This is a genomic window from Flavobacterium sp. TMP13, assembly GCF_050847115.1.
Taxonomy (GTDB): Bacteria; Bacteroidota; Bacteroidia; order Flavobacteriales; family Flavobacteriaceae; genus Flavobacterium.
The window spans coordinates 1,211,097-1,268,767 of sequence record NZ_CP193656.1; the positions used below are offsets into that span (position 1 = coordinate 1,211,097).

Sequence of the window (57,671 nt, forward strand, 5' to 3'; positions counted from 1 at the left end):
ACATAAAACAGTGCCATTTCTATAGCTTTAGGCTTTCTAATTTGGTAATAATTTAGACTCATCCCATTGGTGAAAATCCGACCTAAGGAGCTTATTTTTTTTATATTTGTGAAAATTAAAAATAATGATAGATTTTATATACCAAGATCCGTATCCGATCTTAAAAGACGATACCGAATACCGAAAAATCACTTCTGATTTTATAAAAGTAGAACAATTGGGCGATCGCGAAATTGTAACCGTTGATCCCAAAGGTTTAGAGTTATTAGCCGAAGAAGCATTTACCGACGTTTCGTTTATGTTGCGTACGTCACACTTGCAAAAGCTGAGAAAAATTTTAGACGATCCCGAAGCAACAGATAACGATCGTTTTGTAGCCTATAATTTATTGCAAAATGCTAGTGTTGCTGCCGAAGGTCAATTGCCAAGCTGTCAAGATACAGGAACAGCGATTGTGATGGGTAAAAAAGGAGAAAACATATATACTGGAGTTGATGATGCTGAGTGGTTGAGTAAAGGTATTTATAACACCTATCAAAAACGCAACTTACGCTATTCTCAAATTGTGCCGATCTCGATGTTTGAAGAAAAAAACTCGGGTTCTAATCTTCCGGCACAAGTTGATATTTATGCTAAAAAGGGAGCGTCTTACGAGTTTTTATTCATGGCAAAAGGAGGTGGTTCGGCCAACAAGACCTTTTTATATCAAAAAACAAAATCGTTATTAAACGATAAAGCAATGGATGAATTTGTCCGTGAAAAAATAAAGGATTTAGGAACGTCTGCTTGCCCACCCTATCATTTAGCCTTGGTAATTGGCGGAACTTCTGCTGAAGCGAATTTAGCGGCTGTTAAAAAGGCTTCTGCAGGTTATTTCGATCATTTGCCAACTTCAGGAAATATGGCCGGACAAGCTTTTCGCGATATCTTGTGGGAAGAGAAAGTACAGCAAATTTGCCAAGAAAGTGCCATTGGAGCACAATTTGGAGGAAAATACTTTACACACGACGTACGTGTCATTCGTTTACCGCGTCACGCTGCTTCTTGTCCAGTTGGTTTAGGCGTTTCTTGTTCGGCCGATCGAAACATTAAAGCAAAAATTAATAAAGACGGAATCTTCTTGGAACAATTAGAAGTGAATCCGAAACAATTTTTACCAGAGACCGCACCCCATTTAGAAGCGCCTGTCGAAATTGATTTGGATCAGCCGATGGCAGAAATACTGGCGAAATTGAAACAATACCCAATTAAAACACGTTTAAAATTGAATGGTACTGTGATCGTAGCACGTGATATTGCTCATGCGAAAATTCAAGAATTACTAGACGCTGGAAAACCAATGCCAGACTATTTTAAAAATCACCCTGTGTATTACGCAGGTCCAGCGAAGACACCAGAAGGCATGGCGTCTGGAAGTTTTGGACCAACGACTGCAGGGCGTATGGATGTATATGTAGATGAGTTTCAAAAGAATGGTGGAAGTATGATTATGCTAGCCAAAGGAAATCGCTCGACACAAGTAAAAGAAGCTTGTAATAAGTACGGTGGATTTTATTTGGGATCTATTGGCGGACCCGCAGCCATTCTAGCTCAAGACAACATTGTAAAAGTAGAAGTGGTTGATTTTGAAGAATTAGGAATGGAAGCCGTTCGTAAAATTACGGTAAAAAATTTCCCAGCATTTATTATCACAGATGATAAAGGAAATGATTTCTTCGAGAATTTATAAGAATATCGAATAGCTCATATAACAACGAAACCGCCTAAATTTTACTTTAGGCGGTTTTTTTATAATTCAATTATTTTTATTATTTCAAAGTACTCTGAAAATAAGCTTCAATTCCAGCTAATTCTGCGTCAGTCATTGCTTTAGTAACCGGAAAGTTTGTTTTCATTACCTCATACTGACTTGGATCAACAATAGGTTCTCCTTTACCTAGTAAAAACGTTACCATATTAGCGTTTTTATCTTTGTAAATTTGAGCAATTTCTTTGATACTTGGTCCAATTACTTTTTTGTCTACTTGGTGACAAGTGTAACAATTCCCTTTTCCTTCCACAATAGATTTTCCTAAAGCTTCTGGAGTCATTACCTCAGCTGTTGCTTCTGGAGTTACTTCTGTTGTTGTTTCCGTTGGTGCTTCTGTTGCCGTTCCTGTACCGAACGATTCATTTGAAGATTCTTTTTTGCAAGAAACAATTGCAAAAAACGCTGCTGCTAAAATTATTTTTTTCATTTTTTTATAGTTTACCAACCTCATTTTTTCAAGGTTGAGTTTGACACTGGTTTAATAAAGATTATTAATCTTTGAATAAGACTTTCAGTAATTTACACTAAAATAATGTGCTGAAATTTTTATTTTCAATCCTCAAAAAAATCTACTTTATCAGATAAAGTTAATATTTTATTTGAAATAATCTTTGTTTTGGTATGATTAAGAGGTTTCTCTGTTTCGTTATTTTATTTAAATTTCGAATGAAATCGATTGTAAAAAACATTATTTTTTATTCAAAAGAATAGCAGCTTCTTTCGCAAAATAGGTCGAAATTAATGTTGCACCCGCTCTTTTAATACACATTAATTGCTCCATCATAATTTGATCGTTGTTTAACCAACCTCTTTCTGCTGCCGCTTTAATCATTGCATATTCTCCAGAAACATGAAAAACGGTTACTGGCACGTTTACGGCGTTTTTAACTTCTCTAACAATATCTAAATAAGCAATTCCAGGTTTTACCATTACCATGTCTGCTCCTTCTTCTACGTCCCAAATGGCTTCCTTAATGGCTTCTAGCCGGTTGGCGTAGTCCATTTGATATGTTTTTTTATCTTTAGGAACAATCACGTCTGATTTTTTAGGCGCACTGTCTAAAGCATCACGAAACGGACCGTAAAATGCCGAAGCGTATTTAGCCGAATAACTCATAATACCCACATTTATAAATCCTGCAGCATCCAAACCTTCGCGTAAGCGCAATACACGACCATCCATCATGTCGCTTGGAGCTACGAAATCAGCGCCAGCTGCTGCATGAGAAACGGCCATTTGTACCAAAGCCGCAACGGTACTATCATTTTCTACATCTCCATCGGCAATTATGCCGTCGTGACCATAAACCGAATAAGGATCTAGGGCAACGTCTGGCATTACGATCATTTCGGGACATGCTTTTTTAATAGCACGTATCGTGTTTTGCATCAATCCATCCGGATTCCAAGCTTCTTTTCCAGTATTGTCTTTTAAGTCCTCGCTTACTTTTACATAAATATTCACAGCACGAATTCCTACAGCGTATAATTCTTTTACTTCTTCTATAGTTAAATCCAACGAACGTCTAAAAATTCCAGGCATCGAAGCAACTTCTATTTTTACATTTTCTCCTTCTGCAACGAACATCGGAAACATAAAGTCAGACGGACTTAAACTGGTTTCGCGAACTAAACTTCGTATGGATTCATTGGTTCTTAATCTGCGACCTCTGTGTAATGGAAACATATTTTTGAATTTTATATTTTGAATTTATAAGATGAAAAGCTGCTATATTCCTGCTATATCTCGTTATAAATTTTATTGTTTTTAGGGTAATTTTATTTTGAATGTAAATTTTTACACTATTTTAGAATAACAAAGTTAGACAAAATTGAACTAATTGTAGCTGATAAAAATCATAATCAGACTTCAGTTTTAAAGATTTTGAAGGTTCAATTTGAAGTGACTTTTTTAAAGTAAAATTTTGTTTTGATTGATACTTATTTTTTGGAATCGCTTAAATTTCAAAGAAATAAGATAGTTTATGTACTAGCGGTACAACGCAAATCCGTAGCGAGTTCTAAGGATTTGTTTATTTTAAATTACAACCAATCAATTGGATTTTCTAATAGTTGAATTAATTTTTCTTCGTGACTTCCCACTTCCGGATGATGATCATAAACCCATTGCACGTGCGGAGGCAAGGACATTAAAATACTCTCAATTCTTCCGTTAGTTTTTAAACCAAATAAAGTGCCTTTGTCATGAACTAAGTTAAACTCTACATAACGACCACGACGAATTTCTTGCCATGTTTTGTTTTCAGGAGTATAAGCTACTGCTTTTCTTTTTTCTACAATTGGCACATAAGCTTCTAGAAAACTATTTCCAACTTCCGAAACAAAGTTGAACCAATCTTCCATGCTAGTTTCTGGAGTTGCTTTGCAATAATCAAAGAATAAGCCTCCAATTCCGCGGGCTTCGTGACGATGTGCATTCCAGAAATAATCGTCACATTGCTTTTTATATTTAGGATAAAATTCGGGGTTGTGTTTGTCGCACGCCGTTTTACACGTTTGGTGAAAATGTTCGGCATCTTCTTCAAACAAATAATAGGGCGTTAAATCTTGTCCACCACCAAACCACGAGTTAATTACGGTTCCGTTGTCGTCGTACATCTCAAAATAGCGCCAATTGGCATGCACTGTGGGCACCATCGGACTTTTAGGATGAATCACTAAACTCAGTCCGCAAGCAAAGAAATCGGCTTCTCCAACGCCAAACATCTTTTGCATGGCTTCCGGTAATTTTCCGTGAACAGCAGATATATTCACTCCGCCTTTTTCAAAAACGTTTCCATTTTCGATGACACGTGTTCTTCCGCCTCCGCCTTCTGGGCGATCCCAAAGATCTTCGCGAAATTTAGCTTGACCCTCAACGGCTTCTAATCCTGCTACGATTTGGTCTTGTAAGTTTTGTATGTATGCGTAAAATTTATTTTTCATTGTAGTTTCGCTTTAGCAGAAGTGATTTTAGTGTTAATTCCGAATGAAAACGTAGCACTTTCAGTTTGAATGTGTTCGTAAAGTGCCAATGCTTTTGCGGTAAATTGGAACTGATTTTCTTTCGATAGAAAAATCAAGACATCAGCAAACTGCTCTTTTTGATTCCAGTCGAGATGGCATCTTGAGAGTAAAGTGATCATTTCATTGGGTTCTGATTCAATAAGCGTTTCTAGACTTAAACCAAAATTTTTTAGTTGACCGTCAATTTCACTGAGATCTTCAAAAATCCAATATTTTGGCACAAATGTAAGTGAATGCAATATGCGTAGCGTGTTCTCAATTCGGGTGCTTTCTTCGTCTCTTAAACCTTTGTTTAGCATGGCTTTAATTTAAAAATTCCTGCAAGGCTTTTAAACTTTGCAGGAATATATTTTTCTTACTGTCCGTATTCTTTCACCGCATCAATAAATGCTTTGGCGTGATCAACTGGAATATGAGGTAAAATTCCGTGACCTAAGTTTACGATGTATTTGTCTTTTCCAAATTCGTCGATCATTTCGTGGACCATTTTTTTGATGGTTGGAATTGGAGAAAGTAATCGTGAAGGATCAAAATTTCCTTGCAAGGTGATTTTTCCACCAGATAAGTAACGTGCATTAGTTGGCGAACAAGTCCAGTCTACACCTAATGCCGAAGCTCTACTTTTACCCATTTCGCCTAGAGCGAACCAACATCCTTTTCCGAAAACAATAACGGGAGCATGATCAGCTAAAGCTTCAACGATTTGGTTGATGTATTTCCATGAAAATTCCTGATAATCAACCGGAGAAAGCATTCCGCCCCAAGAGTCAAAAATCTGAACGGCATCAACACCAGCTTTTACTTTTTCAATTAAATATAAAATAGTGGTATCTGTGATTTTTTGCAATAAGGTATGTGCTGCAGCCGGATTTGAGAAACAAAATCCTTTGGCTTTGTCAAAACTTTTAGAGCCTTGACCTTCGACAGCATAACATAAAATAGTCCATGGAGAACCAGCGAAACCAATCAAAGGCACTTCGTCGTTCAACATTTCTTTGGTCAGTTTAATGGCATCCATTACGTAACCTAAACTTTCTTGAATGTCTGGAACATATACGCGGTGTACATCTTCCATCGAACGAATCGGATTTGGAACAAACGGACCAAAATTTTCTTTCATCAGTACTTCAATACCCATCGCTTGAGGAACTACCAAAATATCCGAGAATAAAATAGCAGCATCAGGAGCAATTCTACGAATCGGTTGAACCGTAATTTCAGAAGCAAGTTCTGGGGTTCTACAGCGTGTAAAAAAGTCGTATTTATCGCGTAAAGCAATAAATTCTGGCAAATATCTTCCGGCTTGACGCATCATCCAAACAGGTGGACGTTGCACAGTTTCTCCTTTTAATGCGCGTAAAAATAAGTCGTTCTTAATCATAATTTATTGTCTTAAATCGTTTTCATTATTTTTTGTTGTTTAAAGAATCTTTAAACATAATTATCTGTACTCTGCAATTACTTCTTCAATCACATCTTCAATTGTAGGTTGCGTAGCCACTATTACATTTTTAGTTATTCCTTCTAGAGCGCTTGAGGTTGTAGTTCCAATGCAAAAACAAGTTTCATTTGTAATCTTATTGTCTTTCAAATAGCTTTCGATTCCAGACGGACTAAAAAATAAAATAGCTTTTACTGGTGTTTTTATTTTTTGAGGAGTCAATGTAGTTTCATAAACTTGAATTTCATTGAATTTGATATTAGCGCCTTTTAATGCTTTTGGCAGGGTCTCTCTTCTTAGACTTCCACTAAAAAAAGTGAAGCTTTCACTATTGTAAATTAAAGTAATTATCTCTGCCAAATCGTCTGCGTAACCGGTGTAAGCGACCACATTATAACCACTTTCAGAAAGCATGATTTTAGTTTTTAAACCTACGCAAAACACATTCTTAGATTTTAGTTCTGCTGATTTTGGATCTAGCAAGAAACTTTGAACTGAGTTTTGGCTCGTAAAAATTAAATTATCATTAATTTCTTTTAATGTAAACGGATTGCTTTGAGTCTTGATAAAATCGACTTCAATAACATTGAAATCAGCATTTACCAAGGCTTCTTTTTGATCGTGTAAAAGTGTTTTTGTGGATAGTATCTGAATCATGTTCTAGCTTCTTTTTTGGTATTCTTCTTGATCTAAACAGTAGGTTTCTATATCTTTATTGTAGCCGTAAACCACTAAAATGTCATCTTGTAAAATAACAGTAGAAGGAACGGGACGGCCAATTGATTCTTTTACGATCGATTTTTTACCTATTAAATTTTTCTTTTCTCTCTTTCGAATAATCGTGATCAAAGTTAAACGATATTTATCGATGGTGTCTAATTCTGCTAATGTTTTACCAAAGAATTCTGGCTTTGCTTTTACTTCGGATATCGTATAATTATCATCCAATTGATAATTTTCTAAAGTAGATTTAAAATTAATTTGCTTGGTCAATCGATCTGCTGATTCTTGTTCAGGATGAACAATACTATGAATTCCCATAGCCTCAAGAACCGTATCGTGAATAGGCGACAAAGCTCTACTGATAATTTTCACATCGCTCAATTTCTTAATAATTGCGGTTGTGATGATTGCGGCACCTTCATTTTCTCCAATAGCAACCACTACTTTATCAGTATCTTTTAGAGGGAGAGCTTCATAAGACAGTTCGTTTGTAGAGTCCATCGCAATGGCATGTGAAATTTTATCTTTTACAAGATTCACTTTCTCGATATTTTTGTCTACACCAATAACTTCATTTCCTGTTTCGGTAAGGCTTATAGCCAATGACATTCCGAAATTTCCTAAACCAAAAACGATTATTTTCATCTAAACAAGTTTAGTTAATTAATATATTTTCCCGCGGATATTCGTAAAACTGATGGTTCAATCTACGCAGTAATCCGACCATTAAATTCAGCATTCCTATACGACCAATAAACATAGTTAGAATGATCACAAACTTACTCGGCTCGGTAAGTGTCGGCGTAAAATTGATACTTGACCCTACAGTACTGTAAGCCGAAAAACACTCGAAAGCTACCGTTAATATTGACGTTCCTTCTGGTTCAAAAATCAGTACACCCATAATAGAAAGACCAATGGTGATTAACGATATGGATAAAATAGCAAAGGCGCGAGAAGTAGAATCTGCTGATATTCTTCGACCAAACAATTGGATTCTACTTTTTCCTCTGGCAACGGCAACAATATTCAATGTCGCTAATGCAAAAGTACTCGTTTTTATTCCACCGGCTGTTGAGGCTGGTGAACCACCAATCCACATTAAAAAAATTATAAAAAGAAGCGATGGAAGGCCCATTTCTGCATAATCGGTTGCACTAAATCCTGCTGTTCTTGGCGAGACTGCATTAAAAGCTGCCGAAGTTATTTTTCCGAAAACGGTATCATGTTGCAATAAAGTATGGTTGTATTCAGAAATATAAAGAAATATCGAACCTCCTACTAATAAAATTAGGGTGGTATAAAGTACAATTCTAGTATTTAAGGTGATAATTCTAACTTTTTTATGAATTATTTTTTTGTCAAAAAGTTCAAACACATACGTTTTCCAATAATGAAAAAAGTTAAAAACAATGTTATGGCCTAAACCACCCAGTATAATCATGAGCATCAGAATCCACTGCAGGTAATAATTAAACTTAACCGTTGTGTTTAAAATACCTCCAGGTAAAGTAGAAAATCCTGCATTACAAAAGGCAGAGATGGAGTGAAATATAGAAAAGTATAATTTATGTTCGATAATTGAATTTTCGATAATTGAAGAATAAATGAATAGCGCTCCAATTAATTCAACTGCTACCGTAAAAACAACCACGTTGAGAGCCGCTCTAAAAACATCTCTTAGCCCTTCATTAGCAATAAAATCTCGTGTATTTAAGCCTTCTTTAAACGAAGAACTTCCTCTGAAGAAAAAAGCAAAAAAGGAGGTAAAAGTTAAAATACCAATTCCGCCGAGTTGAATTAAAACAATAATTATGGATTGTCCGACAATTGTAAAGTCTACTGCCGTATCTACTACCGTTAAACCCGTCACACAAACGGCACTAGTAGCGGTAAAAAGCGCATTGGTAAAAGTGATTGAACCAGTAGTTGCACTTGGAAGCATTAATAAAAACGCTCCAATTAGAACCAAAATCATAAAACTTCCCACAAATACAATAGTGGGATTAAAATAAATGTCATAAATATGACGAACTAAAACCATCAATCGAAGTAAGAAGTAAAAGATTAAACCGCCTTCAATAACGGGTTTAATTTTTTGTAAAGCGTAATAAGAGGGAAGCGAGTAATTAAGAAACCAAATTATAGCAGCTACTATTAAAAGAAAAGACAGAATAATCATGTTGATCAACACGACCCTTTTATTACTTTTAAATGTGTAATTGTAATATTTAAATGAATTAAAAGCCAATAATCCAACTGAAAGTAATATTAATGCAACGACATGAGGTGAGTTATAATTATCCTGAAAATCATACCCAAAATCAAAAACTATAAACAGCAATACGATAATATCGAAAAAGCGATACAAGTAATTAAGTAGGGATTCTTTTTTCATAATGAGATAAAATTACTTTTTTAAATCATTGCGAATGCTTATCATCAAACTAGTTCCACCGTTACTCAAAACTTCTTGAGCCGAATGATAACCCAACTTTTTCCACTCTTCAATGGGAACCGTTTTGTCGATTTCGATTTTTTGTGCTCCATCTAAAGAGAATAGAACGCCTTGAAAATGAATGGTATCTTCGTCTTCATTGTACGTTGCTAAAGCACCAATTGGAGCGGTACAACCGCCTTCTAAAGTTCGTAAAAATTGACGTTCAATATAGGTTAGAATTTCGGTTTCGATATCGTTTAATTGCGATAAAGCATCCAAAACATAATTATCACTTTCCATAGCAACAACAACCATCGCACCTTGAGCCGGGGCGGGAATCATCCAATCGAGATTGATAAAGTTGCCTGGTTTTAGGTTAATTCGTTCTAGACCAGCCGCTGCAAAAACAGCACCGTTCCAGTCGTTATCTTCTAATTTTTGCATTCTTGTATTTACGTTTCCACGCAAATCAACTACGCTATGTTCAGGGTATTTACTGAGCCATTGTGCTTGACGACGCAAACTTCCAGTTGCTACAGTTCCGCTTGCAGTTAAAAAATCAAGATTTCCTTTATGAACCAAAATGTCTAAAGTACTAGCTCGTTCTAGAACAGCAGCTTGTACAATGCCTTTTGGTAATGCAGTTGGCACATCTTTCATAGAGTGCACCGCAATATCAACGCTTCCGTTCAGCATTGCAATGTCTAGTGTTTTGGTAAAAATACCTGTAATGCCTAATTCGTATAAGGGTTTGTCTAAAATAATGTCTCCCGTCGATTTGACAGCGATAATTTCGGTGTCGTAACCCAAGGATTTTAATTTATTTGCAACAGTGTTGGCTTGCCATAATGCTAATTCGCTGTCACGCGTTCCTATACGTATTGTTTTCTTTGTCATTTTTAGGTTTTACAAATGCCGTTGAGCAGTTGGTTTTTATAATAAAACCATTAAGAAATTTAACTTCATTAATGGTTGTTTTAAATTGTATTTGATGGAATAAAATAAGTGCCAGACGAAATTGCTTTCGAAATTTAATATTTAATTACGGCTTCAATTTTAAATACTTTCTCAATCCATTCAATGCTTTCATCTACCGACGTATTTTCGTCTTTCAAATGATTGGCAAATTGAGTTGTTATTTTATGAATCAATCGGTTCGTGATGATCTCGGCTTGTTCTTCGTTGAAACCAGCAATTTTTCTGCTTTGAAAATCTAATTCTGAATTTTTAATTTCGTTCAGTTTGGCCTTCAGTGCATTAATAGTTGGAGCAAATTTTCGGCCTTTAGTCCAAGAATTGAACTCTTCTTTGATTTCTTCAATAATATCTTCAGCAGCAGGGATGTGTCTTTTTCTATTTTCTAATGTTTCATCGGTCATTTGAGACAAATAATCCATGTGAATTAAAGTAACATGATCTAAATCGGTTACGTTTTCGTTCACGTTTTTAGGAATCGATAAATCTAATATCAACAACGGTTTCTTTAAATTTAAGATTGCTTTGTCAATCGTAGGGTTTTGAGCGCCAGTAGCCACTACAACTACGTCTGCTTTTTGCAATTCCAACTGTAAATCGGCATAATCTTTAACTACTAAGTCCAATTTTGCAGCTAATTTTTCAGCTTTATCCTTGGTTCTGTTAATTAAAGTTATTTGTTCGTGTTTGGTATGTTTAACTAAATTTTCGCAGGTATTTCTTCCAATTTTACCAGTTCCAAAAAGCAGAATATTTTTATTAGCAATATCAGGAACATTTCTAGTAATATATTGAACTGCAGCAAAGGAAACAGAAGTGGCTCCGGAGCTAATTTGAGTTTCGTTCTTTATCTTTTTACTCGCTTGTATTACCGAATTAACTAAGCGCTCCATAAAAGTATTGATCAAACCATTGGATTTACTTTGATTGAAGGCATTTTTAATTTGACTGATAATTTCAAAATCGCCCAAAATCTGACTGTCTAGTCCAGTTCCTACTCGAAACATATGACTGATAGCGTCTTGGTTTTTATAAATATAAGCGACTTTTTGAAATTCTTCTACCGTACCGTTGCTGTTTTCACAAAGTAATTTGATGAGTTCGTAAGGGTGGTTCGCAAATCCGTAAATTTCGGTTCTATTACAAGTCGAAGTAACTATTAAAGCTTCAATCCCTTCGGCTTCGGCTTGCATCAGTAGTATGGATTGTGCTTTGGCATCTAAACTAAACTTTCCTCTAATTGTTGCATCTGCTTTTTTGTAGCTGAGGCCTAAAGCGTAAAAAGTGGTGTTTTTGGACATATTGAAATTTTCCATATTATACTTTCCTTAAAAAGTTCAACAAAATTATTACTAAGTATTTTATAAAAACAACGCTAGAGGGGCTTTTTGTATCGCTACGAGATTATTTGTTCCGAAATACTTCTAAAACACTGTTTTTAATAGATTTCGTAGTGATTTCGATAGCTAACAAATCAACTTATATAGATACATTCTAAATAACAAGACTAAAATTGAATACAATTGCAACGTCATTTATATCGCTTGAAGTTCATTTTAATTTAAAGAAGTGTGTAAATCAAAAAACCAATTGCTTGTTTTATAAAAACGCTATCGCTTACTGCAGATAGCGTTTTTAAATAAGCTACATTATTTTTGAATAATTGGTTTTCTTAATGATTCTAAAACTGCCACAATATCAGTGTACAATTCTGTATTTGCTGCTACACCGTTTTTATTGGCAGCTGCACCAACGTAACCTTCAAATTTAGTATAGGCTACTGCATCAATTTTAGTTCCCATACGTGGATTTTGTGCTGGATCGTGTGTAGCGACCATGTTTAAACCAGTATACTTGTTTACAGCATTTGTACCGCCCGTATTAAAAGAAAAGAAATCAGTTAAATTGTCTGATAATTTTGCAATGTTTGTGGCTTGTGTTTGACCCGTTTCTGCTAGTAAAGGTGCAAAATGTTCTTGCAAGTTTCCAGAGGCGTTTGATTGCACATCGGCAACGATCAAACCAATGGTTGAGTTAATGACTTTGCGGAAACTCAATCGGCCAGCTTCGATCATTTGTCCAGCATTATCTGGATCTGCTATCATTTTTGTTCCGCCCAAGCGCTCGTATATGCTCGCTTTTTCTGCAGGAACAATTGGATCATCGTCGTTGTTGCAAGAAGTAAATGCAGCAGCGGATACTAGTAATACACCTAAAGTGATTTTTGAGAAATTTTTCATAATAGAATATTTAAAGATTAATTAAAAAAGTGATTTATTTGTTGAGAAAGTTTGTAGGTAAAACTGTTGGGGTCTATTGGGCAAACTTCTTTGTTGGCTAGGTTATCAGGTAGTATAAAACGTTGAGCATTATAAGAGCCTTTGCTCATGAGTTCAGCATAAACTTGTTTAGAGTCGGTCATTTTATTGTTATGAAAATAAACGACCACATTTCTTTTGATGATAATAGAGTCGGAAGTAATGCCATTAATAGTTCTTAAATCGTGATTGATTTTTTTTGCTTCTACCGAATCGATATCGGATTTAAAATCAATGCGGCTAACTTGTAGATTTGCATTTTCGTATACCGCTGGTTTTGCTGTGGCAATGTGGTAAATTAAAATAGCAACAAATAACACCGCGATTCCGGACACTACTTTAAGTCCAATTTTTAAATTTTTGTTCATTTTCATAATACGTGAGATTTAATTTTTAGCTTTTTTATTTTGTTTCTCGGCGTTACTTTTACAGATCTATTGGCCGATTGCACTTTTATTTACGAGAGCCGGTTCGATCTGGTTTTAAAAATTCGTCAGAATTGTTTTATTTATAATTATTATAAATAATTAACATTTTTTTTTGAGACGCTTTTTAGCAAGAAATACAATGACAATCAAGCATGAGCTAAGTCAGCAGAATGTTAAACGACTAGTAAAAATTTTATAATTTTAGTGTCACTTATGTCTTTAATCGTTAAAATGAAGTAATTTTGAGAACCATAAATGACTCTTTTTCGTTTATGATAAAAGAATTGTTGTTATCTTCATTTTTTAATGATTAATTGTATTGGATAGCGCACAACATTTGGTTTTAGATCAATGCTATTTAAATAAAAAACAAACGACCATGCAGGAAGAAATTAAAATTGATGATGATTTTATTTTAATTCGGTTTCAAAATAATTCAGATCAAGTAATGACTTTTCAACGCCCCGTACAGCTGGGATTGATTCAGTTTCATTTTGGTTTGAAAGGAAATGCCAATTACATTTTCAGTCAAGGCAATTACAACTTACAACTTAAAGAAGAAAAAGTTTTGTTGTTTTACAATACCGAAAAAGAGTTGCCATTGCATGTGGAGGTTGCTCCAAAATCGTGGGTGATTTCTATTTTTGTTTCAATAAAAAAATTCCACGGATTGTTTAGTTCAGACACCGATAATATTCCGTTTTTAAGTCCGCAAAACAAAGAGAAAAAATATTACAATGAAAGCGATAGCAGTCCTTCGATGGCTATTGTGCTCAATCAGATGTTTCATTACAACTTGCATCCTTCGATAAAAAACTTGTATTACAAAGGCAAGGGTTATGAATTGTTGAGTTTATATTTCAACCGCACTGAAGATCCAAACGCAGAACAATGTCCATTTTTGATTGACGAAGACAATGTGATGAAAATTAGAAAAGCCAAAGAAGTGATCATAGCCAATATGGCTGAACCACCAGGATTGCAAGAACTAGCCGATCAAGTTGGTTTGAATTTAAAGAAGCTCAAAATGGGTTTCAAACAAATTTATGGCGACACAGTTTATGGTTTTTTGTTTGATTATAAAATGGATTATGCTAGAAAATTACTAGACAGCGGTTCGTATAATGTAAACGAAGTTGGACTGAAGATTGGCTATAGCACCGGAAGTCATTTTATCGCGGCTTTTAAAAAGAAATTTGCCACTACACCCAAAAAATATTTAATGTCAATAAATGCGAATGTGTAGCGCAAATCAGTAGTAGTTAAAGCAGCATAAGCAAAACATAATATTTATCATACTTAAAACAAGTAGATTAAAATACTTTTGAACAAAATTAAACCCAGTATATGAAAGGCGTATTATTAGTAAATCTTGGTTCACCAGAAAGTCCGACACCAAAGGATGTAAAACCGTATTTAGACGAATTTTTAATGGACAAATACGTCATTGACGTACCGTTTTTATTAAGAGCTTTATTAGTTCGTGGAATTATTTTGCAGGCAAGACCTAAAAAATCTGCTGCAGCGTACGCCAAAATTTGGTGGGACGAAGGTTCGCCATTAATTGTTCTGTCGGAACGTATGCATAAAAAAGTACAACCATTAGTTGAAGTTCCTGTAGTTTTGGCTATGCGTTACGGTACAATGAGTATCGAAAAGGGATTGCAAGAATTGCACGATAAAGGAGTGGACGAAGTAATGCTTTTTCCATTGTATCCGCAATATGCAATGGCATCAACGTTAACTATTTTAGTAAAAGCGGAGGAAATTCGTAAGAAGAAATTCCCCAACATGAAATTTACTGATGTACCAGCGTTTTATAACAAACCTGATTACATTAAAAATTTGGCCGATTCTATTAAAACCGGCTTAGTCGGTTTTGACTACGATCATTTACTGTTTTCGTACCACGGAATTCCAGAGCGTCATATTCGCAAAACAGATGTGACTAAATCGCATTGTAAAATTGACGGTTCTTGTTGCAATACACCTTCAGCGGCCCACGAATTTTGTTACCGCCATCAATGCTATGAGACAACAAAACAAGTGGTGAAATTATTAGGTATTCCAGAGGGAAAATACAGCCAAACTTTTCAATCGCGTTTAGCGGGAGACAAATGGTTGACCCCATACACGGATGTCGAAGTTAACAAAATGCCAGAAAAAGGAATTAAAAATCTAGCGGTGGTAACGCCTGCTTTCGTGGCAGACTGTTTAGAAACGTTAGAAGAAATTGCTATGGAAGCCAGCCATGAATTTAAAGTACATGGTGGTAAAGAATTTTTAGCCATTCCTTGTTTAAATGATAGTGATGATTGGTGCGCAACCGTAAGTAACTGGATAAACGACTGGGCAAAACAATAGCATATGGCAGTAACCTCCGAAGAATTAGGCACACAGACCATAAAAAAATTGCTACTCAAGCAAGCCGTTCCAGCCTCGGTTGGAATCTTGTTTATGTCACTTAATATTTTAATTGATACTATTTTTGTAGGGCAATGGATTGGTTCTTTGGCAATTGCGGCGGTTACTGTGGTTATGCCAATTTCATTTTTAGTATCTTCTCTAGGAATGGCTATTGGAGTAGGTGGAAGCTCGGTGCTCTCGAGAGCTTTGGGTGCTAAAGACCAAGATAAGGCACTGTTTACTTTCGGAAATCAAATTATGATGACGCTGCTGTTGTCGTCTTTTTTCGTTGCAGTAGGATTGTTTTTTGAAGAGGAAATGCTGCGTCTCTTTGGAGCAGAAGGAACTATTATGGCGCCTGCCAAAGAATTTTTTGTTCCTATTTTAATATCAGCGCCATTTTTAGCACTGTGCATGATGGGCAACAGTGTAATTCGTGCCGAAGGGAAAGCGAAATTTGCCATGTTTGCCATGATCGTTCCTGCATTTGCCAACATTATATTTGATATTATTTTTATAAAATACCTCAATTTGGGAATGGCGGGAGCAGCTTATGCAACAGCGATTTCTTATTTTCTTTGTTTCTTATTTGTACTTTGGTTTTTTGTTTACAAAAGCGAGTTGCGACTACAATTGAAACATTTTGGTTTTAGAATTCCAATTGTTTCCGAAATTACCAAACTTAGTTTTGTAACCTTTGCCAGACAAGGTGTGGTGAGTATTTTGGCGATTATTTTAAATCATATTTTGTATAAGCATGGTGGCGAACACTCCATTGCGGTATACGGAATTATAAGTCGAATGTTAATGTTTGCCTTATTTCCTGTTTTAGGAATTACTCAAGGATTTATACCCATTGCAGGATATAATTACGGTGCAGGCAATCACCATCGAGTAAAAGAAACCATTCAAGTTTCTATAAAATATGCAGCTATTTTTGCTACTGTAATTTTTGTTTTTATTCTAACTTTTGCCGAATCCATCGTTGCAATTTTTACTACTGATCCTATAGTGATTGCCGAGACCCCAAATGCGTTGCGTTGGGTTTTTGCGGCATCACCCATTATTGCCGTACAGCTTATCGGAGCGGCTTATTTTCAGGCAGCTGGTTTGGCCAAACAAGCTTTATTTTTGACATTAAGCAAGCAAGGGTTTTTCCTAATTCCTTTAGTGCTGATACTTCCTTATTTTTTTGGTATTTTTGGGGTGTGGATATCATTTCCTATAGCCGACGTTCTATCAACCATAATCACGGCTTATTTTTTAAGAAGAGCAACCAATATCGAATTCAAAAAAGATCCTGATGGAATATTATAATTACCTAAAATCATTGCACCTTATTTTTGTTATCACCTGGTTTGCAGGATTATTTTATATTGTTCGATTGTTCGTATATCAAATTGAAGCGAACGATAAACCCTCTCCAGAAAAAGAAATTTTGCAAGCGCAATACAAAATAATGACTTACCGTTTGTGGTATATTATTACGTGGCCAAGTGCAGTTTTGGCAAGTTTGTTCGCCTTTTGGATGTTGTTTTTTACCGATTTAGGTCAATCATGGCTCAAAATGCCTTGGATGCATGTTAAACTTTTTTTTGTGTTGTTATTATTTTTATATCATGGAAAATGCCATCAAATATTCAAACAACTGCAACGCGATGAGGTTAAATATTCCAACAATTTTATGCGTTTATGGAATGAAGGTGCTACGCTAATACTATTCGCAGTAGTTTTTCTAGTGATTTTAAAAAGTGCTGTAAACTGGATTTTTGGTGTAGTGGGAATATTTTCATTTTCAATACTAATCATGTTGGGTTTCAAGTTTTACAAACGAATTAGAGAGAAAAAAAGTAAGTAGTAAAGGACTATTGCTAATTTTCTTCGTTTCTGCTACTCCTTAATTGCTATTTACTAGTCACCAAATTATGCTAAAAAACTTCAAATTATCGATGCTTTCTTTACGGGTCAGGATTTTCCTTTCGATGATAGTATTGATTATTGTAGCTTCGGTTTTATTAGCTTCTATCTCCATTATTCAGTTTAAAAACGAAGCCAAAGAATACCATCAAGAACGGTTGGAACGCAAGGAAAATGCTGTTAAAGAGCATATAAACTACGTTTTAGCAACTACCACTTATCCTTTAAAAACTACCAATTTAGATTTGATTTTCAAGGATAAAATTCACGAATTAGCCCAAATTCATAACATCGAAATTAATATTTACAGCCTAGAAGGAAAATTACTAAAGTCATCTAAAGAATCTTTTTCGGTGGATGCAGTGGCGCGACCAATTCCTGATTATATTTTAAAACTCGTTCGTTCGTCTATCGAAAAACGTTTTGTAGACATCAAGACTTTTGATGGTGTTAAAAATCGATCGTCTTATAGTTTAATTAAAGACGCAAAGTTTAAACCGCTTGGTATTTTGAACTTACCATATATTGAGGATGACGGCTATTACGATAACGAACTCAATACTTTTTTGATCCGTTTGGGACAAGTGTATTCGTTTATGATGCTGGTCGCTTTTGCATTAGCTTATTTTTTATCCACTTACATTACAAAATCTTTAAAAACAATATCGGATAAATTAAGTGAAACTAACCTGAATCAAAAAAACGAAATAATTGTACTAGAAGCCAGCAGTAAAGAAATCAATTTCTTGATCAAATCGTACAACAGCATGGTCGAAAAATTAGAAAAAAGTGCCATAAAATTAGCGCAGAGCGAAAGAGAAGGAGCGTGGCGCGAAATGGCGAAACAGGTGGCGCACGAAATTAAAAATCCACTGACGCCGCTGCGTTTAACGGTACAAAGTTTCCAGCGCAAATTCGATCCAAACGATGCGGAAGTGCGACAAAAAATGAATGACTACTCGGAAACCCTTATTCAGCAAATTGATACAATGACAGCAGTGGCTTCGGCATTTTCTAACTTTGCATCAATGCCAGCACAGCAAAATGAAACGTTGAATGTAGTTGAAGTAGTCGAGCTCTCTTTGGATATTTTTAATGAAGAATTTTTAGTTTTTGAAAGTGAAGAAGAAGAGATTATCTCAAAAATGGATCGTACGCAACTCATTCGAATCATTACGAACTTAGTAAAAAATGCGACGCAAGCCATTCCAGACGAGCAGGAAGATAAATCGATTTTGGTTACGGTAAAACGAAAGTTAGATTCGGTTGAAATTGCAGTTAAAGATAATGGAATCGGTATTGAGCTCAACGATATTGACCGTGTTTTTGAACCAAAATTTACCACAAAAACGAGCGGAATGGGCTTGGGACTTGGAATTATTCGGAATATTATCGAAAATTATAAAGGAACAATTACCTTTGAAACAACGTATGGAGAAGGAACTACTTTTATAGTGACTTTACCGATTACAAACACTTAAAATATTGGTTATGAATTACGAAAATCTTTTAATTACAGTTGAAAATAGAATAGGTACAATTACAATCAATAGACCTACAAAACTCAATGCTTTAAATAAAACAACCATCTTAGATTTGCATCATGCAATTAAAGATCTAGGAAAAAATAAGGAGGTTCGTGTAATTATTTTAACAGGCAGCGGTGAAAAAGCATTTGTGGCGGGTGCCGATATTTCGGAGTTTTCAAATTATACGATTGCAGAAGGAACTGATTTAGCAGCAGAAGGACAAAGCAAATTGTTTGATTACATTGAAAATCTAAAAAAGCCGGTTATCGCAGCAATTAATGGTTTTGCTTTAGGTGGCGGTTTAGAGTTGGCCATGGCATGTCATTTTAGAATAGCTTCGGATAATGCCAAGATGGGATTACCCGAGACTTCTCTAGGATTAATTCCGGGCTACGGAGGAACGCAACGTTTGCCTCAATTAGTAGGTAAAGGTCGTGCGATGGAAATGATTATGACTGCGGGAATGATAACTGCAGAAGAAGCTTTGTCTTATGGCTTAGTGAATCGCGTCGTGCCTCAAGTAGAACTATTGCCAGTTTGTGCTGATATTGCTCAAAAGATCATTAAAAATGCTCCTATCGCGATTGCAAAAGCAATTAAGTCGGTTAATGCTAATTATGAAGATGGCAAAAATGGATTTGAGGTAGAAATTAAATCGTTTGGAAAATGTTTTGGAACAGTTGATTTTACCGAAGGTACCACTGCTTTTTTAGAAAAAAGAAAAGCGGAATTTACTGGGAAATAATTTGTTCTAGATAAACATGGTACTATAAAAAAAGACGGGCTTTTGAATATTCAAAAGCCCGTCTTTTTTGTTTAATTTTTAAACTAAAAACCATAGTTGACTCCCAAGCCAAACACTTCTCTTGTTTGAAAACCTTGAAAAGCATTGTCATCATAAATAGCTTGAAATTGCACATTTGTTGATAAATATTTGTTGATTTTTAATACGACATTCAAAGAATAGTCAATATCAACGTTCTGAGGATCTTCTAAATAATTAGAATATAAATTCAATGTGTTTTCAAAGCTAACATTGGTCATTAAGTTGAACTTGTAGTAAGCCGACGCATAAAAACCAAGTTCGTAACGCATACTTTTATTGGCGTCTACTCCAAAATAATCGCCATCGACATAGCCAGGAGTTGAGGTAAACGCATTATCTACAAATGTAAATTTAGAGGTTAATGGAGCAAAATTTATTCGTAAGTTTTCGTTTTTTTTCCAGTACATACCAGGACCTAAAGTTAAATAACCTGGTGATAAAAAGCTTGTGGTATGATTTCTAATCTCTGCTCCGTTCGCATCTTTACCGTATTGGTAGCCTTTGGTAAATTGCGTTCTAAAATTAAGAAAAAAGGAGTAATACCAGTTTTCGAAAGCTTGCTTTCCTAGAATAGAATTAAATTCGAGACGATCGTCTGTCTTTTTATTAAAACTGGAGTTTTCCGATTGTAGTAACCCATAAGATGCCAAGACTTTATTGTCCCAACTTACATCATTCTTTTTGTAGTTGAAATCATAGTTGATACCCAAATTTCCAGATAAGTTGTTTTCACCTCCAGCAGTCCAATTATTAAAGTTAGATTGATTGAACAGAAACGAAATATTTCCTTTTTTGATCCAACCATTCGGAATAGTATCGGCTAATTTCTTTACTGCTTGTTCCGTGTTTTTAATTAATTCTTTTTCGGAGTTTTGCGCTTGTACAACAGTTGCGCTTGCTATTAGGGAAAGTACAAAAAGGAACTTTTTCATAATGATCAAATTTAAATGGTAATGACCTGTATTTGTAGGACAAAGATACTAAAAAGTGATAAAGTAACAGTAAAGCTAAGCGTTTACTAGATTGTTTATTTCTTGCTTTCTTTATAAAGAGGTACTGCAGAGCAGGCTTCGCCGTACATGATGCTTTTTGCAAAAGGCTGCAAATAGGTCGCTGCTAGCACATAGGCACGCATGGGAACGGGCATTCGGGAGCATCCTTTAATGATCATTGATTTGCCTTTATAAGTACTGTAGTCTATTTTTGAAAGTAGTTCTTCGTATAAACTACCTTCTAGATCTTCAAGAGATCCATTGATGATTTTTTTTGCAAAAGGCACCAACTGTATCGTAACTAAAATCGCAGCCCAAGCCGGAATAATAGCATCGGTACTGCATTCAATTGCGACATAATGGCCTTGATAGTGTGACCAATCATGGTTTTTCAAGTCTTCTCTAAAATCTTTTTCTTTTAATAAAAGGCCTTCAATCAGCCATTGTGAAATGTCAATTGTAGTCCGAATTCCTTTTGGATAGTAATCTTCTAAATCAAAAACTTCAAGCGAACTATTGGCAACTTTATTTATTATTTCGTCCATTTCTTAAAAAAATTATGGTTTAAAAAAATAGTCCTTTACTATTCAATAAAAAATTGAATAGTAAAGGACTGTATAGCAAGGGCTCTTATCTAAAGCATTCCTAATTCTAATTTTGCTTCTTCGCTCATTAAATCTTTACTCCATGGCGGATCAAAGGTAATTTCGACATCAGCATCTTTTACATTTTCAATTTTCTTCACTTTCTCTTCTACTTCTCTTGGTAAGCTTTCTGCTACTGGGCAGTTTGGAGAGGTTAACGTCATTAAAATTTTTACTTCGTAATCGGTGTTAACCATGACGTCGTAAATTAATCCTAATTCATAAATGTCAACAGGGATTTCTGGATCGTAAATCGTTTTTAATGTTTTTACAATTAATTCGCCTAATTCGTTAGTGTCTATTTCTGGTTCCATTTTCTTTAATTTTATTTGTTTGTTTCCCTATAAATTTAGTTGAGACTAAACGGATGGGATTAAATCTTTAATTTTTGTTCTTTGAATCAAAAGCCAAAGCGTACATTTTAATGTTTTTAATCATAGAGACCAAGCCATTTGCACGAGTCGCCGATAAATGCTCTTTTAAGCCAATGTCGTCGATAAATTTAAGATCGGCATTGACAATGTCAATCGCTTTCTGATTATTGAAAGCACGTATTAAAATGGCAATAATTCCTTTAGTTAAAATTGCGTCACTATCTGCTGTAAAAACCACTTTGTCGTCGTCTTGCTCGCCTTGCAGCCAAACTTTCGACTGACATCCTTTAATTAAGTTGACATCCGTTTTATATTCTTCTTTAATCAAAGGAAGTGTTTTTCCTAATTCAATAATGTATTCGTAGCGTTGCATCCAATCTTCAAACATCGAAAATTCGTCTACAATTTCTTCTTGTATTTCTTTAATTGTCATTGTGTTGAATTTTATTCTTTCTAGTTTTTATTTAAAGCAACTAGTAAGTTTACTAATTTTTCTATTTCGGCTGGCGGAAAACCATGATCAAAAGCGGGAGTTTCATTCGTTTTTCCCTCTTTTGTTATTTTTAAATTCGCAATTGCAGCCCCGTCGTAAAAACGTTTTTCGGTGGGCGCTTTTACATTGGCAATTGCTGGAACATTTATTTTTTCAAATTCACTAGCAATTGCTTTCCAGTCTTTATCGCTAATTTCGAGAACTAAAGGTTGTTCGGCTCTCGCATTTAAAATTACTGCTGACTTATTTTCGACGCTAATGTTTTGGTACAAACCTCTAGAAACAGCCGAATATTCGATAGTTACATCTTTTAGTATGTCAGTTTTATGACTCGCACAGCCCACTTGCATCAAAAAGGTCAAAAATAATAAAGGTATAATTTTCATACTAGTGTTTTTTTAGCTTAACATCATTTGAGCTTTCTTGACCGCTTCTACCATCAAATCTATTTCTTCTTTGGTATTGTAAAATGAAAAAGAAGCACGTATGGTTCCCGGAATATTATAATAGTTCATGATTGGTTGTGTACAATGATGTCCAGTTCGTACGGCAATGCCCAGTTTGTCAATTATTGAACCAATATCGTACGGATGAATTCCTTCGATATTAAAGGAAATCACAGCGGTTTTTTGATCTGAAGTTCCGTAAATTTTCAGTCCTTCAATTTCTAATAAACGTTTGGTTCCGTAAGCTAAAAGTTCACTCTCTTGTTGCTGTATATTTTCAAAGCCTATTTTATTTAAATAATCAATGGCAGTTCCTAAAACAATTCCGCCTGCAATATTGGGTGTTCCTGCTTCAAATTTATGAGGCAATTCCGCATACGTTGTTTTCTCGAAAGTAACTTCTTTGATCATTTCGCCACCACCTTGATACGGAGGTAATTTATTCAGCCAAGCTTCTTTACCGTATAAAATACCAGTTCCAGTTGGCGCACACATTTTATGTCCAGAAAAAACATAAAAGTCACAATCTAAATCCTGAACATCGGGTTTTAAATGCAGTACCGCTTGCGCACCATCTACTAAAACAGCTGCACCAACGGCATGTGCTTTACGGATCATTTCCTTTACAGGATTAATGGTCCCTAATGCATTTGAAATATGATTGAAGGTTACAATTTTTGTTTTGTCTGAAAGTAAGTTTTCATATTCGCTTTGAATCAATTCTCCTTTATCATTCATTGGAATAACCTTTAGAATTGCCCCTGTTTTTTCGCAAAGCAACTGCCAAGGCACAATATTACTATGGTGTTCTAGGGCAGAAACTAAAATCTCATCACCCGATTTTAAAATCGAAGCAAATCCGCTGGAGACTAAATTGATTCCAAACGTAGTGCCCGAAGTAAACAACACTTCATGCAAGTGTTCGGCGTTTAGATGTTCTTTTACCGTAGCACGCGAAATTTCGTAAGCATCGGTTGCCAATTGACTCAATGTGTGAACTCCACGATGAATATTGGCATTTATTTCTTGATAATATTTTGAAATCGCGTCGATCACTACTTGCGGTTTTTGCGAGGTAGCACCGTTATCGAAATATACTAAAGGTTTTCCGTTCACTTTTTCGTTCAAAATCGGAAAATCGGCTCTTATTTGTTGAATGTCTAGCATAGCTTATTTAGAAAAATTCTAATTACAAAAGTACAAAAAGTAAATTGTTTTCGACTTCATTTCAAGGTATAGATTAACGCCTTTTTATTTATAACGTAATAGTTTTTTTGCTTTTTACGGTTTTGTAGCTTCGAGGGCAGTTGAATATTGTTTTTCAAGGAGTTTGCTCGTCGATAAGTTTTTATATATTCGTTAAAACGAATCAAACCGCATGAAGAAAATTTTTAAAATTCTAATAGCAGCAGTGCTTGGGATATTAGCGTATTTCGTGATAGCAACGTATCCCAAACTCGATTTAATTTCGGGATTTTCAGCAAAGAGTATTGCCTCAGGACATTTTATTGATAAACGTACTATTGAAACAATTGAGAAGGGCGACAATGATATTCCGCTTTTAAATTTAGCCACGAATACAGTTGATGAATCTGAACAATCAGCGTCGTCTTCTGTTTATGGATTGAAGAAAAGAAAAGCGATTTATCGCGAAGGATTAGGAGCAACATTAATCAATGCTGATTTTGATGTTCATAAACCCTATTTGATTCCTAAGCGAAACAAATCAACTTCAACTTTACCTTTTCCATACGGAAATTCAGAACCGAAAGACACGATTTTTCAGGAAGTCGATTATAGAAAATTAAAAGGTGCAGTAAATTCTACTTTCGATGCATCAGATACTAAAGAGAAACGGACCAGAGCTGTTGTGGTTTTGTATAAAAACAAGTTGATAGCAGAGCAATACAGTACCGGATTTACTAAAAATAGCTCGATTTTAGGTTGGTCGATGACGAAAAGTATTACAAGTTCCGCTTTTGGAGTTTTGGTTAAACAAGGAAAATTTGATATTCATAAATCGGCGCCCATCAGTGAATGGCAAGATGATGATCGAAAATCTATTACCACTAACAATTTGTTGCAAATGAATTCGGGTTTAGAATGGGAAGAAAACTATAGTAGTATTTGTGATGCGACCAAAATGCTCTTTTTAGCGGAAGATATGGGTGCAGTGCAACTCGAAAAAGCGCCAAAATTTAAGCCTAATACACAGTGGAACTACTCGTCTGGAACGACCAATTTGTTGTCAAAAATTTTAAGAGGTCAATTTAGAACCCATCAAGAATATTTAGATTTTTGGTACAGTGCTGTTGTCGATAAAATCGGAATGAATTCTATGCTAGTTGAAACAGATATGGTCGGAAATTTTGTTGGATCTTCCTACGGATGGGCGACAGCGAGAGATTGGTCTAAGTTTGGTTTGTTGTATTTGAATAAAGGAAATTGGAACGGAGAACAAATTTTGGATGAAAGCTGGATAAATTATACCAAAAAGCCAACAGCAACATCAAACGGTGGTTATGGTGCACAGTTTTGGTTAAATGCTGGAGGAAAATTCCCAGACGTTCCTCGTGACATGTATTATTGCAGTGGTTTTCAAGGGCAAATGGTAGCTATTATTCCATCCTTAGAGATGGTAATTGTTCGAATGGGACTGAAAGAAAATCCAGATTTTGATTTTAATGGTTTTCTGAAAAAAGTAATCGAGAGTGTGAAGCAGTCAAAAGCTATGGTAGAATAGAGTTTTGCAATTCGTTTGATAGAAAGTCTAAAGCCTTCATAATAAAAGGTAAGTGCTATTTTTAGGATAGTGTTAGAGCTAACGCTAATTTTCATAACTTCGGCTTATCTTAGAGAAATAACTCACAAATCATATTGGATTAAGGTGTTGCGATTTAGGAAAGATCATCTTGTAAAGAAAACTCAGAACAGAAAAAGAAATTATCTAAATCACAACAAATGAAAAAAAACATCTTAACGGTGAGCATCGCAGCCGTCCTTCTTGCCTGTAATAGTGGAGTCAAAAAGGAAAATACCGTGCACGATAGTACGGACAGTATACAATATAAAGACACTGTGATAGTTGCAGATGCTAACGCAAATATGCCAGAATTTGATATAAACAGCATCAAAGAATCTACAGTTGAGCTTGGAGTTTTTCCTTATTTAAATGCGCCCCAAAGCTATACGTATAACTACGATAAAAAGATAAGTACCAATGATATAAGAGATTTTGACAGAGAATATTTTGCTGTGCATGGAAGATTAATTCCTGTTGAAGGGAAAAGTTTTAAAGTACGTTTGGAGAAAGACAGAAGTGACGGCAAGAGGTTTAATAGTTTAATTGTCGATAAAAGTTACGAAGAAGCAATTTTAGCTTTAGGAGGAGTTAAAGTTAATGATGTCAGTATACCAGATTCTGAAATTGTCAGAATTGGTGATAAAGAATTAATCGATAAGAAGTACGGGCACTCTTTGGATTATAATCTTTTGGACGATATTAAAACGTACGTGATTAAAGCAAAAGACAAAGAAATTTGGATTCAGTATTATTTACTAAACGACGAAAGCGGCGGAATAACCATATTAGAAAAAGGTAGGTTAAATACACTTGCAATAACAAAAATTACGGCTAGTCAAATGAAAAGTGATATTGAAAAGAATGGTAAGGCTATTTTGAATATTAATTTTGATACCGACAAAGCTTCTCTTAAGCCAGACGGACAAGAAGTAGTTAAAGAAATTACGGAGCTACTACAATCCAATCCTACACTTAAATTATCGATAGAAGGTCATACCGATAATTCAGGGGATGCCAAGAAAAACAAACTATTGTCATTAGATCGCGCTACTAATGTTTTAAATGTCTTAGTAGCTAGTGGTGTCAGTAAAGGAAATTTAAGAGCAGTTGGTTTTGGTGCAGAAAAACCTTTAGTTGCAAACGACACCGAAGAAAATAGAGCAAAAAATAGACGAGTAGAGTTAGTGAAGTTTTAAAGAGAAGCTTTTATGGATTAGATTTTATTTTGAAGAGCATTAAAAAAATAAAGAGCGCAAAGTTTATTTTAAACTTTGCGCTCTTTGCGTAAATACTACTGCATATTGCGAGTCAGTATGCTATAAATCGAAACCTAATTTCACTCCTAATTTAGTAGCAATAATTTTAGTAATTCGTTGTTTTAATTCTGGTATTTTAATGCTTTCGATAACAGCATTAGAGAATGCGTACATCAACAATGCTTTGGCTTCTTTTTTAGGAATACCACGCGATTGCATGTAAAACATAGCCGTTTCGTCTAATTGACCAATTGTACATCCGTGTGAGCATTTTACATCATCAGCAAAAATCTCTAATTGTGGTTTAGCGTTAATTGTAGCTTTGTCACTCAACAAAATATTATTACTTTTCTGGAATGCGTTGGTTTTTTGTGCTTCTTTGTTAACAAATATTTTTCCGTTAAAAACACCAGTAGATCGATCAGAGAAAATCCCTTTGTAATCTTGAAAACTTTCGCAATTGGGTTGTGAGTGATTCACCAAAGTGTAATGGTCAACGTGTTGCTTTTCTCCAATAATAGTAATTCCGTTCATTGTACTTGTCAAACGCTCACCAAAATGATAAAAATTCAAGTTGTTACGAGTCAGGTTTCCTCCAAAAGAGAAGGTGTGCACATAAACATGACTTTCTTGTTGTTGTGAAACGAAAGTATTGTCTATTAAATTTGCATTTTCATTGTCATTCTGAATCTTATAATAATCGACAATAGCTCTTTTTTGCGCAAAAATCTCAGTAACCGAATTGGTTAAAACTGGATTTTCGTTCAGACTTTGGTGGCGCTCAATAATTTGTACATGAGAGTTTTCTCCAACAATTACCAAGTTACGGGGCTGAACCATTAATGCAGCTTCATTTCCAGTAGAGAAATACATAATCTCAATAGGTTTGTCAACCACTTTTGATTTTGGAATATTGATGTAAGCTCCTTCACAAGCAAATGCCGTATTCAAAGACGTTAAACTATCGTCTTTGTTTGCAACTTGATTGAAATAGGTATCAATAATCATTTTGTATTTTGGTTTGGTCAATGCCGATGACATCAAACAAACATCAATTCCTTCGTGTGTTGTTGAAGATAGATGCGAACTAAAAACGCCATCGATAAAAACCACTTTGTACGTGTCTATTTCATGAATGAAATACTTTTTAACGTGATTAAATTCAACCGCACTTTCTTGCTTTGGAAAAACCGTAAAGTCATTTTTTAAAATAGCATTTAGTGAGGTATATTTCCAGGCTTCGTCTTTTTTAGATGGGAATCCTTGGTCTTCAAACGTTTTTATCGCCTGAGTTCTGATGTCGTGTAGTTCTGTGTGAACATCAACACGCTCTTCAAAAGCCATAAAAGACGATACTAATTTTTCTTTTAAATCCATTTTAATTTAGGCTTAAAGCCGAAAGTAAAGAGTAAATAACTCCTATTTTTCAACTATGCTGTTATTATCAATCTTTAAGTGAAAAAGTAGAATAATTTACCATTTCACTTAAAGACGTTTGATTATTTTTTAAGCTTCTTGTTCTTGTTTGATCCAATCGTATCCTTTTTCTTCTAACTCGTGAGCTAGTTCTTTTCCGCCCGATTTTACGATTTTTCCATTGTATAATACGTGAACGAAATCAGGAACGATATAATCTAATAAGCGCTGGTAGTGCGTAATTACAATGATTGCATTTTTGTCACTTTTAAGTTTGTTAACACCGTTAGCAACAATTCGCAAGGCATCAATATCCAAACCAGAGTCAGTTTCATCAAGAATAGCCAATTTTGGCTCTAACATTGCCATTTGAAAAATCTCATTACGTTTTTTTTCTCCACCCGAAAAACCTTCGTTTAAAGAACGAGATAAAAACTTACGATCAATTTCTAATAATTCTGATTTCTCACGAATGACTTTCAACATTTGATTGGCTGGCATTTCTTCTAAACCATTCGCTTTGCGCGTCTCGTTTATAGCTGTTTTCATAAAGTTAGTTACACTTACTCCAGGAATTTCAACAGGATATTGAAACGACAAGAAAACCCCTTTGTGTGCTCTTTCTTCTGGAGCAAGATCGGCAAGATCTTCTCCGTCTAAAAAAACGTCTCCTTGCGTCACCTCAAAGTTTTCATTTCCAGCAATTACTGCTGCAAGTGTACTTTTTCCAGAACCATTTGGTCCCATGATAGCATGAACTTCTCCCGCTTTAACTTCTATATTGATTCCTTTCAGGATTTCTTTATCGCCAATTGAGGCGTGAAGGTTTTTTATACTTAACATGTTTATTGTTTGTTTAAAATTTAAAAGCATCAAATTTCAATTAGTGGTGAAACCTGCCGCGTTTAAATCTTTCTTGTTTTAAATATGATATTTATTTAATCTCTTGAATTCTAACTTCTTTATCCTACTGAACCTTCCAATGAAATTTCTAATAATTTTTGAGCTTCGACAGCAAATTCCATTGGTAACTTGTTCAATACATCTTTACCAAAACCATTGACAATTAGCGCAATCGCTTTTTCTGTAGGAATACCACGTTGGTTGCAATAAAAAACTTGATCTTCTCCAATTTTACTTGTCGTTGCTTCGTGTTCTATTTTTGCAGTTGGGTTTTTGCTTTCGATGTATGGAAACGTGTGTGCGCCACAATTGTTACCCATTAATAAAGAGTCACATTGTGAAAAGTTACGAGCATTTTCGGCTCTTGGACTAATTTGAACCAATCCACGGTAACTGTTTTGTGATTTTCCAGCAGAAATACCTTTTGAAATTATGGTCGACTTGGTATTTTTACCCAAGTGAATCATTTTAGTTCCAGTATCGGCTTGTTGGTAATTGTTGGTAACAGCAATCGAATAAAATTCTCCTACTGAATTGTCTCCTTTTAAGATACATGAAGGATATTTCCACGTTACTGCAGAACCTGTTTCTACTTGTGTCCAAGAAATTTTAGCGCTGGTTTCGCACAAACCTCTTTTGGTTACAAAATTATAAACACCACCTTTTCCTTCTTTGTTTCCTGGAAACCAGTTTTGAACGGTAGAGTATTTAATTTCTGCATTATCCATAGCGATTAGCTCTACTACGGCAGCATGCAATTGATTTTCGTCACGACTTGGTGCAGTACAACCTTCTAGGTAGGACACGTACGAACCTTCATCGGCGATAAGCAACGTTCTTTCAAACTGACCAGTTCCTGCTTGATTGATACGGAAATAGGTCGACAATTCCATTGGGCAACGAACGCCTTTCGGAATGTAACAGAAACTTCCATCAGAGAAAACAGCCGAGTTTAATGCAGCGTAAAAATTGTCTTTTCTCGGGACAACTGTTCCTAAATACTTACGCACTAGTTCAGGATGTTCCTTAATAGCTTCAGAAATAGGACAAAATATAATTCCTTTTTCGGCCAACGTTTTCTTAAATGTAGTGGCAACAGAAACAGAGTCAACTACGATATCCATAGCGACATTATTCATCATTTTTTGCTCATCTACAGAAATTCCTAACTTTTTGTACATTTCTAAAAGTTCAGGATCCACGTCGTCCAATGTTTTGTTTGGATCTATTGCTTTTGGAGCAGAGTAGTAGGAAATGGCTTGAAAATCTGGTTTTTCATAATGAACATTCGCCCATTCTGGTTCTACCATTAGTTCCCAAGCACGAAAAGCTTCAATACGCCAATCGGTCATCCAACTTGGTTCTTCTTTTTTTAAAGAAATGGCACGAACAATATCTTCGTTAAGACCAATAGGAAACGTGTCTGATTCTATATCAGTATAAAACCCGTATTCGTATTCTTTGGTTTCGAGTTCGACTTTTAAATCGTCTTCAGTGTATTTGCTCATTGTTTTAATTTAAAGATTGAAAAATTTAAAATAATCTCTTAAAAAATTCTAATCATTTATTGAATTCGAGGTTTAGAATTGAAATTCTATCAAGGAATTTTGAAATTAATTTACTGACTTAGCTATTCAATAAATCCTTCAAAATGTAACTCTTTTAAATTGTTTTAGAGAGAAAAACTTTCTCCGCATCCGCAAGTTCTGCTTGCATTAGGATTGTTAAAAACAAATCCTTTTCCATTAATTCCGCCAGAATATTCTAAAATAGTTCCAGCAAGATATAAGAAAGATTTTTTTTCGACAGCAATTGTTATGTCGTTGTCTACAAATATTTTATCGTCGTCTGCTTTGTTGTGGTCAAATTTTAAATCATAAGACAAACCGGAGCATCCGCCACTTTTCACACCAACTCTTACGTAGTCTTGTGAGGCATCAAAACCATCATCTTGCATCAGATCAACGATTTTCTTTTTGGCTGTATCAGAAACCTTTATCATTGTTGTATTGATTTTGTCTAAATTAACGACAAAGATACTATATAAAAATCTTTTACCATAACGGTTCACATTATTATAACAAATGTTAAAATAGAGAAATGTTATTGTAGAAATAGATCTTCAGGTTGTAGTTGTATTTCAAATATTTTAAAGATTTGGAGAAAGAAATGGAATTAACCTCTTGTCTTTATTTACAGAATCGTTACTTGTTTTTTAGTTGAATCTCAATAAATCTAAATTTACTTTTATTCTAATATCGATTCATCATTTGTTTTTTAAGAGGGAACTATTTAAAATAATTCCGATTCAAATTTCATGAAATGCAACAGAGGTGGGATTTTTTATTATTTGTAATGAAGTTCGTTTATGGAAAGGTTAACTTTGTGTACAATCTTCAAAATAAATTCAAATGAAATTATATCCAATAGAAGCAGGTAATTTTAAGTTAGATGGTGGAGCAATGTTTGGCGTAGTTCCAAAAACCTTATGGAGCAAAACCAATCCTGCCGATTCTAATAATTTAATTGATATTGCTGCGAGATGTTTGTTGATTGAAGATGGTGAAAAACTAATTTTGATTGATACCGGAATGGGCAGTAAACAATCGGATAAGTTTTTTGGTTATTATTCGCTTTGGGGCAATCACTCTTTGGATGCGTCATTGTCAAAATATGGTTTTCACCGTGATGATATAACCGATGTGTTTATGACTCACTTGCATTTTGATCATTGTGGCGGAAGTGTACAATGGAACGCTGCACGTACAGGCTACGAACCGGCTTTTAAAAATGCGAAATTTTGGAGTAACGAACAACATTGGAGCTGGGCTACCCAACCCAATCCTCGAGAGAAAGCTTCTTTTTTACCTGAAAATATTTTACCCATGCAAGAAAGTGGTCAATTAAATTTTATTAAGAGGCCCGTTAGTGACTTCTTGCCACAGTCGGAGCTCGGTTTTGGAATTTTCTTTGCTGATGGCCATACCGAAAAGCAAATGATTCCGCACATTCAATACAATGATAAAACGATCGTGTTCTGTGCTGACTTACTAGCAACGGCAGGACATATTCCTTTGCCTTATGTTATGGGGTACGATACGCGACCATTGTTGACATTAGATGAGAAAGAACATTTTTTAAATGCTGCAGCCAGTAATAATTATTATTTGTTTTTAGAACACGACGCGCACAACGAAATAATAACAGTAGAACAAACAGAGAAAGGTGTTCGCTTGAAAGAAGTATTTACGTGCGACGAAGTTTTTTAAGAAGACATTTCTAGTATTTAAAACCCCATTTTCAGATAGTTGAAAATGGGGTTTTTGGTTTTGAGCCCTTTGCATGCTGAATGGGATGCTGAATTTAAGTTACTTGCATTTGTTAAATTTTAACATTTAGTTAACCAGAGATCATATCGTACTGAAAACATGATGGTCATAGTTTTTTTTTTACTTAAAAACCAAATAACGTGCGCTTTGCATGGGTTAGTGCTTGTTTTTCCAAATTATTTTAATACGTTTGCACCTCATTTTATTAAACCTAAACCTATGAAAAAAATCTTTATTTTAACATTTTTTATTTCTTTTCTGAGCGCACAAGGGCAGAAAGTAGATCTTGATCACTTTTATTTTAAGGTCAATTATCAAGTGCTTCCAAAAGAGCCAGTTCCTTTTGATAAACGAACTTTTTCTTCGCGCGTAAAGCTTGGTGGAACTTTACAAACGTATGTAAATAGAGAAGATCTAAACGAAAAAATAAATATTGCAGGTTGGAAAAAAGTCGATGAAAATGGGACCGTTGATATTGAACTAAATTTAGAAGATTTTGTCGAAAAAGGAGCAAGCGCACAAACTAGGGTAGAAGAAACTAAGGATAAAGAAGGCAGAGTTACTAGTAGAAAAGAATATTATTATGTTCTTGCAAAATATGCTACCAGAGGTTATGCTAAAGTAAAAGGTCCAATAACTCCAATAGCACTGACAGAGAAAGAAATTGAAGCGGAAAAAGCAAAGCAAGCAGCGGTATCAACAAATAGGTTTTTGAAAAATGCAGTGGTAAAAAAAGATACGCTACCATCTAATGAAGGATTTTATATCGCTTTTAATGGTGATGTCGAATACAAGTCTAAGGAATATCAGGATGCTACTACTCCAATGAAGGATTTTTATTTAAATAGAAATGCAATACGTGATAAAACACTTAGAAGTTTTGCAGATAACTCTTTAAATCAGTTTCAAAATACTATAAACTATACGTACGGATATAAACCAAAGTCAGACAGCGAGATTCTTTGGATCTTAGATGCAAAAAGTGACGAAGGTGATGCGCAAATAGAGGCGATAAAAGCAGTTCGAAATTTATTTGAAACCATGAAAGCAGATGAACCGATAGATGATTTAAAAGCGAACATGCAACCTTTAATTGAATATTTTGATTCGTTAAAAGTTAAATATAACGGAGATAATAAACCATCGCGCAAAATGAGATACTCTGCTTATTTTAATTTAGCAGTGATCTACTTGATGTTGGATGAGCCAGATAAATCTATCGTTGAAGCAGAAAATTTAATTAAAAACGATTACGACAAATCAGACGGGAAAGCAATTATTATAAAGGCGAATGATTTAATTAAAAGCTTCAAGCGAGCACAAACAAATACTACACATAATAAACCATTTAATTAATTAACACATGAGAAAAATTACCAAAATACTTTTACTGTTACTGCTTACAAGTCTTAATCACGTTGTTTTTGCACAGAGTGAGGTTGACGAAACAAGATTAAATTTAAGAGGTCCAATACCTCCAATTGATACCCAATACGGAAAATATAAAACATACGAGATAATCTTAGACCTGTCTCCAGGTTTAGAAAGTAGTATGAATTTTAGAAAAATACCTTTCTCAATAGACAAATTTTATTCTAAGTTTAATATTTCGGGACTTAAAAAAGTAACTGAAGGGGAGTTTAAGGTAAAGTATAATCTGACGCGTTATGAGTCAGTACACGATGAAGATTACGTTCAAACCTATTTTCAAAAAGCTCCTGCTTTTTACATTGGCTTAGAGTCTAATTTAGAAATATTAGACAAAACAGGAAAGTTGATCTATAAAAGATACACCACTCCTAAAGTAAATATGTACGTGGTCAATCCGACGGATACGTACGAAGCTTTGGCGTATAAAATTTTAACAGATAACTTTTATTCAATGATTGAAGAGTTTGAAGGATTCTATTTATATGGGCCAAAAATTACTGGACTGCGTTATTTTGACATTGAAAAGAAGAAAAAATCAAAGTCTAGTTTCAATGCAGAAGAATACAATCAATCGGTTCAAGTTTTGCCAACGTTAGTAGATGTAGATAGAGAGGATTGGCCAACTCTTTTTGGAGAAGCTCAAAAATACTGGGAAGAATTTTTAACTTTTGAAGATAAAAGTGATGAAGATTTAGCTAAGAAAGTAAGATTTAGTTCTAACTACAATTTAGCGGCGACCTATATTCTTACAGGTCAAGTAGATCAAGCTTCGAAGTATTTTGAGGGAGTAAAAGAAAACGAGAAAAGCTTTTTAGGTATAAGAACTAACTATCCTTTTTTGAAGCAAGTGGTTACCGATATTGATAATTATAAAAAAGTTACAGAAAAAGCATCTACTATAGAAGCTATTCAAGAAGAACCCGTTTTAGCATCTTATAAAAAAGCGCCTACTGCATTTAGATGGGCAGAATTTGAAGGAGAAGTGTTAGATCAAGATGGTAAAGTGTTCAAAGGTAAAGTTAGAATTTTTAGTGATTATCCTGAAATGATAGATTACAGAACTGTAGAAACAGTATCAGGTTTAAGATCGATGATGGATGGAATTGGTTCAGAGAAAAGTGGCGTTAGAATCTTTATTGAAGGACAGAAAAAACCGGAAAGAACGAACTTGAAAAGAGTAGTTAATATGAAAGACAATGAAGGTAGAATTTACATTGTTGGTAAAACAGGTAAAGGAATTGGTCTTACGAATGGCGTGAGTTCAAAAAGATATTCATTGTTTGAAGAAATTAAGAACGGATCTAAGATTTCCTTGTTTCACGAATTTTTTCCTCAAGATGATTACGTATTGAAGAAACATACTGAAGATAATTTTTTCAGTCCATCAGTGCTAATTGGAAGAAAAAATGATTTGAGAGAATATTTTGCAGACTGTCCTAAAATGATCGAAAATATCAATAAAGGAAATTACGATTTCGAAAACAAAGAAACCTACGTAAAATTGTTTGATGATTATTCAAAACTTTGTGGTAACTAGAATTTTTATTTTTATTAGATTTATAAAAGAGCCGTCACCGCAAGTGGCGGCTCTTTCATATGAACCAATTTCTATTTAAATGTCTGTGTTGCAAACTGCAATTAATCACTATAGTTGTAGTGGCTAAGCAAAAAGCTTTTTTGTCATTGTCGATCTTTAGTGCACCGTAATGAAAGCTTCTTCGGTTCGTAGTGTTACAGTTAAACAACAATTAAAAAATCATAACAGCCTGTTAACTGTTAGTTTTTTGTAACAAAAAATCATAAATTCGTCTAATATTCCAAAATGTTTTAAAATTCTATTTATGTATACTATTAAACCCATTGTTGTATCTGCTTTTGCGATGTTAGTCTTAGCAGGTTGTGGTGCCGGAAAACAGGCGTCAAAAACAAACACACCAATTGCTGAAACAGCTCCAGTAGTACTGGTAAAAAAAGCACCCATTGCAGATAATGATTTAAAGCGATGGAGTCATTTAGATTTGATAAAAGATACCATTCCTGGTATGAGCGTTGATAAAGCGTACGCAGAATTATTAAAAGATAAAAAAGGAGTCAAGGTAATCGTGGGTATTGTAGATTCGGGGGTAGATATTGAGCACGAAGATCTAAAAGATATGATTTGGATCAACGTAAACGAGATTCCAAATAACGGGATCGATGACGATAATAATGGGTACATCGATGACATGTACGGATGGAACTTTTTAGGTGATGCTGTGGATGAGAATCTAGAAATGACCCGCATTGTTAAAAAAGGGGATGACGGTTCTCAACAATATAAAGATGCCTTGGCTGCGTATAACGCAAAATATGAGAAAACGCTGGAAGACAAACAGCAGGTTGATTTCTTATTAGAAGTACATAAAACAATAAAAGACGCTTTGAAGAAAAAGGTCTATACATTGGAAGATTTAAATACGATTACTTCTGCAGACCCTAAAGTGATGCAAAGTAAAGCGATAATGACTCAGATTTTAACGAATTCAGGACCAACATTCAATCCAGAATCGGAATTAGAAGATTACCGCGAATCAGTTTATAATCAGTTGAACTTTAATCTGAACAAAAATTTTGACGGAAGAAAAATTGTTGGTGATAATCCCGAAGACATTACTGATACCAAATACGGTAATAATATCGTCTTTGGACCAGACAAAGAAAAAGCGTTGCACGGAACGCACGTTGCGGGAATCATTGCGCAAGTACGCAACAATAATTTAGGTGGCGATGGTGTCGCGAATCATGTTGAAATTTTAACAGTTCGTGCTGTGCCAGACGGAGATGAGTATGATAAAGACATTGCGTTAGCTATTCGTTATGCTGTTGACAACGGAGCCAAAGTAATTAACGGAAGTTTTGGAAAAGGATTTTCTCCGCACAAGCAATGGGTGTATGATGCTATACAATATGCAGCGAAAAAAGACGTATTAATTGTTCATGCCGCTGGAAACGACGGAAATAACATTGATCTTACGGAGAACATTAATTATCCTAATGATGCAGAAGACAACATTAGGGAATTTTCAGATAATGTATTGACAATCGGAGCAATAAACAAAGTATATGGCGAATCGGTAATTGCACCGTTCTCTAATTACGGGACGTTAAATGTAGATGTATACGCCCCAGGACAAGAAATTTATGCAACGGTACCAAACAACAAATACAAGTATTTGCAAGGAACTTCAATGGCATCTCCAAATGCTGCGGGAGTTGCAACTTTAATTCGTTCGTATTATCCAAGTTTAACGGCTTCGCAAGTAAAACACATTTTAATGGATTCTGGAATTTTGCTTCCAGCGATGGTTAAAATTGGTGAAGATTCAAATACTGAAGCGCAATCGGTTAATATGACATCAAAATCACGTAAAATGGTTAATGCTTACAATGCGTTAATCATGGCAGAAAAAATGTCAAAAAACTAAATTCTATTTATTTTAAATCCGACGGAAGGACGAAAATCCTTCCGTTTTTTATTTATATAACAATGCGAAAAATATTATTACTTACTTTTTTTAGTCTTGGTTTTGGTGCGGTGCAGGCACAAAGTTCAGGCTATTGGCAGCAGCAGGCTGACTACAAAATGGATGTTGCTGTAGATGCTAAAAACTTTCAGTTCAAAGGAACACAACAATTGATTTACACTAATAATTCATCGGATACTTTGAAGAAAGTGTATTATCATTTATTCTTAAATGCATTTCAACCCGGAAGTGAGATGGATGCAAGGCTGCACAGCATTAAAGATCCTGACGGAAGGATGGTAAAAAAAATTAAAGTAGATGGCAAAGAAAGCAAGCAAAGCCGAATTGAAACGTTGAAACCTAATGAGATTGGATTTTTAAAAATAGCTAATTTTAAGCAAGATGGAGCCACAGCTAAAACCAATATTGTTGGAACTATTATGGAGGTTACGTTAGAGAAACCAATTCTTCCAAATTCTAAGTCTACGTTTACTTTAAATTTTGACGGACAAATTCCTGTTCAAATTCGCAGAACTGGACGCAATAGTACCGAGGCGATTGAATTGTCTATGTCGCAATGGTATCCAAAATTAGCAGAATTTGATTTTGAAGGATGGCATGCTGACCCCTATATTGCTAGAGAGTTTCACGGAGTTTGGGGCAATTTTGATGTAAAAATTACTATAGATAAAGAATATACAATTGGCGGGACAGGCTACTTGCAAAATCCAAATGAAATTGGGCACGGGTATCAGGATACTGGTGTAACGGTTTCACACCCTAAAAAAATGAAAACGTTGACTTGGCATTTTATTGCGCCAAACGTACATGATTTTGCATGGGCGGCCGATAAAAATTATGCACACGATATTGTAAAAGGTCCGCACGATGTTGATTTGCATTTTTTATATAAAAATGATCCAAAAACTGCAGAAAAGTGGAAAAAGTTACCAGCTTACATGGTTAAAGTAATGGATTTCTTCAATCAAAAAGTAGGTCTTTATCCGTATAAGCAATATTCTTTTATTCAAGGTGGGGATGGCGGAATGGAATATGCGATGTGTACGTTAATGTTAGGAAGTGGAACTTTAGAAGGGATTTTAGGAACTGCTACGCATGAACTGGGGCATTCTTGGTTTCAGCATGTTTTGGCATCAAACGAATCAAAACATCCATGGATGGACGAGGGTTTTACCACTTACGTGGAAGACATGGCTATGAATGAACTAGTGGTAGAGAAAGCTGCTAATCCTTTCGAAGGAAATTACCGCGCTTATTACAATTTGGTAAATTCAGGTAAGGAGCAACCGCAAAGTACGCATGGAGATCGTTACAATGAAAATCGTCCGTATAGCACCGCATCGTATGTAAAAGGAAGTATCTTTTTGTCTCAATTAGAGTATGTGATCGGAAAGGAAAACGTAAATGCAACCTTAAAGAGATATTACAATGACTTTAAATTCAAGCATCCAACGCCAAACGATATCAAAAGAACGGCTGAACGTGTTTCTGGAGCTGAATTAGACTGGTATTTGACCGACTGGACTCAAACCACGAACACGATTGATTATGGTATTAAATCGGTGGATACGGACGGAAAATCGTTCAACATCAAGTTAGAGCGTATTGGACTAATGCCAATGCCTATAGATATTTTGGTTGAATATGCAGATGGCACTTCTGAAAGTTTTTATATCCCGTTGCGAATGATGCATTTCGTTAAAGAAAATCAGAGTCCTCAAATAAAGAGAACCGTTTTAGGAGATTGGGCTTGGGCAATGTCAAACTATGAGTTCCGTATCGCTAAAGATAAGAACAGCATCAAAAAGATTACAATTGATCCAAGCGGATTAATGGCAGATGTTAAACAGGCTGATAATGTTTACGAGGTAAAGTAAAAGTCTAACTTCAGTTTAAAATACAAAAGGCTCGAATTACTATAATTCGAGCCTTTTGTATTTTGTAAAGATAAAGTTTTCTTGATCCTTGGTTCTTTGTACGTAAATTAAAAATTTATAGGAATGCCTATATTTCCTGTTGATTGCTAACCTTCAGTTTGTTCCAATAAAAAAGGTGGATAAATCCACCCTTTTTGCCCCAAATCTACCATAAACTTAACCTACTAAAATTATGGTTTTATAAAATTAAACAAGATGTGTCTTAGCGCCAAGAAATGTAGATTAAAAGCAGATAAATCCGATTAAATGCATAATTTAACTTTTGTTTAATACGCTCTAGCGTCTTTTCCTTCGTAAAAATTCATGAATGCACGGTTTACCACTCGGTTTCCACCCGGAGTTGGGTAATCTCCTGTAAAGTACCAATCTCCTAGATTTTTAGGACAAGCGATGTGCAAATCATCAACGGTTTGAAATATAATTTTTACTTCAGCATTAATTTCTGGAGAGCTTAGCATTTCAGCAATCTTATCTGAAACTTCTTGCGGCTCAAATTGATCATATATAGCGGTTACATAATTTACGAAATCGGTATCTGCAAAGTTTTCTTGCGCTTTACATTTTGCGTACACTTCATCAACAATATGATAGAGATTGCGTTCTTTTAATAATTCTAATGCTGCTTTAAAAGCAACTAAACCTTCCATCTTGGCCATGTCAATACCGTAGCAATCAGGAAAACGAATTTGAGGAGCAGAAGAGACAATTACAATACGTTTTGGTTTCAAACGATCCATCATCTTAATAATGCTCATTTTAAGAGTTGTTCCTCTTACAATACTATCGTCTATAATAACCAAATTGTCTGTAGGCTTAATTACACCATAGGTAACATCGTAAACGTGCGCTACTAAATCATCTCGGCTACTATCTTCGGTGATAAAAGTGCGCAGCTTGGCGTCTTTTATTGCTATTTTTTCCGTTCTAATTTTTACCTCTAGTAATTCCTTTAACGATTGCTCTGTTAACGTATTTCGATTGGCTATGATGTGCGTGTTTTTACGCTGATTTAAAAAGTCTTGCGCTGCTTCAACCAATCCGTAAAATGAGGTTTCGGCAGTGTTAGGTATGTAAGAGAAAACCGTGTTGTCCGTATCATTATCAATAGCTTCTAAAACGGCAGGTAAAATCAATCTTCCCAAATGCTTGCGTTCTTGGTAAATTTCAGCATCACTTCCTCTCGAAAAATAGATGCGTTCAAATGAACACGATTTCTTAACGGTCGGAGTTAAAATTTCCTCCATTGTAACCGTACCATTTTTTTTAATGATTAGCGCATTACCTGGATCAATTTCTTGAACACTTTCAAAAGGAACATTAAAAACTGTTTGAATAACCGGACGTTCTGATGCAACAACTACAACTTCATCATCTTGATAATAATAGGCTGGGCGAATTCCTGCGGGATCTCTAAAAACAAAGGCATCTCCATGACCTAGTAATCCGGCCATCGCATATCCACCATCTAGATTCTTTGCAGATCGGGTTAAAATTTTACCAATATCCAAACGTTCAGCAATAATGGGTGAAGCATCTTGTTTCGAGTAGCCTTCTGTTTTACAATCTTGGTACAATTGCATCACTTCTTTATCTAAAAAGTGTCCAATTTTTTCCATGACAGTAACCGTATCGGCCATTTCTTTAGGATGCTGTCCTAATTCTATTAAATTAGCAAAGAGCTCTTTTACGTTAGTCATATTAAAGTTTCCTGCCAACATAAGGTTGCGGTGCATCCAATTGCTTTGACGTAAAAATGGATGAACACTTTCGATACTATTTTTTCCAAAAGTACCGTAACGTACATGTCCTAAAAACAATTCTCCTAAATACGGAATGTTTGCTTTTTGTGCGGCTACATCATCTGCATATTCGGGGTGTGCAGTCATTTCGTCATTAATGCGTGCATTAATTTGAGCAAAAACATCTTGAATAGCTTGGCTGTCGTTCGATCGTACTCTACTAATGTATCTTTGCCCTGGCTGAACGTCAAATTTGATGCTTGCAAAACCAGCTCCATCTTGTCCGCGGTTGTGCTGTTTTTCCATCATCAGGTACATTTTTTGTATCCCGTAAAATGCCGTTCCGTACTTTTCTTTATAAAATTCAAGCGGTTTAAGAAGTCTAACCAAAGCTATTCCACATTCGTGTTGTAAAGCGTCACTCATTAGTGTGTGTGTTTGTGTGTTGTTGTGATTTTTAGTGGTAACAAATCAAAAAAGCCCCGTTAACCGAGGCTTTTAGGTATTATAATGATATATCAAATTGTGTTAGCGACTTAAATTCTTTCAAGCGCGTTATCACTTCGTCTTTTTCTAAGCTTTCCATTCGTTCTGTGCCAAATTTCTCCACACAGAAAGAAGCTAAATTGGATCCATAGATTACCGCATTCTTCATATTTTCAAACGAAATGTTTTCGCTTTGCGTAAGATATCCTGCAAATCCTCCTGCAAATGTATCTCCAGCTCCCGTTGGATCAAATACGTCTTCTAGAGGAAGCGCTGGTGCGAAGAACACTTCTTTTCCTTGGAACAACAATGCGCCGTGTTCTCCTTTTTTAATTACCACATACTTTGGTCCCATCGTATGTATTTTTGCTGCCGCTTTAACTAATGAATATTCGCCCGAAAGCTGTCTAGCCTCTTCATCATTAATGGTCAAAACATCTACGCGTTTGATCACTTCTAACAATTCAGGTAAAGCGCAATCCATCCAAAAATTCATAGTATCTAAAACTACTAATTTTGGTTTTTCAGTCAATTGATCTAAAACACTGCTTTGTACTAAAGGATGTAAATTACCTAAAAGCACTATGTCAGAATTGGTGTAATTAGCCGGAACTTTAGGTTGAAAATCAGCTAAAACGTTTAATTGTGTGTCTAAGGTATCTCTTGAGTTCAAGTCATTATGGTAACGACCGCTCCAAAAAAAGGTTTTACCGCCTTTTACAATTTCTAAACCCGAAAGGTCAATGTTTCTAGACGCTAATAAGTCTAAATGTTCTTGCGGAAAATCATCTCCGACTACAGAAACTATGGCAGATTGCAAGTTGAAATAAGAGGCTGAAAGTCCAATATAAGTTGCAGCACCGCCTAAAATTTTATCTGTTTTTCCGAAAGGAGTTTCAATTGCGTCGAAAGCTACCGTTCCAACGATCAATAATTTATTCATTGTGTGAATTTGGAATTAAAGTGCAAAGATACTTCATAACAATGAAAGTTGCAAAGGTTGAGTCTCTCAAAGTTATCATAAAAAAATAGCGCTGCTGCAGTAAACTACACTATTGATAATCAGTAAATTATAAGTTTTTTATATGCTTAAATAAATTAATTGGTTTTCCAGATTTATTGCTAATTATTGAAGAATTAACGGTCGATTAAATCTACTTTCGTGTAATTATTTAATTTTCCCATTTTCTTTTTCGTAAAAAACGTCAATTGAAAGTTGTTTTTGCGTGGCTGCCATAACGGCTAGTTCGTCACATCGCTCATTTTGTGGATGATTGTTATGTCCTTTAATCCATTTAAAGTCGACTTGATGCTTTTTATTAATAATTAAAAAACGTTTCCATAAGTCTGGATTTTTTTTACCAACAAAGCCTTTCTTTTCCCAACCAAAAACCCATTTTTTTAATACAGAGTCTACAACATACTTCGAATCAGAAATGACTAAAACTTTCATGTTTGGATTTTTAAGTTTTTCGAGGCCAACAATAACAGCCAGCAATTCCATCCGGTTGTTAGTAGTTAAGCGAAAACCTTCGTAGAATTCTTTTTTATGTGGCGTTCCCACCAATTCCATCACAACACCGTAACCGCCGTTGCCTGGATTTCCTTTAGCAGCGCCATCTGTGTAAATATGCACTTCGTGTTGATTCATTTTTAAAATATTGATCTATTTATCCAATTAAAATTTTCTCTAAAACGTGTGGAAAGTGCAATTGTTCTAAAACATGAATTCTTTCTGCCACTGTTTCTGGCGTGTCAAGTTCGGATAAGGCCATTTTTTCTTGAAATATAACAGCGCCTTCATCGTAGTTTTCGTTTACGTAATGAATGGTGATTCCGGTTTCTTTTTCTTTGTTTTCAATTATAGCTTTGTGAATGTGCATGCCGTACATTCCTTTTCCGCCATAATTTGGTAAAAGTGCCGGGTGAATATTTACAATACTATGGGGATAAACGTCAATTATGTTTTTTGGAAATTGTAATAAAAAACCAGCTAAAACGATCAAGTCTGGACCGATCTTGTTTATGATTTGAAGTACTTTTCCTTCCGTTAGATCAGTTTTGGAGAAAACTTCGGTAGGAATTTGATGATTATGTGCTCTTTCGATAACTTTTGCTAAAGCATTATTTGTTAGCACCAAAACGACTTTTGCATTTTTTGTTTTTTCAAAATATTTAATTATGTTTTCGGCATTAGTACCTGATCCTGAAGCAAAAACGATTATTTTTTTCATTGTAAGGGCATATTTTTTTATGCAAAAAACGGAATAAAAAACGTAATTAAATAGCATTATCACTGCTTTGTTAAAATATATTTTATAAATTAGTGTTACATTTATTAACTAAAGTGCGGTTTTAAAATAAAGTTTTTTATTTTTGCCATCAAATTAAATTCTAAAATTAAAGATTATGTCAGACATTGCATCAAGAGTAAAAGCGATTATCGTAGACAAATTAGGCGTTGACGAAAACGAAGTTGTAACAGAAGCAAGCTTCACTAATGATTTAGGAGCTGACTCATTAGACACTGTTGAGCTTATCATGGAATTCGAAAAAGAATTCGACATTCAGATTCCGGACGATCAAGCAGAAAACATTGCTACTGTAGGTCAAGCTATTTCTTATATCGAAGAAGCTAAAAAATAATACATCAAACACCCGAGTTTTTTATGGTAATAGAAAATCGGGTGTTGTTGTTTTTATTCAAAGACTAAATTTTGGGTTGAATTTCAATCAAAAAGATATATTCCTATTGTAATACCCATGGCTCTTAAGTTTTATACTGGTAAGAAAGCGTGGGTTTTATTTGTTTAAGTTAACAAAAGATATTTTTATGACATTAAAGCGAGTGGTTGTAACAGGATTAGGTGCTCTTACTCCTATTGGAAACAATATCCAAGAGTATTGGGACAGTTTGATCAATGGAGTTAGCGGAGCTGCTCCTATAACGTATTACGATACTGAAAAGCATAAAACAAAATTTGCATGTGAAGTTAAAAACTTCAACATCGAAGATTACATGGACCGTAAAGAATCTCGCCGATTAGATAAGTTTGCTCAGTACGCTGTAGCTGCAAGTGACGAGGCGATTAAAGATGCTGGTTTAAACGACAGCAATGTTAACAAAGAACGTGTTGGTGTTATTTGGGGTGCAGGAATTGGTGGTTTACAAACGTTTCAGGATGAAGTAATGTACTACGCAAAAGGCGATGGTACACCAAAATTCAATCCGTTTTTTATTCCTAAAATGATTGCAGATATTGCTCCGGCGCATATTTCTATGCGTAACGGATATATGGGTCCAAATTACACAACTGTTTCAGCCTGTGCATCATCTGCCAATGCTTTAATAGATGCTTTTAACTACATTCGTTTAGGGATGTGTGATGTTATTGTGTCGGGAGGTTCAGAAGCAGCGATTACTATTGCAGGTATGGGAGGTTTTAACTCTATGCATGCTTTATCAACAAGAAACGACAGTCCAGAAACGGCATCAAGACCATTTGATGCAACTCGTGATGGTTTTGTTTTAGGTGAAGGAGCTGGAGCGTTAGTGTTGGAAGAATACGAACATGCTAAAGCAAGAGGTGCAAAAATCTATTGCGAAGTTGGTGGTGGCGGAATGTCTTCGGATGCGTACCATTTGACGGCTCCACATCCAGAAGGAATTGGGGTAATTGCAGTAATGAACAGTACGCTTCGTGATGCTGGACTAAAACCAGAAGACGTTGATCATATCAATACGCACGGTACATCAACTCCATTAGGAGACGTGGCCGAGCTTAAAGCCATCAGTCATGTTTTTGGTGAACATGCCAAAACAATCAACATCAACTCTACAAAATCAATGACTGGTCATCTACTAGGAGCTGCTGGAGCTGTAGAAGCAATTGCTTCTATTTTAGCTATGCAACATAGTATTGTTCCACCAACGATTAACCATACCGTTGCAGACGAAAATATCGATCCTTCACTAAACTTGACATTAAATAAAGCGCAAAAAAGAGAGATTAATGTTGCTATGAGTAACACTTTTGGATTTGGTGGACATAATGCTTGTGTGTTGTTTAAAAAATTAGTTGACTAATTTAAGTATATGAGTATTTTCAAAAAAATATTTTCAAAATCCCGTTCTCAAGAAGGCGGGATTTTTTTTGACTCTATTCAAAAAATTGTTGGTTTTGCGCCAGCATCTATTGAGCCATATAAAAAAGCATTTACCCATCGGTCTTCTAATAAGTTAGATGAGAACGGACATGCTATTAATTATGAAAGACTAGAGTTTTTAGGAGACGCCATGTTAAGCTCTGTTATTGCAGCGCATCTCTTTAATGAAGTTCCTACAGGCGATGAAGGGTATTTGACTAAAATGCGGTCTAAAATCGTAAGTAGAGAGCATTTGAATGAACTAGGAAAAGATCTAAACTTAATTAGATTTATCGAAAGCAAAGTGCCTGTGCAGCATTTTGGAGAAAACATTCACGGTAACATTTTTGAGTCTTTAGTCGGTGCCATTTATTTAGATAAAGGATACCATTTTTGCGAAAAATTTATTCAGCAAAAAGTAATTGCACCGTATGTTAATATTTCGCGATTAGAAGGCAAAGTGATTAGTTATAAAAGTTTAGTTATTGAATGGTGTCAGAAAGAAAAACACAGCTTTCATTATGATATTTTTGAGGATAATGGCATTGGTGGCGAACGTCTCTTTGGTGTCAAATTAAGTATTGATGACAAAGTAATAGCTAAGGCAAGAGCAACATCCAAAAAGAAAGCAGAAGAAAAAGCATCGCAGCGCGCCTATTTTGCTTTTCAGGAAAAAATGGATAAAAAATAAAAAAATCGCAGAAATTATTTAATACTACAACGTTATCGTTTATAAATTAACAAAAACATCCTCTCGGAGATTATTTAACCTCCGTTAGAAATGTTATATTTACAACTTTAATTGACAAGACATGGCAATTCATAAATTGGATCTTGGCGAATTTGATGAAATCGATTACGATCTGATAGCAATTCATACTTCTTTAGAAAGTTATCGGCTGGCTTATTTTATCAATCAGAAACTACCGATCAATTTAAGTAAAAGCAAAAACGAAATTGAAATTAGTCTCAAAGAGGGAGACACCTATTTTTCAAGGTTTTACTTCTACAATGAAGAGAAATCCATTTCTTGGAATTTAATTCAAAATAAGAACGAAATAAATGTGGGTAGTAAACCCGATCAACACGATTTATTTTCAAATACAATGACAGAAGTAAATACCAATGTGTACTTGCTTCCTGATTTTAAAAAGGTTGACTATTTTTTAAAAGTTGAAAAGAGTGAGGAAGCTTTCGATATATTAAAAATACTGCAACTATTAAACACCATTGATACCATATCAGCGGTTTATGAAGTTGATACTAGTAAAATAAAATCAAAAAACAATTTAATTTTTTAATAGAAATGCTTACAAACAAAAAAACAAAAATTGTGGCCACACTTGGGCCTGCAACCAGTACACGAGAAATCATCAAAGAAATGGTTGACGCAGGTGTAAATGTGTTTAGAATTAATTTTTCGCATGCAGATTACGAAGGAGTTAAAGAGAAAATAGATATTATTCGTGGATTAAACGAAGAATTCGGACAGACTACTGCCATTTTAGGAGACTTACAAGGGCCTAAATTACGTGTTGGAGTGATGGAAGAAGGAGTTGTAGTTAATGACGGAGACCTGATTACGTTTACAACTGCAGATGAAATCATAGGAACTGCAGAAAGAGTGTTTATGAAATACAAAAACTTTCCAAATGATGTAAATCAAGGAGAACGTATTTTATTAGACGATGGTAAACTTATTTTCGAAATTATTTCGACAGATAAAAAAACCGAAGTAGTTGCCAAAGTAATTCAAGGTGGTGAATTGAAATCTAAAAAAGGAGTTAATCTTCCGAATACTAAAATTTCATTACCAGCTTTAACAGAGAAAGACATTGCAGATGCTATTTTTGCGATTGAGCAAAAGGTAGACTGGATCGCTCTTTCTTTTGTAAAAACACCAAGAGACTTACAGGATCTTCAGGAATTGATAGACAAGCATTCAGAATTTAAAATTCCGATTATTGCTAAGATAGAAATGCCAGAAGCATTAGAAAACATAGACAAAATTATTGCTTATTGTGATGGATTAATGGTTGCTCGTGGTGATTTAGGAGTTGAACTTCCTGCACACGAAGTGCCGTTGGTGCAAAAAGATTTGATCCGTAGAGCAAAAATTGCTAGAATTCCAGTAATTGTTGCCACTCAAATGATGGAAACGATGATTTCTAGCTTGACTCCAACTCGTGCAGAAGTTAATGACGTTGCCAACTCGGTAATGGATGGAGCTGATGCAGTAATGTTGTCAGCAGAAACAGCTGCAGGAAATTATCCGGTACAAGTGATTCAGAAAATGACTCAAATTTTAGAAGCAGTAGAAGATTCACCTCTTATTCAAGTGCCACAAAATACACCGCAAGTTAAAACAAAACGTTTCATTACTAAAACAATTTGTCAGCAAGCAGCAGTGATGGCTAACACGATTGGTGCTAAAGCAATTTGTACCTTAACGAATAGTGGATATACGGCTTTTCAGGTTTCGGCTTGGAGACCTAATGCACACATTTTAGTGTTTACTTCAAATCGCAGAATCATTACACAATTGAATTTGTTATGGGGAGTAAAATCATATTACTATGACAAAATTGTTAGCACAGATGACACCGTAACTGATGTGAACATCCTAGCAAAAGAAAAAGGATATGTTGTAAAAGGAGATTACCTAATTAACCTTGCAGCAATGCCGATTAAAGAAAAAGGAATGGTAAATACCATGAGAGTTTCTGAAATAGAATAATCTTATTTCGTTTGATATACAAAAAACCGTTGAGAACTTTCTTAACGGTTTTTTTATTTTTAGATGGCTTGAGTGCTAAAAATGGTTTACAATTCTGGGTTTACTTTGCGCTACAATTGTGTGATACGAACATGCCGAAAGTATAGTACCCACAAAAATGGATGATTCGTTATCGTCTTTTGTTTGAAAAACAACCTTAATAAAAGCATGAAAAATTTCGGTATTGCTTTACGTGAAGTTTTTTCAGAGTTATCGGTAAAAAAAGTAATTTAAAGCACATCACAACTTGGGAAATGTGCAATCGGAAAATTACACGAATTAGCGATAAAACATAATTTTCTAGCTTCGGTATGTAAAGCAAGAGCCAATTCTTTTTGATGTGGATTGGCAATTTGAACTTTTGGATAAAGCCTTGCTTCTGTAAAGCGACCACTTCCATCTGCAGCTACTTCAAGAGAAGCTTGGGCAGTATCCGAATAATTTAAGACTACAATATTATTCTTTTTGCAAACATATAAGTAAGACATCATATGGCAAGAGATAAGGCTGCTCAGCAATAAATCCTCTGGATTGTATAAATGTGGATTTCCTTTAAAAGCTTTAGCCGCAGAAACGTTTAAAACAGGTTTATCTGCAATCGTGATGGTATGCGATTTAGTATAAAATCTAGCTTGTTCGGATTCTAAATTTTTTTCTAACTTCCAATTTAAAGCGGCTTTGAAGATATGTTTGAAAGTCATTTTTCTATAAATTTTTCAAGTACTGAGAATAGGTATTACAACGAATTTCGTAAAATTAGTGCCGACTTATTTTCAATATTTTCTTTTTGATTTTTTAAAACCATATGCGCTAGAATTTTGCCCATAGCTTGAAAATCAGTAGAAATGGTAGTAATGCCATTTTCAACTACTTTTTTAAGTGGTGATTCGTTGTACGAAATGATTCCGTAATCTTTTCCTAATTTAAACTCTTGCTGCTTTCCTTTTTCAATTACACTTACCAAATCTCTGTCATTGGGAATCACATATACTTCTCCATCTGTGATGGTTCGGTCTTTAAATTCGGTGATCACCTCATTGTCAAAAGAATAGTCATTGCAAAATTTTAGAAATCCATCTCGCATGCCTAGAGGTTCTCTAAAGCCTGGAAAAATTAAAATTAATTTTTTATATTTTTCGATCATCTTTTTACCCTTGACAAGACCCTCATAAATATCCTTTTTGTGATTTTGATAAACTGCTGGGAACATCATAAGGTCTTCGTTGGTCTGGTCTAGAATATAGACTTCATTTGGCGGAAGTGTTGCTATTGTTGCCGTAACATCTTTTAAGTTGGTGGGCATAACAATGTATTTCGTGTAATTTCCGTTGCTGTCGTTAATTAATTTATTAAAAACGGAACTATTAAAGTGATGAAAGAAAATATCGACTTGTACGTCTTCGCCAATACTGTCTAAGAAAGAGTTAAATAGATCTTCCTTAAAAACATTTAGTTCATCAAAAAGTAAGAAAACACGGTTCTTAATAAGGATCTGTGTACTTTTGATATAATAACCTTTGCCAGGAATGGCATAAATAATACCTCTTTTTTTTAGCTCATCGTACGCTTGTAAAACCGTATCACGCGATAGACTGTTTGCTAAACAAACTTTATTTACAGAAGGTAACTTATCTTCTTTAAACAGCAGCTCGTCAACTAAAGCGCGCTCTATTTGGGATATAATTTGCTTATACTTAGGAATTCCACAGTTATTTTGGATTATGCTTATTTTCACTGCTTTTTCTTTGCAATATACATAAAAACTGGTAGGAGGCGGTATGATAAATAATTGTTATTGCTTATTTTTATTTTTTTTAACAAAATTATTCAAAAGTGATAAATAATTGATTTACAAAAATAACCTCAAAGTAATTTTCGCTTCAAACTAAATTTTTAGTTGAATGCTCATTTCGGTCAAAAATACAAATAAAGTAAAAGTTTATCCGCTTTTGATAGTGTTCAAAACTAGCCCAAAAAAAAGGGAAAATCATACTAGTTCTCCCTTTTTTTGTTATTAGTTCTATCGAATATTTATTCGATTTCTTCCTCGTCTTTATCTTCCTTTTCGATAGCATCTTTATAATCTGGGTATAAAAATTTATTATACGGAAAACGAGTAATGTGAATGTGGCGAACTGCTTCGTATACACGTTCTCTAAATTCCTCAAAATTTTCCTTGTTGGTTGCAGAAATAAATAAAGCATTTTCTTCACCAACACGACTCATCCAAGTAGATTTCCATTCTTCTAATGTATAATGTCTCGGAGTGCGTTCGGTCATTAAATCATCTTCGTCAATTGTTAAATGCTTGAAGGAATCGATTTTATTAAAAACCATAATAACAGGTTTGTCATTGGCTTTAATATCCTGCAAAATTTGATTGACAGATGCTATGTGGTCTTCAAAATCAGGATGCGAAATATCTACAATGTGTAGTAATAAATCAGCTTCACGAACCTCATCTAACGTACTTTTAAACGAATCTACCAATTGTGTTGGTAATTTTCGAATAAATCCAACAGTATCAGAAAGTAAAAATGGTAAATTCTTAATAACAACTTTTCGAACCGTTGTGTCAAGAGTAGCAAACAATTTATTTTCGACAAAAACATCACTCTTACCTACGGCATTCATGAGTGTCGATTTTCCAACATTGGTATAACCCACCAAAGCAACACGAACCATAGCGCCTCGATTGCTACGCTGAACGCCCATTTGTCTGTCGATGCTTTTAATTTTTTCTTTCAATAATGAAATTCGATCGCGAACAATACGTCTGTCCGTTTCGATTTCTGTTTCACCAGGTCCACGCATTCCAATACCACCTTTTTGGCGCTCTAAGTGCGTCCATAGACCAGAAAGTCGAGGTAATAAATAGATACATTGAGCCAATTCTACTTGCGTTCTTGCGTATGAAGTTTCTGCTCTTTGCGCAAAAATATCCAAAATCAAATTGGTGCGATCTAAGATTTTACAATCTATAATTTTTGAAATATTTTTTTGTTGGGAAGGCGATAGTTCATCATCAAATATTAAAGTTGAAATCTCATTTTCTTTCACAAAAAGATTTATTTCTTCTATTTTTCCAGTACCCAGAAAAGTTTTAGGATTGGGCTTGTCCATTTTTTGCCAAAATCGTTTAATCACTTCACCACCAGCAGTAAAAGTCAAGAATTCTAGTTCGTCCAGATATTCGTTAAGTTTTTCTTCGCTTTGACTTTGAGTAACAACACCAACAACGGCTGTTCTTTCAAAATTTAATATTTCTTTTTCTAACATATCATATAATAAGCTACAAATTTAAGGAATTTCGACGACTAATGATTATAGAATTACCATTTTAGAAAAGGCAAAAAAAGCTCCAATTGAAAGTTGTTTTATCAACCTCAATTGGAACTCTATATTTAGCGTGACATACCGTCTATTCGTAAAAAAAAGCAGATTCAGTTGCTATTAATCCATCGCCATCTACTCTGGAACTGGAAATAGGATAATTGATTGCGTTGTATTTGAATTTTTCGATCACTGGCTCGAACTTTTCAGAAGTCGCTTTAAACGTTAATCCATTATTTTTTGATATCGATTGGAATTCGAATTCATCATCATAAAAGGAAATTAATGGCGTGATTACTTTGTAATTTACACCAAATAATTTTTCTACAATCAACTGACTTACCGAATTTTTATCATCGTAAGTAAACATTTTGATCGTTTTATCTCCAACTAAACCAGTGTGGCGCGTAACATTTGCATCACCATACGAATACTCTGCTTTACCAATAATTTGCTTGTTGCGATTGCGAGAAACGCGTCTTACAATTAAACCTTCTTCCACAATATACTCAATGTCTTCCACCAATTGTTGGTGGCTATTGCTGCGTTTGGCTTCTGCTTTTATGCGCGCGCCTTCATAACTAAATTTCACTGTCTTGGTTACATATTCGTTACCATCTTGATACTTTTTAGAAAAAAATGTCAGTCTGCTATTAGCATCATAATTGTACGTTGCAACCTCTTTCCAGTTACTTCCAACACGTTCTTTAGTCGTTTTATTTAAAAGACCTTTCTCATCGTAAAAAAAATTCTGAATAACATCAGACGTTTTTATAGTGAATAATTTGCCACCCGTAAAGGCAATGTCTTTGTTTATGATTTCGCCGTCTTTTGAATTTTTATAGAATTTCTGAACAACTTTAATATTCTTCAATACAGGTTTGTCTTCCATCAATTGTGCAGTCGAAATAAGTGGAAATGCCATCATACATATGGCCATAAAGTAGTTTTTCATCATAATTTTAAATTGATTTGGGGCTGCCAAAGTACAAAATTCAATTTAATAGAAGAATTATAAAAGCTAAAAAGGACTTTTTTAATGAATGAAAATAATCCAATAAAGTGGAGTACAAAACTTTATTTAATTTTTGCTCGCATCCACTGAGTTATATATTCCAAGGCAATAGGAGAAAATGTTTGTTCGATAGTTGCATATTCGCTTGGTAAACCGGTAGTGGATTCTTGAAAAAGATGGTTCATATTTGGAAATTCCTTTGTGATAAAATCTTTGTTTCCACCTTTTTTTAAAGCATTACTTATCGCAATAAGGTTTTCTTTTGCTGGAACCTGTAAATCATTTTCGCCATTAACGGCCAGTACAGAGCATTGTACTTTTTCTAATGTCAAAGCGGGGTTGTACTTTAAAAAATACTTCATCCAAGGATTTAATATCTTATTGCACTGCATAGCGACATATTCTTCTTTCGTTACTCCGTTCGGAATCTCAGTTGTAGCTGCGTCAATAAATTGTCTTACATCAGCTTGCAACTTTTCTTCATTTTTGGATTGAACCACCATCTCAAAAATTTTGCTATTTAGCTCGAAAGTTTTTTTCATATCACTTTCAGAAAATCCAGCTGCTTTTGCAAGAGCTCTTTGCTGTAATAATAATAATTGGTCTCCAGAAATTCCAGGGCCCGCCAGCAAAACAATAAAACGAATGTCTTTGGATTGCGTTGCAACCATTGGAGCAATCAGTCCACCTTCGCTATGACCTATTAAACCAATTGCTTTTTTATCAATTTCCTTTCTAGTTTTCAAATAGGTAAGAGCACTTTCTACATCTGTAGCAAAATCTTGCGAGGTTGCAGATGAAAAGTCACCGGTAGATTGTCCTACGCCACGGTCATCAAAGCGTAAAACCGCAAATCCATTTCTAGTTAAATAATCAGAAATAACTAAAAAAGGTTTGTGCCCAAGTATGTCTTCATCTCTTTTTTGAGGTCCACTTCCCGTGATTAAGATAACAGCAGGATAAATTCCTTCTTGTTTGGGTAAAGACAATGTTCCTGCCAATGAAATAGATGCTTTGCTATTTGGAAAAGTAACTTCTTCTGTATGATAAGGATATGGCTTTTTAGGATCTTGTGTCTTAGCGATCTCTACTTTTTCTAGAGCTTTTTTTGATAAATTTAGCGGAAATTCTTGTCCACCTTGTTTAAAAGTTCCGATGATTTCCTTTCCTTTCAATTCACCGGTATATTCAATTCTAGCATTGGTAACTTCAAATTTCACTAAAGAATTTTTAAATGTTGTCTGGGTAACTGGAATTCCATTTGCGCCTTGATCGGGACTGTCCATCGTTGTCGTAAATCCGTCTGCTGTTTTACTTACATTAAAAACGACTTTCAATTGAGTTTTCTGTACCGTTAGAACACCATTCCATTTCCCCTCAATTTCTTGAGCGTAAAGCGAATTTAAGAAGGTCAGCACGGTAACAATGAAAAAAAATAGAAATGATCTCATAAGTTTAATTTTAATATAAAGTTGCTCGCTTTCAGACGATAAATATAGTTTTTTTCTTGGTAAAATTATTTATTTCCGAAAATTTGTATGTCATCCAACTGAAATGTTCCGTCTAACGCTAAATTTTTTCCAGAACCATTGTATTTGAATGCGATATTAATTTTTCCGGTATATGACGACAAATCTATAGCGCCGCTTCCTACAAATTGATACCATGGAGTAGCTTGATTTGGTAGCTTAACTTGTAGCGGAATCCAGGTTGCTTTTGTTACATTTAAACCATCAAAATTGGTGGATATTAAAACTTCCAATGAATTTAACGGAGAGTCGACATCGAGATGATGCTGTGCCGTTCTAAAAGTCAAAGTCTCATTTTGGTGTGTATCCATATCAATTTTTGGAGTGATTAACCACGCAGCATTTAGTACGTTTTTGGTTGAAGCGATATTAAACTCAGTACAACCATTGCCCGATTTTATAACGCCTTTCCAAAACTTGGTTCCGGTTTGTGCGATGTTCGCCCAACCTGCTAATTTTAGCGTTACATTGTGTTCTACTGTCTGAAAATCTTCGGTAAAATAGGCAACTCTTCTGCCTTGAGTTAAATTCACATCTTTTTCAGAACGCGCTATTAGCTGGTAATCGGTACCATATTTTGTTAAAACACCGCGTACGCTTCCGCTGCCATTAGGTATTTTATTAGAGGCAAACTTGGCGTAACTACTGGTTCTAAAAATCAAGTGATTTCCGGTCTGATCTAGTAAATACCAATTGGATGCGCCACCAACATCATTAAGTTCTTCATAATATTGTCTGCCCAAAGCCAGTTCAGCAAACTGTACATTTTCTAATTCGACCAAAGTATTTAGATTGGCATCAATAGCCACGTCCTCGATTGAAAATTTGCGTACCAGTTCTTCTTCGGAAATAGTAGTGCAGCTCGCATTTAATACTTTTTTAATGTCATTTTGAGAAACTCTTCCAACAGTTGCTTCTCCGAAACTATTGACATATAAACTGCCAATTCGTAAACCTCCGAAGTAAACATCACTAAATTGATTTTGCATTTTTACATATACTTTGTTGCCGACACGGTAATCGATATACGTATTACTGGCATCAACACCAACACTAAAGCCCTCTACGTCACCTCGTTCATTAAGAGAAGTTTGCAGTGAAATGGTCTTAAAAAAGTTACCCGATTCATCTGTAGAAACAACAAATGCTTCAATCACATCTTCATATAAATATTTCATTGGGTTGGCAGCGCTTACGGCTCGGATGTCGGCGACTGATTTAGTGCTAGTAAAATCAGGTTGAGCGCAAATTAATTCTGGAATTTCTGGCTCTTTCGAATCACAGCCACTTAGCATAGTAATAAGTAAAAGAGAACATAGTGCGTGTTTATGATATGTTTTCATAGCGGTAGATTTTTTAAAAACTTAAAGTAAGGTTTGCAAAATAGGTTCTTCCAAAACCGTAATAATATTTGGATCCGAATGAAGGCGTTTCGCTCGATACATCTTGATTTAGTTCTCTAAAATTGGCATTTCGAGATTGTTCAAATCCGCCTGTTTTGTATTTGGAATTCAGAATATTATTGACGCTAGCAAATAAACCAATGTATTTTGACTTTAGTCGCCACGATTTTCCTGCAGAAAAATTAACTAAAGTAACTGCTCGCAGTTTTTCTTGACTAAGCAATTTATGAGCGCGTTCTTGGGTTGCTTCGGGGAAAGTGTAGCCGTTGGCAGGATTTTTAAAGAAAGCGTTCGTTCGAGAAATCGGAGCTATGTCAATGTACATATCATCTAGATAATTAATATTTGCGCCAATCCACCAATAATGTGGGTCACGATATTCGATCCCGAGAGAATATGCTTGCTGCGGAGTTCCCGGAAGTTTATAATTTTTTAAGGCTGAGTTACCGAAATCAAAAACCGGATTTGCATCATTAATAGTTGCTTGGGCATCATTGGTTAGCTTTACGTTTGGATTACTATCGTAAATGTACTTACCGTAATTTGCCGCAACAGTTGTTTTAAGCGTTGCTGTAAGTTGATAGTCAAAGCTCAGTTCAATTCCTTTATTCGTTTTGTTTAAACCTGTTAGTGCTTGGCCTACAAAAGCATCAGTGTTGTTATATGAGAATCCTTTGTCAAAGATTCCTTCGGCATAAAAAAAGGAAATTTGAGTGGCATTTTTAATTTCAGAATAAAAAGCGGTTATGCGTGTTTTGAGCTTTGGTGCATGAAAAACATAATTCAATTCGGCACTATGAAGCGTTTCGTTGTTGATCGCTGCAACCACTGAATTATTTAAACGGGAATTCTGAAAGGTGTTTCGTAGAGCCGGTGCCTTTGTTTGATGCGAAGCATTTGCAAAGAGCCATTGCTTGCCCGAAATTTTATAAGTAAAACCACCTTTAAAACCAAAGTTCTCAAAAATTAAGGAATTACTTTTCCCCAATGAATTAGTGGGATATAGCCCATTTTGGTAGAATCCTTCGCGTTGGTATTGCGTCGAAGAAAAAGTTTGAGCCAAATAAAAATCGATATTTTTATAATCAAAACGAAATTGCGTAAAAGCATCAAAAACGATGGCGTTTAAATTGTAATTGTACCCGTAGCGGTCACCAACTTTAACTTGTAGGTTTGGATTTTGTAAATCAGATTGCGATTGAGTTCCGGTATAAAAAGCATCAATATCTTCAAAATAACTACCGCCCAATAGATCGGTCAAGTACTGAAAATTATGCGATTGCAATTTTCTAAAATTTAGACCTCCGTTAAATGTGCAGTTGTCTGAAAAACGCGAATATAAAGTGCTATTTGCAGTAAACAATTGGTCTTCGACTCGGTCTTCATATAAGACATAATGACTTTTATTGGGGTAATAAGTTGCAATTTGCCCGTTGGAATCAACAGTAGCATTTTGATTGGCACGATACATCGCTGCCCAATCTATTTGAGAATTGGCTAAGTAGGTGTTTTTACTTTTGTCCGCTTCTTCATAATTGGGTAGATAATCGCCAGAATATTCACCCTTATCACTTCCATAAATTGAGGTGTAATAGCTTGGTAATTTGCGATAATACGTAGGATCCGGACTGTTGGCATTTTGATAATCAATATTGCTGTTGGCAATTTTCCCAAATTGATACGCCACTGCCGAATTAAGTTGAGTCTTTTCGTTTATTTTGAAATAGTGGTTCAGCATCAAAACGGGTTCAGCAACGGTTTTTACCCTAGCGTTTCGCTTTTCTCCATTTTGCCATCCCCAGTATGAATTGTATTTCTCCGTCGACAATTCGGTCACTTCATTCGTATTGGGTGAA

52 protein-coding genes (1 of these 52 only partly in view) are annotated in these 57,671 nt (G+C 35.0%); 19 read left to right on the top strand and 33 right to left on the bottom strand.

Going from position 1 to position 57,671, the window contains the following annotated elements; genetic code table 11:
* The first annotated feature begins 124 nt into the window (after positions 1-124).
* Positions 125-1,729, top strand: a complete 1,605-nt coding sequence (locus ACRASX_RS05245; RefSeq protein WP_432222663.1) for a fumarate hydratase — start codon at positions 125-127, stop codon at positions 1,727-1,729.
* A gap of 79 nt (positions 1,730-1,808) precedes the next feature.
* On the opposite strand, the gene ACRASX_RS05250 is transcribed toward ACRASX_RS05245, so the two are convergent.
* The 12 genes from ACRASX_RS05250 to ACRASX_RS05305 all read right to left on the bottom strand — a co-directional run bounded on the left by ACRASX_RS05250 (position 1,809) and on the right by ACRASX_RS05305 (position 13,108).
* Complete coding sequence (locus tag ACRASX_RS05250; RefSeq protein ID WP_066313493.1) at positions 1,809-2,237, bottom strand: c-type cytochrome; 429 nt, start codon at positions 2,235-2,237, stop codon at positions 1,809-1,811.
* A 261-nt stretch (positions 2,238-2,498) separates the two neighbouring features.
* Entirely contained in the window at positions 2,499-3,497 is a 999-nt protein-coding gene (gene hemB / locus ACRASX_RS05255; RefSeq protein WP_432222664.1) for a porphobilinogen synthase, read from the bottom strand.
* Between the two features lie 356 nt (positions 3,498-3,853).
* Positions 3,854-4,756, bottom strand: coding sequence for an oxygen-dependent coproporphyrinogen oxidase (gene hemF / locus ACRASX_RS05260; RefSeq protein ID WP_066312292.1), 903 nt, complete (start codon positions 4,754-4,756; stop codon positions 3,854-3,856).
* Positions 4,753-5,136: a hypothetical protein gene (locus ACRASX_RS05265; protein WP_432222665.1), complete on the bottom strand. Its 384-nt coding sequence runs from the start codon at positions 5,134-5,136 to the stop codon at positions 4,753-4,755. The genes hemF and ACRASX_RS05265 overlap by 4 nt, the downstream gene beginning before the upstream one ends.
* Positions 5,137-5,192: 56 nt before the next feature.
* Positions 5,193-6,218, bottom strand: coding sequence for a uroporphyrinogen decarboxylase (gene hemE, locus ACRASX_RS05270; RefSeq protein ID WP_066312294.1), 1,026 nt, complete (start codon positions 6,216-6,218; stop codon positions 5,193-5,195).
* A 60-nt stretch (positions 6,219-6,278) separates the two neighbouring features.
* Complete coding sequence (locus tag ACRASX_RS05275; protein WP_432222666.1) at positions 6,279-6,935, bottom strand: uroporphyrinogen-III synthase; 657 nt, start codon at positions 6,933-6,935, stop codon at positions 6,279-6,281.
* A gap of 3 nt (positions 6,936-6,938) precedes the next feature.
* Positions 6,939-7,646: a potassium channel family protein gene (locus ACRASX_RS05280; protein ID WP_066312298.1), complete on the bottom strand. Its 708-nt coding sequence runs from the start codon at positions 7,644-7,646 to the stop codon at positions 6,939-6,941.
* A gap of 10 nt (positions 7,647-7,656) precedes the next feature.
* Positions 7,657-9,399: a TrkH family potassium uptake protein gene (locus ACRASX_RS05285; protein ID WP_432222667.1), complete on the bottom strand. Its 1,743-nt coding sequence runs from the start codon at positions 9,397-9,399 to the stop codon at positions 7,657-7,659.
* A gap of 12 nt (positions 9,400-9,411) precedes the next feature.
* Positions 9,412-10,338 (bottom strand): hydroxymethylbilane synthase, encoded by a 927-nt coding sequence (gene hemC, locus ACRASX_RS05290; RefSeq protein WP_432222668.1) that lies wholly within the window; start codon positions 10,336-10,338, stop codon positions 9,412-9,414.
* A 134-nt stretch (positions 10,339-10,472) separates the two neighbouring features.
* A complete protein-coding gene (gene hemA, locus ACRASX_RS05295; protein ID WP_432222669.1) occupies positions 10,473-11,732 on the bottom strand; it encodes a glutamyl-tRNA reductase in 1,260 nt (419 codons plus the stop codon).
* A gap of 333 nt (positions 11,733-12,065) precedes the next feature.
* On the bottom strand, positions 12,066-12,656 hold the full coding sequence (locus ACRASX_RS05300; protein ID WP_432222670.1) for a hypothetical protein: 591 nt from the start codon (positions 12,654-12,656) through the stop codon (positions 12,066-12,068).
* Positions 12,657-12,673: 17 nt separating this feature from the next.
* Positions 12,674-13,108, bottom strand: a complete 435-nt coding sequence (locus ACRASX_RS05305; protein WP_066312308.1) for a hypothetical protein — start codon at positions 13,106-13,108, stop codon at positions 12,674-12,676.
* Between the two features lie 433 nt (positions 13,109-13,541).
* On the opposite strand from ACRASX_RS05305, the gene ACRASX_RS05310 reads away from it, so the two are divergent.
* The 6 genes from ACRASX_RS05310 (at position 13,542) to ACRASX_RS05335 (ending at position 19,759) form a co-directional block, all read left to right on the top strand.
* On the top strand, positions 13,542-14,408 hold the full coding sequence (locus tag ACRASX_RS05310; RefSeq protein WP_432223069.1) for a helix-turn-helix domain-containing protein: 867 nt from the start codon (positions 13,542-13,544) through the stop codon (positions 14,406-14,408).
* Positions 14,409-14,509: 101 nt separating this feature from the next.
* Complete coding sequence (hemH, locus tag ACRASX_RS05315; RefSeq protein WP_066312314.1) at positions 14,510-15,526, top strand: ferrochelatase; 1,017 nt, start codon at positions 14,510-14,512, stop codon at positions 15,524-15,526.
* Positions 15,527-15,529: 3 nt separating this feature from the next.
* Positions 15,530-16,885: an MATE family efflux transporter gene (locus tag ACRASX_RS05320; protein ID WP_066312318.1), complete on the top strand. Its 1,356-nt coding sequence runs from the start codon at positions 15,530-15,532 to the stop codon at positions 16,883-16,885.
* Positions 16,872-17,426, top strand: coding sequence for a CopD family protein (locus ACRASX_RS05325; RefSeq protein WP_432222671.1), 555 nt, complete (start codon positions 16,872-16,874; stop codon positions 17,424-17,426). The genes ACRASX_RS05320 and ACRASX_RS05325 overlap by 14 nt, the downstream gene beginning before the upstream one ends.
* 67 nt (positions 17,427-17,493) lie before the next feature.
* Entirely contained in the window at positions 17,494-18,966 is a 1,473-nt protein-coding gene (locus ACRASX_RS05330; RefSeq protein ID WP_066312323.1) for a sensor histidine kinase, read from the top strand.
* Positions 18,967-18,976: 10 nt separating this feature from the next.
* Positions 18,977-19,759, top strand: a complete 783-nt coding sequence (locus ACRASX_RS05335; protein WP_432222672.1) for an enoyl-CoA hydratase/isomerase family protein — start codon at positions 18,977-18,979, stop codon at positions 19,757-19,759.
* 83 nt (positions 19,760-19,842) lie between these two features.
* On the opposite strand, the gene ACRASX_RS05340 is transcribed toward ACRASX_RS05335, so the two are convergent.
* The 6 genes from ACRASX_RS05340 to ACRASX_RS05365 all read right to left on the bottom strand — a co-directional run bounded on the left by ACRASX_RS05340 (position 19,843) and on the right by ACRASX_RS05365 (position 23,956).
* The gene (locus ACRASX_RS05340; protein WP_432222673.1) at positions 19,843-20,772 is read right to left on the bottom strand and encodes a DUF3078 domain-containing protein; all 930 of its coding nucleotides are present in this window, start codon (positions 20,770-20,772) and stop codon (positions 19,843-19,845) included.
* Between the two features lie 95 nt (positions 20,773-20,867).
* On the bottom strand, positions 20,868-21,377 hold the full coding sequence (locus ACRASX_RS05345) for a DUF2480 family protein (RefSeq protein ID WP_432222674.1): 510 nt from the start codon (positions 21,375-21,377) through the stop codon (positions 20,868-20,870).
* Between the two features lie 89 nt (positions 21,378-21,466).
* On the bottom strand, positions 21,467-21,790 hold the full coding sequence (locus ACRASX_RS05350; RefSeq protein WP_066312329.1) for an SUF system Fe-S cluster assembly protein: 324 nt from the start codon (positions 21,788-21,790) through the stop codon (positions 21,467-21,469).
* A 67-nt stretch (positions 21,791-21,857) separates the two neighbouring features.
* Positions 21,858-22,283, bottom strand: a complete 426-nt coding sequence (locus ACRASX_RS05355) for a SufE family protein (protein ID WP_432222675.1) — start codon at positions 22,281-22,283, stop codon at positions 21,858-21,860.
* A 20-nt stretch (positions 22,284-22,303) separates the two neighbouring features.
* Entirely contained in the window at positions 22,304-22,729 is a 426-nt protein-coding gene (locus tag ACRASX_RS05360) for a hypothetical protein (protein WP_432222676.1), read from the bottom strand.
* A gap of 12 nt (positions 22,730-22,741) precedes the next feature.
* The gene (locus ACRASX_RS05365) at positions 22,742-23,956 is read right to left on the bottom strand and encodes an aminotransferase class V-fold PLP-dependent enzyme (protein ID WP_432222677.1); all 1,215 of its coding nucleotides are present in this window, start codon (positions 23,954-23,956) and stop codon (positions 22,742-22,744) included.
* A 211-nt stretch (positions 23,957-24,167) separates the two neighbouring features.
* On the opposite strand from ACRASX_RS05365, the gene ACRASX_RS05370 reads away from it, so the two are divergent.
* The gene (locus tag ACRASX_RS05370; RefSeq protein ID WP_432222678.1) at positions 24,168-25,532 is read left to right on the top strand and encodes a serine hydrolase domain-containing protein; all 1,365 of its coding nucleotides are present in this window, start codon (positions 24,168-24,170) and stop codon (positions 25,530-25,532) included.
* Between the two features lie 218 nt (positions 25,533-25,750).
* Positions 25,751-26,788, top strand: a complete 1,038-nt coding sequence (locus ACRASX_RS05375; protein ID WP_432222679.1) for an OmpA family protein — start codon at positions 25,751-25,753, stop codon at positions 26,786-26,788.
* 120 nt (positions 26,789-26,908) lie between these two features.
* Here ACRASX_RS05375 and sufD read toward each other — a convergent pair whose 3' ends face one another.
* From sufD to ACRASX_RS05395, 4 genes are all read right to left on the bottom strand, one after another.
* Entirely contained in the window at positions 26,909-28,225 is a 1,317-nt protein-coding gene (gene sufD / locus ACRASX_RS05380; RefSeq protein WP_432222680.1) for a Fe-S cluster assembly protein SufD, read from the bottom strand.
* A 129-nt stretch (positions 28,226-28,354) separates the two neighbouring features.
* Positions 28,355-29,107: a Fe-S cluster assembly ATPase SufC gene (gene sufC / locus ACRASX_RS05385; protein WP_432222681.1), complete on the bottom strand. Its 753-nt coding sequence runs from the start codon at positions 29,105-29,107 to the stop codon at positions 28,355-28,357.
* A gap of 119 nt (positions 29,108-29,226) precedes the next feature.
* Positions 29,227-30,675, bottom strand: coding sequence for a Fe-S cluster assembly protein SufB (gene sufB / locus ACRASX_RS05390; RefSeq protein ID WP_066312348.1), 1,449 nt, complete (start codon positions 30,673-30,675; stop codon positions 29,227-29,229).
* Positions 30,676-30,839: 164 nt separating this feature from the next.
* Entirely contained in the window at positions 30,840-31,169 is a 330-nt protein-coding gene (locus ACRASX_RS05395) for a HesB/IscA family protein (RefSeq protein ID WP_066312351.1), read from the bottom strand.
* Between the two features lie 409 nt (positions 31,170-31,578).
* Here ACRASX_RS05395 and ACRASX_RS05400 point away from each other — a divergent pair, with 409 nt between their 5' ends.
* The 5 genes from ACRASX_RS05400 to ACRASX_RS05420 all read left to right on the top strand — a co-directional run bounded on the left by ACRASX_RS05400 (position 31,579) and on the right by ACRASX_RS05420 (position 39,328).
* On the top strand, positions 31,579-32,436 hold the full coding sequence (locus ACRASX_RS05400; RefSeq protein WP_432222682.1) for an MBL fold metallo-hydrolase: 858 nt from the start codon (positions 31,579-31,581) through the stop codon (positions 32,434-32,436).
* 279 nt (positions 32,437-32,715) lie between these two features.
* Positions 32,716-33,852, top strand: a complete 1,137-nt coding sequence (locus ACRASX_RS05405; protein ID WP_066312361.1) for a hypothetical protein — start codon at positions 32,716-32,718, stop codon at positions 33,850-33,852.
* Between the two features lie 7 nt (positions 33,853-33,859).
* Positions 33,860-35,464, top strand: coding sequence for a hypothetical protein (locus ACRASX_RS05410; RefSeq protein ID WP_066312364.1), 1,605 nt, complete (start codon positions 33,860-33,862; stop codon positions 35,462-35,464).
* Positions 35,465-35,768: 304 nt separating this feature from the next.
* Positions 35,769-37,391, top strand: coding sequence for a S8 family peptidase (locus tag ACRASX_RS05415; RefSeq protein WP_432222683.1), 1,623 nt, complete (start codon positions 35,769-35,771; stop codon positions 37,389-37,391).
* A 62-nt stretch (positions 37,392-37,453) separates the two neighbouring features.
* On the top strand, positions 37,454-39,328 hold the full coding sequence (locus ACRASX_RS05420; RefSeq protein ID WP_432222684.1) for a M1 family metallopeptidase: 1,875 nt from the start codon (positions 37,454-37,456) through the stop codon (positions 39,326-39,328).
* A 326-nt stretch (positions 39,329-39,654) separates the two neighbouring features.
* Here the strand turns inward: ACRASX_RS05420 and ACRASX_RS05425 are convergent, their stop codons facing one another.
* The 4 genes from ACRASX_RS05425 to ACRASX_RS05440 form a co-directional block, all read right to left on the bottom strand.
* The gene (locus ACRASX_RS05425; RefSeq protein ID WP_066312372.1) at positions 39,655-41,553 is read right to left on the bottom strand and encodes an amidophosphoribosyltransferase; all 1,899 of its coding nucleotides are present in this window, start codon (positions 41,551-41,553) and stop codon (positions 39,655-39,657) included.
* A 79-nt stretch (positions 41,554-41,632) separates the two neighbouring features.
* Complete coding sequence (locus ACRASX_RS05430; RefSeq protein ID WP_066312373.1) at positions 41,633-42,556, bottom strand: PfkB family carbohydrate kinase; 924 nt, start codon at positions 42,554-42,556, stop codon at positions 41,633-41,635.
* Positions 42,557-42,781: 225 nt separating this feature from the next.
* Entirely contained in the window at positions 42,782-43,264 is a 483-nt protein-coding gene (gene rnhA, locus ACRASX_RS05435) for a ribonuclease HI (protein ID WP_066312379.1), read from the bottom strand.
* 19 nt (positions 43,265-43,283) lie between these two features.
* A complete protein-coding gene (locus tag ACRASX_RS05440) occupies positions 43,284-43,847 on the bottom strand; it encodes a phosphoribosylglycinamide formyltransferase (RefSeq protein ID WP_432222685.1) in 564 nt (187 codons plus the stop codon).
* A 175-nt stretch (positions 43,848-44,022) separates the two neighbouring features.
* On the opposite strand from ACRASX_RS05440, the gene ACRASX_RS05445 reads away from it, so the two are divergent.
* The 5 genes from ACRASX_RS05445 to pyk all read left to right on the top strand — a co-directional run bounded on the left by ACRASX_RS05445 (position 44,023) and on the right by pyk (position 48,496).
* The gene (locus tag ACRASX_RS05445) at positions 44,023-44,259 is read left to right on the top strand and encodes an acyl carrier protein (RefSeq protein ID WP_007137004.1); all 237 of its coding nucleotides are present in this window, start codon (positions 44,023-44,025) and stop codon (positions 44,257-44,259) included.
* 187 nt (positions 44,260-44,446) lie between these two features.
* Positions 44,447-45,700, top strand: coding sequence for a beta-ketoacyl-ACP synthase II (fabF, locus tag ACRASX_RS05450; RefSeq protein WP_066312383.1), 1,254 nt, complete (start codon positions 44,447-44,449; stop codon positions 45,698-45,700).
* 9 nt (positions 45,701-45,709) lie between these two features.
* Positions 45,710-46,450 (top strand): ribonuclease III, encoded by a 741-nt coding sequence (gene rnc, locus ACRASX_RS05455; protein ID WP_066312391.1) that lies wholly within the window; start codon positions 45,710-45,712, stop codon positions 46,448-46,450.
* 121 nt (positions 46,451-46,571) lie between these two features.
* Complete coding sequence (locus ACRASX_RS05460; protein WP_066312393.1) at positions 46,572-47,060, top strand: IPExxxVDY family protein; 489 nt, start codon at positions 46,572-46,574, stop codon at positions 47,058-47,060.
* Between the two features lie 5 nt (positions 47,061-47,065).
* On the top strand, positions 47,066-48,496 hold the full coding sequence (gene pyk / locus ACRASX_RS05465; RefSeq protein WP_432222686.1) for a pyruvate kinase: 1,431 nt from the start codon (positions 47,066-47,068) through the stop codon (positions 48,494-48,496).
* A gap of 269 nt (positions 48,497-48,765) precedes the next feature.
* Here pyk and ACRASX_RS05470 read toward each other — a convergent pair whose 3' ends face one another.
* The 7 genes from ACRASX_RS05470 to ACRASX_RS05500 form a co-directional block, all read right to left on the bottom strand.
* A complete protein-coding gene (locus ACRASX_RS05470; RefSeq protein ID WP_066312397.1) occupies positions 48,766-49,236 on the bottom strand; it encodes an OsmC family protein in 471 nt (156 codons plus the stop codon).
* 35 nt (positions 49,237-49,271) lie between these two features.
* Positions 49,272-50,270 carry a GntR family transcriptional regulator gene (locus tag ACRASX_RS05475; protein WP_066312400.1) on the bottom strand — a complete coding sequence of 333 codons (999 nt, stop codon included), beginning with the start codon at positions 50,268-50,270 and terminating at the stop codon, positions 49,272-49,274.
* Positions 50,271-50,566: 296 nt separating this feature from the next.
* Positions 50,567-51,814, bottom strand: a complete 1,248-nt coding sequence (hflX, locus tag ACRASX_RS05480; protein WP_066312401.1) for a GTPase HflX — start codon at positions 51,812-51,814, stop codon at positions 50,567-50,569.
* A 142-nt stretch (positions 51,815-51,956) separates the two neighbouring features.
* Positions 51,957-52,826: a hypothetical protein gene (locus ACRASX_RS05485; RefSeq protein WP_432222687.1), complete on the bottom strand. Its 870-nt coding sequence runs from the start codon at positions 52,824-52,826 to the stop codon at positions 51,957-51,959.
* A 119-nt stretch (positions 52,827-52,945) separates the two neighbouring features.
* Positions 52,946-54,334 (bottom strand): alpha/beta hydrolase family protein, encoded by a 1,389-nt coding sequence (locus ACRASX_RS05490; protein WP_432222688.1) that lies wholly within the window; start codon positions 54,332-54,334, stop codon positions 52,946-52,948.
* Positions 54,335-54,399: 65 nt separating this feature from the next.
* Positions 54,400-55,755 (bottom strand): DUF5689 domain-containing protein, encoded by a 1,356-nt coding sequence (locus ACRASX_RS05495; protein WP_432222689.1) that lies wholly within the window; start codon positions 55,753-55,755, stop codon positions 54,400-54,402.
* A gap of 13 nt (positions 55,756-55,768) precedes the next feature.
* Positions 55,769-57,671 carry the 3' portion of a carboxypeptidase-like regulatory domain-containing protein gene (locus ACRASX_RS05500; RefSeq protein ID WP_432222690.1) on the bottom strand. It continues 935 nt past the right edge of the window, so 1,903 of the gene's 2,838 nt are visible here — the last part of the coding sequence; the start codon falls outside the window, past its right edge; it ends in the stop codon at positions 55,769-55,771.

Bases quoted from the DNA above. Each gene is read 5' to 3' on its own strand.
- ACRASX_RS05245 (WP_432222663.1), top strand. From the start codon at position 125: ATGATAGATTTTATATACCAAGATCCGTATCCGATCTTAAAAGACGAT.
- ACRASX_RS05250 (WP_066313493.1), bottom strand. From the start codon at position 2,237: ATGAAAAAAATAATTTTAGCAGCAGCGTTTTTTGCAATTGTTTCTTGC.
- hemB (WP_432222664.1), bottom strand. From the start codon at position 3,497: ATGTTTCCATTACACAGAGGTCGCAGATTAAGAACCAATGAATCCATA.
- hemF (WP_066312292.1), bottom strand. From the start codon at position 4,756: ATGAAAAATAAATTTTACGCATACATACAAAACTTACAAGACCAAATC.
- ACRASX_RS05265 (WP_432222665.1), bottom strand. From the start codon at position 5,136: ATGCTAAACAAAGGTTTAAGAGACGAAGAAAGCACCCGAATTGAGAAC.
- hemE (WP_066312294.1), bottom strand. From the start codon at position 6,218: ATGATTAAGAACGACTTATTTTTACGCGCATTAAAAGGAGAAACTGTG.
- ACRASX_RS05275 (WP_432222666.1), bottom strand. From the start codon at position 6,935: ATGATTCAGATACTATCCACAAAAACACTTTTACACGATCAAAAAGAA.
- ACRASX_RS05280 (WP_066312298.1), bottom strand. From the start codon at position 7,646: ATGAAAATAATCGTTTTTGGTTTAGGAAATTTCGGAATGTCATTGGCT.
- ACRASX_RS05285 (WP_432222667.1), bottom strand. From the start codon at position 9,399: ATGAAAAAAGAATCCCTACTTAATTACTTGTATCGCTTTTTCGATATT.
- hemC (WP_432222668.1), bottom strand. From the start codon at position 10,338: ATGACAAAGAAAACAATACGTATAGGAACGCGTGACAGCGAATTAGCA.
- hemA (WP_432222669.1), bottom strand. From the start codon at position 11,732: ATGGAAAATTTCAATATGTCCAAAAACACCACTTTTTACGCTTTAGGC.
- ACRASX_RS05300 (WP_432222670.1), bottom strand. From the start codon at position 12,656: ATGAAAAATTTCTCAAAAATCACTTTAGGTGTATTACTAGTATCCGCT.
- ACRASX_RS05305 (WP_066312308.1), bottom strand. From the start codon at position 13,108: ATGAAAATGAACAAAAATTTAAAAATTGGACTTAAAGTAGTGTCCGGA.
- ACRASX_RS05310 (WP_432223069.1), top strand. From the start codon at position 13,542: ATGCAGGAAGAAATTAAAATTGATGATGATTTTATTTTAATTCGGTTT.
- hemH (WP_066312314.1), top strand. From the start codon at position 14,510: ATGAAAGGCGTATTATTAGTAAATCTTGGTTCACCAGAAAGTCCGACA.
- ACRASX_RS05320 (WP_066312318.1), top strand. From the start codon at position 15,530: ATGGCAGTAACCTCCGAAGAATTAGGCACACAGACCATAAAAAAATTG.
- ACRASX_RS05325 (WP_432222671.1), top strand. From the start codon at position 16,872: ATGGAATATTATAATTACCTAAAATCATTGCACCTTATTTTTGTTATC.
- ACRASX_RS05330 (WP_066312323.1), top strand. From the start codon at position 17,494: ATGCTAAAAAACTTCAAATTATCGATGCTTTCTTTACGGGTCAGGATT.
- ACRASX_RS05335 (WP_432222672.1), top strand. From the start codon at position 18,977: ATGAATTACGAAAATCTTTTAATTACAGTTGAAAATAGAATAGGTACA.
- ACRASX_RS05340 (WP_432222673.1), bottom strand. From the start codon at position 20,772: ATGAAAAAGTTCCTTTTTGTACTTTCCCTAATAGCAAGCGCAACTGTT.
- ACRASX_RS05345 (WP_432222674.1), bottom strand. From the start codon at position 21,377: ATGGACGAAATAATAAATAAAGTTGCCAATAGTTCGCTTGAAGTTTTT.
- ACRASX_RS05350 (WP_066312329.1), bottom strand. From the start codon at position 21,790: ATGGAACCAGAAATAGACACTAACGAATTAGGCGAATTAATTGTAAAA.
- ACRASX_RS05355 (WP_432222675.1), bottom strand. From the start codon at position 22,283: ATGACAATTAAAGAAATACAAGAAGAAATTGTAGACGAATTTTCGATG.
- ACRASX_RS05360 (WP_432222676.1), bottom strand. From the start codon at position 22,729: ATGAAAATTATACCTTTATTATTTTTGACCTTTTTGATGCAAGTGGGC.
- ACRASX_RS05365 (WP_432222677.1), bottom strand. From the start codon at position 23,956: ATGCTAGACATTCAACAAATAAGAGCCGATTTTCCGATTTTGAACGAA.
- ACRASX_RS05370 (WP_432222678.1), top strand. From the start codon at position 24,168: ATGAAGAAAATTTTTAAAATTCTAATAGCAGCAGTGCTTGGGATATTA.
- ACRASX_RS05375 (WP_432222679.1), top strand. From the start codon at position 25,751: ATGAAAAAAAACATCTTAACGGTGAGCATCGCAGCCGTCCTTCTTGCC.
- sufD (WP_432222680.1), bottom strand. From the start codon at position 28,225: ATGGATTTAAAAGAAAAATTAGTATCGTCTTTTATGGCTTTTGAAGAG.
- sufC (WP_432222681.1), bottom strand. From the start codon at position 29,107: ATGTTAAGTATAAAAAACCTTCACGCCTCAATTGGCGATAAAGAAATC.
- sufB (WP_066312348.1), bottom strand. From the start codon at position 30,675: ATGAGCAAATACACTGAAGACGATTTAAAAGTCGAACTCGAAACCAAA.
- ACRASX_RS05395 (WP_066312351.1), bottom strand. From the start codon at position 31,169: ATGATAAAGGTTTCTGATACAGCCAAAAAGAAAATCGTTGATCTGATG.
- ACRASX_RS05400 (WP_432222682.1), top strand. From the start codon at position 31,579: ATGAAATTATATCCAATAGAAGCAGGTAATTTTAAGTTAGATGGTGGA.
- ACRASX_RS05405 (WP_066312361.1), top strand. From the start codon at position 32,716: ATGAAAAAAATCTTTATTTTAACATTTTTTATTTCTTTTCTGAGCGCA.
- ACRASX_RS05410 (WP_066312364.1), top strand. From the start codon at position 33,860: ATGAGAAAAATTACCAAAATACTTTTACTGTTACTGCTTACAAGTCTT.
- ACRASX_RS05415 (WP_432222683.1), top strand. From the start codon at position 35,769: ATGTATACTATTAAACCCATTGTTGTATCTGCTTTTGCGATGTTAGTC.
- ACRASX_RS05420 (WP_432222684.1), top strand. From the start codon at position 37,454: ATGCGAAAAATATTATTACTTACTTTTTTTAGTCTTGGTTTTGGTGCG.
- ACRASX_RS05425 (WP_066312372.1), bottom strand. From the start codon at position 41,553: ATGAGTGACGCTTTACAACACGAATGTGGAATAGCTTTGGTTAGACTT.
- ACRASX_RS05430 (WP_066312373.1), bottom strand. From the start codon at position 42,556: ATGAATAAATTATTGATCGTTGGAACGGTAGCTTTCGACGCAATTGAA.
- rnhA (WP_066312379.1), bottom strand. From the start codon at position 43,264: ATGAATCAACACGAAGTGCATATTTACACAGATGGCGCTGCTAAAGGA.
- ACRASX_RS05440 (WP_432222685.1), bottom strand. From the start codon at position 43,847: ATGAAAAAAATAATCGTTTTTGCTTCAGGATCAGGTACTAATGCCGAA.
- ACRASX_RS05445 (WP_007137004.1), top strand. From the start codon at position 44,023: ATGTCAGACATTGCATCAAGAGTAAAAGCGATTATCGTAGACAAATTA.
- fabF (WP_066312383.1), top strand. From the start codon at position 44,447: ATGACATTAAAGCGAGTGGTTGTAACAGGATTAGGTGCTCTTACTCCT.
- rnc (WP_066312391.1), top strand. From the start codon at position 45,710: ATGAGTATTTTCAAAAAAATATTTTCAAAATCCCGTTCTCAAGAAGGC.
- ACRASX_RS05460 (WP_066312393.1), top strand. From the start codon at position 46,572: ATGGCAATTCATAAATTGGATCTTGGCGAATTTGATGAAATCGATTAC.
- pyk (WP_432222686.1), top strand. From the start codon at position 47,066: ATGCTTACAAACAAAAAAACAAAAATTGTGGCCACACTTGGGCCTGCA.
- ACRASX_RS05470 (WP_066312397.1), bottom strand. From the start codon at position 49,236: ATGACTTTCAAACATATCTTCAAAGCCGCTTTAAATTGGAAGTTAGAA.
- hflX (WP_066312401.1), bottom strand. From the start codon at position 51,814: ATGTTAGAAAAAGAAATATTAAATTTTGAAAGAACAGCCGTTGTTGGT.
- ACRASX_RS05485 (WP_432222687.1), bottom strand. From the start codon at position 52,826: ATGATGAAAAACTACTTTATGGCCATATGTATGATGGCATTTCCACTT.
- ACRASX_RS05490 (WP_432222688.1), bottom strand. From the start codon at position 54,334: ATGAGATCATTTCTATTTTTTTTCATTGTTACCGTGCTGACCTTCTTA.
- ACRASX_RS05495 (WP_432222689.1), bottom strand. From the start codon at position 55,755: ATGAAAACATATCATAAACACGCACTATGTTCTCTTTTACTTATTACT.